The sequence below is a fragment of the Methanocaldococcus lauensis genome (assembly GCF_902827225.1).
Taxonomy (GTDB): domain Archaea; phylum AGJL01; class Methanococci; order Methanococcales; family Methanocaldococcaceae; genus Methanocaldococcus; species Methanocaldococcus lauensis.
In genome coordinates this window covers 1,436,697-1,494,367 of sequence record NZ_LR792632.1, presented here as the reverse complement: position 1 = coordinate 1,494,367, position 57,671 = coordinate 1,436,697, and the positions used below count along the sequence as shown (strand labels likewise).

General features: G+C 28.7%; 64 protein-coding genes (2 of these 64 cut by a window edge). 20 read left to right on the top strand and 44 right to left on the bottom strand.

Annotated features, from left to right (window positions below; all coding sequences use genetic code 11):
- Positions 1-631 carry the 3' portion of a WbqC family protein gene (locus KMP69_RS07810; RefSeq protein ID WP_214399900.1) on the top strand. The gene continues 83 nt to the left of window position 1, outside the view, so only the last 631 of its 714 coding nucleotides appear in the window; its start codon lies beyond the left edge, outside the window; its stop codon occupies positions 629-631.
- Positions 632-698: 67 nt separating this feature from the next.
- Positions 699-1,706: a UDP-N-acetylglucosamine 4,6-dehydratase family protein gene (locus KMP69_RS07805; protein ID WP_394357597.1), complete on the top strand. Its 1,008-nt coding sequence runs from the start codon at positions 699-701 to the stop codon at positions 1,704-1,706.
- Here KMP69_RS07805 and KMP69_RS07800 read toward each other — a convergent pair.
- The 14 genes from KMP69_RS07800 to KMP69_RS07735 form a co-directional block, all read right to left on the bottom strand.
- Entirely contained in the window at positions 1,697-3,316 is a 1,620-nt protein-coding gene (locus tag KMP69_RS07800) for a hypothetical protein (protein ID WP_214399898.1), read from the bottom strand. The two genes, KMP69_RS07805 and KMP69_RS07800, sit on opposite strands and share 10 nt — an antisense overlap.
- Positions 3,313-4,527, bottom strand: a complete 1,215-nt coding sequence (locus tag KMP69_RS07795; protein ID WP_214399897.1) for a glycosyltransferase — start codon at positions 4,525-4,527, stop codon at positions 3,313-3,315. Before KMP69_RS07795 ends, KMP69_RS07800 begins: the two co-directional genes overlap by 4 nt.
- Before the next feature lie 102 nt (positions 4,528-4,629).
- Complete coding sequence (locus tag KMP69_RS07790; protein WP_214399896.1) at positions 4,630-5,406, bottom strand: sulfite exporter TauE/SafE family protein; 777 nt, start codon at positions 5,404-5,406, stop codon at positions 4,630-4,632.
- Positions 5,407-5,410: 4 nt separating this feature from the next.
- A complete protein-coding gene (gene cysC, locus KMP69_RS07785; RefSeq protein WP_214399895.1) occupies positions 5,411-5,935 on the bottom strand; it encodes an adenylyl-sulfate kinase in 525 nt (174 codons plus the stop codon).
- Positions 5,936-5,950: 15 nt separating this feature from the next.
- The gene (locus KMP69_RS07780) at positions 5,951-6,892 is read right to left on the bottom strand and encodes a DHH family phosphoesterase (protein WP_214399894.1); all 942 of its coding nucleotides are present in this window, start codon (positions 6,890-6,892) and stop codon (positions 5,951-5,953) included.
- Positions 6,893-8,044, bottom strand: coding sequence for a sulfate adenylyltransferase (sat, locus tag KMP69_RS07775; RefSeq protein ID WP_214399893.1), 1,152 nt, complete (start codon positions 8,042-8,044; stop codon positions 6,893-6,895).
- 526 nt (positions 8,045-8,570) lie between these two features.
- Positions 8,571-9,230, bottom strand: coding sequence for an FkbM family methyltransferase (locus KMP69_RS07770; RefSeq protein ID WP_214399892.1), 660 nt, complete (start codon positions 9,228-9,230; stop codon positions 8,571-8,573).
- A 184-nt stretch (positions 9,231-9,414) separates the two neighbouring features.
- Positions 9,415-10,338, bottom strand: coding sequence for a sulfotransferase family protein (locus tag KMP69_RS07765; RefSeq protein ID WP_214399891.1), 924 nt, complete (start codon positions 10,336-10,338; stop codon positions 9,415-9,417).
- A gap of 5 nt (positions 10,339-10,343) precedes the next feature.
- A complete protein-coding gene (locus KMP69_RS07760) occupies positions 10,344-11,171 on the bottom strand; it encodes a glycosyltransferase (RefSeq protein WP_214399890.1) in 828 nt (275 codons plus the stop codon).
- A gap of 100 nt (positions 11,172-11,271) precedes the next feature.
- On the bottom strand, positions 11,272-12,213 hold the full coding sequence (locus KMP69_RS07755) for a methyltransferase domain-containing protein (protein ID WP_214399889.1): 942 nt from the start codon (positions 12,211-12,213) through the stop codon (positions 11,272-11,274).
- Between the two features lie 19 nt (positions 12,214-12,232).
- Complete coding sequence (gene asnB / locus KMP69_RS07750) at positions 12,233-14,140, bottom strand: asparagine synthase (glutamine-hydrolyzing) (RefSeq protein WP_214399888.1); 1,908 nt, start codon at positions 14,138-14,140, stop codon at positions 12,233-12,235.
- Positions 14,140-15,399 carry a nucleotide sugar dehydrogenase gene (locus KMP69_RS07745; RefSeq protein ID WP_214399887.1) on the bottom strand — a complete coding sequence of 420 codons (1,260 nt, stop codon included), beginning with the start codon at positions 15,397-15,399 and terminating at the stop codon, positions 14,140-14,142. Before KMP69_RS07745 ends, asnB begins: the two co-directional genes overlap by 1 nt.
- 10 nt (positions 15,400-15,409) lie before the next feature.
- On the bottom strand, positions 15,410-16,390 hold the full coding sequence (locus KMP69_RS07740; RefSeq protein ID WP_214399886.1) for an NAD-dependent epimerase/dehydratase family protein: 981 nt from the start codon (positions 16,388-16,390) through the stop codon (positions 15,410-15,412).
- Positions 16,387-17,727: a UDP-glucose dehydrogenase family protein gene (locus KMP69_RS07735; RefSeq protein ID WP_214399885.1), complete on the bottom strand. Its 1,341-nt coding sequence runs from the start codon at positions 17,725-17,727 to the stop codon at positions 16,387-16,389. The genes KMP69_RS07740 and KMP69_RS07735 overlap by 4 nt, the downstream gene beginning before the upstream one ends.
- 248 nt (positions 17,728-17,975) lie before the next feature.
- On the opposite strand from KMP69_RS07735, the gene galU reads away from it, so the two are divergent.
- Positions 17,976-18,827 (top strand): UTP--glucose-1-phosphate uridylyltransferase GalU, encoded by an 852-nt coding sequence (gene galU / locus KMP69_RS07730; protein ID WP_214399884.1) that lies wholly within the window; start codon positions 17,976-17,978, stop codon positions 18,825-18,827.
- Positions 18,828-18,856: 29 nt separating this feature from the next.
- On the top strand, positions 18,857-19,267 hold the full coding sequence (locus tag KMP69_RS07725) for an EamA family transporter (protein ID WP_214399883.1): 411 nt from the start codon (positions 18,857-18,859) through the stop codon (positions 19,265-19,267).
- A 17-nt stretch (positions 19,268-19,284) separates the two neighbouring features.
- Here the strand turns inward: KMP69_RS07725 and KMP69_RS07720 are convergent, their stop codons facing one another.
- Positions 19,285-19,536 (bottom strand): hypothetical protein, encoded by a 252-nt coding sequence (locus tag KMP69_RS07720; protein WP_214399882.1) that lies wholly within the window; start codon positions 19,534-19,536, stop codon positions 19,285-19,287.
- 108 nt (positions 19,537-19,644) lie between these two features.
- Between KMP69_RS07720 and KMP69_RS07715 the strand changes: the two genes are divergently transcribed.
- Positions 19,645-20,826, top strand: a complete 1,182-nt coding sequence (locus KMP69_RS07715) for a redox-regulated ATPase YchF (RefSeq protein ID WP_214399881.1) — start codon at positions 19,645-19,647, stop codon at positions 20,824-20,826.
- A 12-nt stretch (positions 20,827-20,838) separates the two neighbouring features.
- On the opposite strand, the gene cobZ is transcribed toward KMP69_RS07715, so the two are convergent.
- Positions 20,839-21,273, bottom strand: coding sequence for an alpha-ribazole phosphatase CobZ (gene cobZ, locus KMP69_RS07710; RefSeq protein ID WP_214399880.1), 435 nt, complete (start codon positions 21,271-21,273; stop codon positions 20,839-20,841).
- A gap of 210 nt (positions 21,274-21,483) precedes the next feature.
- On the opposite strand from cobZ, the gene KMP69_RS07705 reads away from it, so the two are divergent.
- From KMP69_RS07705 to KMP69_RS07695, 3 genes are all read left to right on the top strand, one after another.
- Positions 21,484-21,651, top strand: a complete 168-nt coding sequence (locus tag KMP69_RS07705) for a zinc ribbon-containing protein (RefSeq protein ID WP_214399879.1) — start codon at positions 21,484-21,486, stop codon at positions 21,649-21,651.
- Complete coding sequence (locus KMP69_RS07700; RefSeq protein ID WP_214399878.1) at positions 21,652-22,740, top strand: permease; 1,089 nt, start codon at positions 21,652-21,654, stop codon at positions 22,738-22,740.
- Positions 22,741-22,840: 100 nt separating this feature from the next.
- The gene (locus KMP69_RS07695; RefSeq protein WP_214399877.1) at positions 22,841-23,086 is read left to right on the top strand and encodes an MTH895/ArsE family thioredoxin-like protein; all 246 of its coding nucleotides are present in this window, start codon (positions 22,841-22,843) and stop codon (positions 23,084-23,086) included.
- Between the two features lie 5 nt (positions 23,087-23,091).
- On the opposite strand, the gene KMP69_RS07690 is transcribed toward KMP69_RS07695, so the two are convergent.
- The 6 genes from KMP69_RS07690 to aksF all read right to left on the bottom strand — a co-directional run bounded on the left by KMP69_RS07690 (position 23,092) and on the right by aksF (position 28,145).
- Entirely contained in the window at positions 23,092-23,952 is an 861-nt protein-coding gene (locus KMP69_RS07690; protein ID WP_214399876.1) for an energy-coupling factor ABC transporter ATP-binding protein, read from the bottom strand.
- On the bottom strand, positions 23,949-24,776 hold the full coding sequence (gene cbiQ / locus KMP69_RS07685; RefSeq protein WP_336244389.1) for a cobalt ECF transporter T component CbiQ: 828 nt from the start codon (positions 24,774-24,776) through the stop codon (positions 23,949-23,951). The genes KMP69_RS07690 and cbiQ overlap by 4 nt, the downstream gene beginning before the upstream one ends.
- A gap of 126 nt (positions 24,777-24,902) precedes the next feature.
- Positions 24,903-25,241, bottom strand: coding sequence for a PDGLE domain-containing protein (locus tag KMP69_RS07680; protein WP_214400804.1), 339 nt, complete (start codon positions 25,239-25,241; stop codon positions 24,903-24,905).
- 3 nt (positions 25,242-25,244) lie between these two features.
- Positions 25,245-25,907: a cobalt transporter CbiM gene (gene cbiM / locus KMP69_RS07675; protein WP_214399874.1), complete on the bottom strand. Its 663-nt coding sequence runs from the start codon at positions 25,905-25,907 to the stop codon at positions 25,245-25,247.
- A gap of 193 nt (positions 25,908-26,100) precedes the next feature.
- On the bottom strand, positions 26,101-27,096 hold the full coding sequence (locus tag KMP69_RS07670) for a UPF0104 family protein (protein WP_214399873.1): 996 nt from the start codon (positions 27,094-27,096) through the stop codon (positions 26,101-26,103).
- Positions 27,096-28,145 (bottom strand): homoisocitrate dehydrogenase, encoded by a 1,050-nt coding sequence (gene aksF, locus KMP69_RS07665; protein WP_214399872.1) that lies wholly within the window; start codon positions 28,143-28,145, stop codon positions 27,096-27,098. The genes KMP69_RS07670 and aksF overlap by 1 nt, the downstream gene beginning before the upstream one ends.
- A 123-nt stretch (positions 28,146-28,268) precedes the next feature.
- Here aksF and glyA point away from each other — a divergent pair, with 123 nt between their 5' ends.
- Positions 28,269-29,558 carry a bifunctional serine hydroxymethyltransferase/L-allo-threonine aldolase gene (glyA, locus tag KMP69_RS07660; RefSeq protein ID WP_214399871.1) on the top strand — a complete coding sequence of 430 codons (1,290 nt, stop codon included), beginning with the start codon at positions 28,269-28,271 and terminating at the stop codon, positions 29,556-29,558.
- Positions 29,559-29,576: 18 nt separating this feature from the next.
- On the opposite strand, the gene KMP69_RS07655 is transcribed toward glyA, so the two are convergent.
- From KMP69_RS07655 to KMP69_RS07635, 5 genes are all read right to left on the bottom strand, one after another.
- Positions 29,577-29,738 carry a preprotein translocase subunit Sec61beta gene (locus KMP69_RS07655; protein ID WP_214399870.1) on the bottom strand — a complete coding sequence of 54 codons (162 nt, stop codon included), beginning with the start codon at positions 29,736-29,738 and terminating at the stop codon, positions 29,577-29,579.
- Complete coding sequence (gene coaBC, locus KMP69_RS07650; protein WP_214399869.1) at positions 29,735-30,934, bottom strand: bifunctional phosphopantothenoylcysteine decarboxylase/phosphopantothenate--cysteine ligase CoaBC; 1,200 nt, start codon at positions 30,932-30,934, stop codon at positions 29,735-29,737. Before coaBC ends, KMP69_RS07655 begins: the two co-directional genes overlap by 4 nt.
- Positions 30,935-30,941: 7 nt before the next feature.
- Complete coding sequence (locus tag KMP69_RS07645) at positions 30,942-31,097, bottom strand: hypothetical protein (protein ID WP_214399868.1); 156 nt, start codon at positions 31,095-31,097, stop codon at positions 30,942-30,944.
- A gap of 17 nt (positions 31,098-31,114) precedes the next feature.
- Positions 31,115-31,918: an aspartate dehydrogenase gene (locus tag KMP69_RS07640; protein WP_214399867.1), complete on the bottom strand. Its 804-nt coding sequence runs from the start codon at positions 31,916-31,918 to the stop codon at positions 31,115-31,117.
- A gap of 123 nt (positions 31,919-32,041) precedes the next feature.
- On the bottom strand, positions 32,042-32,536 hold the full coding sequence (locus tag KMP69_RS07635) for a hypothetical protein (RefSeq protein WP_214399866.1): 495 nt from the start codon (positions 32,534-32,536) through the stop codon (positions 32,042-32,044).
- Between the two features lie 163 nt (positions 32,537-32,699).
- Between KMP69_RS07635 and serB the strand changes: the two genes are divergently transcribed.
- From serB to radB, 4 genes are read left to right on the top strand one after another with little or no spacing between them, the layout of a single operon-like run.
- A complete protein-coding gene (gene serB / locus KMP69_RS07630; RefSeq protein ID WP_214399865.1) occupies positions 32,700-33,335 on the top strand; it encodes a phosphoserine phosphatase SerB in 636 nt (211 codons plus the stop codon).
- Positions 33,336-33,362: 27 nt separating this feature from the next.
- The gene (gene pyrF / locus KMP69_RS07625; protein WP_214399864.1) at positions 33,363-34,016 is read left to right on the top strand and encodes an orotidine-5'-phosphate decarboxylase; all 654 of its coding nucleotides are present in this window, start codon (positions 33,363-33,365) and stop codon (positions 34,014-34,016) included.
- Positions 34,017-34,025: 9 nt separating this feature from the next.
- Entirely contained in the window at positions 34,026-34,505 is a 480-nt protein-coding gene (gene frhD, locus KMP69_RS07620; protein WP_214399863.1) for a coenzyme F420-reducing hydrogenase, FrhD protein, read from the top strand.
- Between the two features lie 12 nt (positions 34,506-34,517).
- Positions 34,518-35,162 carry a DNA repair and recombination protein RadB gene (gene radB, locus KMP69_RS07615; protein ID WP_214399862.1) on the top strand — a complete coding sequence of 215 codons (645 nt, stop codon included), beginning with the start codon at positions 34,518-34,520 and terminating at the stop codon, positions 35,160-35,162.
- Position 35,163: 1 nt separating this feature from the next.
- Here the strand turns inward: radB and comA are convergent, their stop codons facing one another.
- The gene (gene comA / locus KMP69_RS07610; protein ID WP_214399861.1) at positions 35,164-35,919 is read right to left on the bottom strand and encodes a phosphosulfolactate synthase; all 756 of its coding nucleotides are present in this window, start codon (positions 35,917-35,919) and stop codon (positions 35,164-35,166) included.
- A 170-nt stretch (positions 35,920-36,089) separates the two neighbouring features.
- Here comA and comD point away from each other — a divergent pair, with 170 nt between their 5' ends.
- From comD to KMP69_RS07585, 5 genes are all read left to right on the top strand, one after another.
- On the top strand, positions 36,090-36,596 hold the full coding sequence (gene comD / locus KMP69_RS07605; protein WP_214399860.1) for a sulfopyruvate decarboxylase subunit alpha: 507 nt from the start codon (positions 36,090-36,092) through the stop codon (positions 36,594-36,596).
- Positions 36,597-36,612: 16 nt separating this feature from the next.
- Complete coding sequence (gene comE / locus KMP69_RS07600; RefSeq protein WP_214399859.1) at positions 36,613-37,176, top strand: sulfopyruvate decarboxylase subunit beta; 564 nt, start codon at positions 36,613-36,615, stop codon at positions 37,174-37,176.
- 4 nt (positions 37,177-37,180) lie between these two features.
- Positions 37,181-38,122, top strand: a complete 942-nt coding sequence (gene twy1, locus KMP69_RS07595; protein WP_214399858.1) for a 4-demethylwyosine synthase TYW1 — start codon at positions 37,181-37,183, stop codon at positions 38,120-38,122.
- A gap of 116 nt (positions 38,123-38,238) precedes the next feature.
- Entirely contained in the window at positions 38,239-38,793 is a 555-nt protein-coding gene (locus KMP69_RS07590) for a S24/S26 family peptidase (protein ID WP_214400803.1), read from the top strand.
- Positions 38,793-39,401, top strand: coding sequence for a hypothetical protein (locus KMP69_RS07585; protein WP_214399857.1), 609 nt, complete (start codon positions 38,793-38,795; stop codon positions 39,399-39,401). Before KMP69_RS07590 ends, KMP69_RS07585 begins: the two co-directional genes overlap by 1 nt.
- On the opposite strand, the gene speB is transcribed toward KMP69_RS07585, so the two are convergent.
- The 6 genes from speB to fhcD all read right to left on the bottom strand — a co-directional run bounded on the left by speB (position 39,396) and on the right by fhcD (position 44,197).
- Positions 39,396-40,250, bottom strand: coding sequence for an agmatinase (gene speB / locus KMP69_RS07580; protein ID WP_214399856.1), 855 nt, complete (start codon positions 40,248-40,250; stop codon positions 39,396-39,398). The genes KMP69_RS07585 and speB overlap by 6 nt on opposite strands.
- Before the next feature lie 39 nt (positions 40,251-40,289).
- Complete coding sequence (gene speE / locus KMP69_RS07575) at positions 40,290-41,174, bottom strand: spermidine synthase (protein ID WP_214399855.1); 885 nt, start codon at positions 41,172-41,174, stop codon at positions 40,290-40,292.
- Positions 41,171-41,542 (bottom strand): adenosylmethionine decarboxylase, encoded by a 372-nt coding sequence (gene speD / locus KMP69_RS07570; RefSeq protein WP_214399854.1) that lies wholly within the window; start codon positions 41,540-41,542, stop codon positions 41,171-41,173. The genes speE and speD overlap by 4 nt, the downstream gene beginning before the upstream one ends.
- Positions 41,543-41,667: 125 nt before the next feature.
- The gene (locus KMP69_RS07565) at positions 41,668-42,165 is read right to left on the bottom strand and encodes a pyruvoyl-dependent arginine decarboxylase (protein WP_214399853.1); all 498 of its coding nucleotides are present in this window, start codon (positions 42,163-42,165) and stop codon (positions 41,668-41,670) included.
- A gap of 279 nt (positions 42,166-42,444) precedes the next feature.
- Complete coding sequence (locus tag KMP69_RS07560; RefSeq protein ID WP_214399852.1) at positions 42,445-43,119, bottom strand: hypothetical protein; 675 nt, start codon at positions 43,117-43,119, stop codon at positions 42,445-42,447.
- A gap of 172 nt (positions 43,120-43,291) precedes the next feature.
- Positions 43,292-44,197: a formylmethanofuran--tetrahydromethanopterin N-formyltransferase gene (gene fhcD, locus KMP69_RS07555; RefSeq protein WP_214399851.1), complete on the bottom strand. Its 906-nt coding sequence runs from the start codon at positions 44,195-44,197 to the stop codon at positions 43,292-43,294.
- A gap of 227 nt (positions 44,198-44,424) precedes the next feature.
- Here fhcD and KMP69_RS07550 point away from each other — a divergent pair, with 227 nt between their 5' ends.
- Both KMP69_RS07550 and engB read left to right on the top strand, forming a co-directional pair.
- Complete coding sequence (locus tag KMP69_RS07550) at positions 44,425-44,718, top strand: DUF211 domain-containing protein (protein WP_214399850.1); 294 nt, start codon at positions 44,425-44,427, stop codon at positions 44,716-44,718.
- Between the two features lie 74 nt (positions 44,719-44,792).
- Positions 44,793-45,437: a GTP-binding protein EngB gene (engB, locus tag KMP69_RS07545; RefSeq protein WP_214399849.1), complete on the top strand. Its 645-nt coding sequence runs from the start codon at positions 44,793-44,795 to the stop codon at positions 45,435-45,437.
- A 95-nt stretch (positions 45,438-45,532) separates the two neighbouring features.
- Here engB and rpsJ read toward each other — a convergent pair whose 3' ends face one another.
- From rpsJ to rpoB, 10 genes are all read right to left on the bottom strand, one after another.
- Positions 45,533-45,838, bottom strand: coding sequence for a 30S ribosomal protein S10 (gene rpsJ / locus KMP69_RS07540; RefSeq protein WP_214399848.1), 306 nt, complete (start codon positions 45,836-45,838; stop codon positions 45,533-45,535).
- Positions 45,839-45,918: 80 nt separating this feature from the next.
- Positions 45,919-47,205 carry a translation elongation factor EF-1 subunit alpha gene (gene tuf / locus KMP69_RS07535; RefSeq protein ID WP_214399847.1) on the bottom strand — a complete coding sequence of 429 codons (1,287 nt, stop codon included), beginning with the start codon at positions 47,203-47,205 and terminating at the stop codon, positions 45,919-45,921.
- Between the two features lie 216 nt (positions 47,206-47,421).
- Complete coding sequence (locus KMP69_RS07530) at positions 47,422-49,602, bottom strand: elongation factor EF-2 (protein ID WP_214399846.1); 2,181 nt, start codon at positions 49,600-49,602, stop codon at positions 47,422-47,424.
- A gap of 138 nt (positions 49,603-49,740) precedes the next feature.
- Positions 49,741-50,316 carry a 30S ribosomal protein S7 gene (gene rpsG / locus KMP69_RS07525; protein ID WP_214399845.1) on the bottom strand — a complete coding sequence of 192 codons (576 nt, stop codon included), beginning with the start codon at positions 50,314-50,316 and terminating at the stop codon, positions 49,741-49,743.
- A gap of 42 nt (positions 50,317-50,358) precedes the next feature.
- Positions 50,359-50,805: a 30S ribosomal protein S12 gene (locus KMP69_RS07520; protein ID WP_214399844.1), complete on the bottom strand. Its 447-nt coding sequence runs from the start codon at positions 50,803-50,805 to the stop codon at positions 50,359-50,361.
- Positions 50,806-50,894: 89 nt separating this feature from the next.
- Complete coding sequence (locus tag KMP69_RS07515) at positions 50,895-51,458, bottom strand: NusA-like transcription termination signal-binding factor (RefSeq protein WP_214399843.1); 564 nt, start codon at positions 51,456-51,458, stop codon at positions 50,895-50,897.
- Entirely contained in the window at positions 51,458-51,790 is a 333-nt protein-coding gene (locus KMP69_RS07510; protein ID WP_214399842.1) for a 50S ribosomal protein L30e, read from the bottom strand. The genes KMP69_RS07515 and KMP69_RS07510 overlap by 1 nt, the downstream gene beginning before the upstream one ends.
- A gap of 364 nt (positions 51,791-52,154) precedes the next feature.
- Complete coding sequence (locus tag KMP69_RS07505) at positions 52,155-54,659, bottom strand: DNA-directed RNA polymerase subunit A'' (RefSeq protein WP_214399841.1); 2,505 nt, start codon at positions 54,657-54,659, stop codon at positions 52,155-52,157.
- Between the two features lie 87 nt (positions 54,660-54,746).
- On the bottom strand, positions 54,747-57,416 hold the full coding sequence (locus KMP69_RS07500; RefSeq protein WP_214399840.1) for a DNA-directed RNA polymerase subunit A': 2,670 nt from the start codon (positions 57,414-57,416) through the stop codon (positions 54,747-54,749).
- A 126-nt stretch (positions 57,417-57,542) separates the two neighbouring features.
- Positions 57,543-57,671: the 3' end of a DNA-directed RNA polymerase subunit B gene (gene rpoB / locus KMP69_RS07495; protein ID WP_394357596.1), read on the bottom strand. It continues 1,776 nt past the right edge of the window; 129 of the gene's 1,905 nt are visible here — the last part of the coding sequence; the start codon falls outside the window, past its right edge; it ends in the stop codon at positions 57,543-57,545.

Here is a 57,671-nt window from a genome sequence, read left to right as displayed (position 1 = left end):
TTATGATGATGTGCAGTTTTCAAATCAATCATGGCAACAAAGAAATAGAGTCAAAACAGCTAATGGGATTGTATGGCTAACTGTTCCTGTAATTAAAAAATTTGGACAGAGAATAAATGAAGTTAGAATAAACAACTCTACAAATTGGAGAAAAAAGCATTGGAAAACAATAAAATATTCATATAGTAAAGCACCATATTTTAAGGATTATAAAGATATTTTTGAAGAAATATATGCCAGAGAATGGAACTATTTATATGAATTAAATATTTATATTATAAAAACAATTACAGAAATTTTAGGACTAAAAACCAAGTTTATTTTGTCTTCTGAACTTAATGTTGAAGGTAAAAAAACAGATAGATTAATTAGAATACTTAAAAAAATAAATGCAACTGAATATATATCAGGACCTTCTGCAAAGGCATACATTGAACCAGAAAAATTTAAAAGAGAGAATATAGGTTTATATTGGTTTGAATTTAATCATCCTAAATATCCACAGATTCATGGGGATTTCGTTCCGTATTTGTCTGTTATTGATTTGTTATTTAATGTTGGAGAAGTTGAAGCCGTTAAATATATTAAAGAAGGTCAAAAAAATGCAATTAAAAAAGATGAGAGAGTATAACATAAAAATTCTAAAAATTATATATCAAAGAAATTAAGATAAAAATAATCCCAAATAGGTGAGAAATTTGGAAATTAAAAATGAAATCATAAAATTTTATAAAAATAAAACAATTCTCGTTACCGGTGGAACTGGCTCGATTGGTAAAGAAATAGTAAAAACCCTATTAAATTTTAACCCAAAAGCAATTCGAGTTTTAGATATAAATGAAACTGCATTATTTGAGTTAGAAAATGAATTAAATTCAGATAAAATTAGATGTTTTATTGGGGATGTTAGAGATAAAGATAGATTAAAAAGAGCCATTGATGGTGTTGATATCGTTTTCCATGCCGCAGCGTTAAAACATGTCCCTTTATGTGAGTATAATCCTTTTGAGGCTGTTAAAACTAATGTAATAGGTACTCAAAATTTAATTGATGTAGCGATGGATGAAGAAGTTGAAAAATTTATAACAATAAGTACAGATAAAGCAGTAAATCCTGTAAATGTAATGGGGGCAACTAAGTTATTGGCAGAACGACTAACAATTTCAGCAAATTTATATAAAGGGAATAAAAGAACAGCTTTTTCAGTTGTAAGGTTTGGAAATGTTTTAAATTCACGAGGTTCTATTTTACCATTGTTAAAGGAACAGATAAAAAAGGGAGGTCCAGTCACTTTAACACACCCAGAAATGACACGATTTATAATGTCTATAAATGATGCTGTTAAATTAGTTTTAAAGGCATGTTATTTAGCAAAAGGTGGAGAAATATTCATTTTAAAAATGCCTTCAGTAAGGATTAAGGATTTAATTGAGGTCGTTATCGAAGAGTTATCTCCAAAATATGGTTATAAAGCGGAAGATATTAAGATAAAGATTATTGGTAGAAGACCTGGAGAGAAACTACATGAAGAGCTAATTGTGGATGAAGAGGGTGATAAATTAATAGAATTAGAGGATATGTTTGTAGTTTATCCATATATTGTCAATAATGTTTATAATAAAAAAAGTTCTTATACATCAAAAGAGGGTAAATTTTTAGACAAAGAAGAGATTAAAAAGATATTGAAAGAAATTAATTATTTATAATTCATTAAAATTTCATTTAATATTTCTTTGATGTTTTTCCTGAAGTATTTTTTAAATACGTCATTATCTATCATAAACATATCTTTTGCACATTCATCTAAAAAATAGGCATTGCTACCTGCATTTAAAAGTTCGTATATCATGGTAGAACTCATGCCTATTGTATATTCTGGTATAAAATCTAAATTATCAATTATTTTAATCTCTTTAATATTTTTTAGTTTATTTATATTTTTTATCGACCTCTTGGAGTTATATTCTCCTGGATGTGGCTTAAAATAAAAAGAATAACCATTTTTAATTAGTGTGTTTATTAACTTTTTGTCCATAAATGTACTAATGATATCTTCATAAAACTTGGGATATCCTTGGGACACAAATAATATTGTTTTTTCCTTTTTAGGAAATTCTTTCCAGTATAAAAATCTTGGATCTGGAAAAACCAATACTCTATTGTTTGGAAAGTTATATTTGTTAATTAAAAGTTTTTTTACATTATCATTCCAAACTAATTTATAATTAGGAATACAATTAAATTTTTTAGAAACTGGTATGAAAATATAGTTATGATTGATTATCTCATGACTAAAAGCTATAGTTTTTATATTCTTTGCCCATAACGCATAGATATTATATAGATAAAAAATAAAGTTTTTTTCAGAATCTCCGAAAATGTATTTGATATTATTTTTTAAAATATAATCTTTTATAGATAAGTAGAACCATAAAATAAAAGGAAGTTTATGTTTTAAGAAGATATTAAACATTTCATGGATAAACTTCTTATGTTCATCATTATTGTCATCATTTAATTTTACTTTTTTGTAAATTTTAGATGAATTTAATAATATTTTAAAACCTAATTCTAAATTTAAAATATCTTCAATAAATAGATAATTTGAAGGTTTTTTATGGTAGTCCTTAATATATTTCAGTAAATTTGTGTAGTTATACTTGGTAAATAAAATTGAATAATTTGTGAGATTCATATTAATGTTTAATTCTTCTAATAATTTCTTAAAATCTTCACTTTCAAATAAATGGTCTCCAAAAAATCTATTATTTCCATAGTATCTATCATAATCAGTTATAAATAATATATTAGATTTGTAATAGCTTTTTCTATTCATTATCATTTTCCTAATTAAAAAATATAACATAATTAAATTCCCTTGAAAGTTTTCCATAATATAGTCTGCAATTATATTTTTATTTTTTATTTTTATGTTATTAGTAAAATTCTCTAAATATCTTTTAAAATAATCCGTATTTATATATTTTTGATTTATAATGAAAGATACATCATTTTCTGAATTTAATATACTATCAATTATCTCTTTAAAATTATACCAATTACAAAATGGAATTTGGTTTGTATGATACAGGTTATCCCAATTAATTAGATAGTATAAAAAGATATTATATAGCAAATGTTCAAATTCATCCTTCTTAATGAATTTATTATCTTTGTATGATTTGGATACCAAATCCTTTATATAATCGAGATAATACTCCAATTTTTTTAATGGTTGGTATATATTATAAAATAATTTTATAATTTCTTTTTTATCAATTTTTATAAAATTAAGATTATCTATTTCTACGATCATAATATCTCCTTAAATAATTTTTCCCACTCATTAATAATATTATCAACATTAAAATCCAAAGCTCTTTCTAAGCCGTTAGAATATCTTTTTCTTAACTCTTCATTTTCAATTATATTAATCATCAAATCAGCCAACATATTTTCTTCATCGATTAAAGGTTTTTCATTTAAAGATTTAAAAATCATTTCTCTTGGAAATGGTTTAGTTAATATTCCATACTTACCATAATAAGGGTAGTTAATATCCTCATCTATATCTATTTCTGGACATAGGATTTCTCTCGGACCGGTTTTACAGTCAGTAGAGATTACTGGAATATTTAGAGATAGAGATTCCACTAATACATTAGGAAAACCTTCCCACAAAGAAGGAAAAACAAAGCAATGAGAATGTTTTAAGAATTTAAAAGGATTACTTTGTAATCCTAAGAGATAAACATTATTTTGTAAATTGAGTTTATTTATCAACTCTTCTAATTTGCCCCTTAATTCTCCTTCTCCTAAGATAATTAGTTTAGTATTTGGATAGTTATCAACGACTTTTTTAAATGCCCTTATCAAAAACCACTGCCCTTTTGCCTCAGTTAATCTTCCAATGTTTATAAATACAAATGAATCTTCAAATAATTCTTTATATACATCTTCAAATGGCTCTTTTGATAGTTTTAAATATAAATTAATATCGTGAGGATTATATATTGTTTTTATGTTTCCTTTTGGTATTTTATAACATTTTATTAAAATATTTTCTATCTCTTTTGATACTACTATAACCTTATCCGCTCTTGGATAGAGAAGTTTAATTAAAAGGTTATGATATTTTCCATATAATGTATTATTTGGATACATTAAAAGTGGATTGGTACGCACTGATATTATTGTTTTTGTTTTTACCAATTTTCCAGCCATTATATTTAAGAAATTAGATATTTCTAAAAAAGATATTAACAAATCAGGTTTATTTTTTAAAGTTTTAAATAAGTATATAAAAAATGATATAGTTATAGCTATAAAAAATAATATATTACCATTATTTTCAGATATTATGGTTAAACTTTCATATTTTATGTTTTTATTTAATTTATAATATTTATCTTTAAGGATAGTATAGAAATATATAGAATGTTCTTTTGATAAATTGTTAAATAAATTAACCGCCACTCTTTCTGCACCACCAGATGTTAGAGAGTTTATTAAGAATTGAATTTTCATAGTTTCACATTATTATTTAATTTTTATGTAATTAACTATTCTAATACTCTTTTCATGCATATATTTTTAAAATAATTATGAAAGACAATATATGTATATTTTTCATTGATAACCTAAACTAATACAAAATAGTGCTAACAAACATCTTATTAATAATATCATTCCCATAAACAAAATTACTATTGTCATCATTTTTCTTAAATTTTTTTGTTTTATTTTTGAGTTTAAAGACACCCCAACATAAACTCCCGGAATCGTTCCTATGGTTAAATATAGTGCTAAATTATAATTTACACTACCTAGTTCTGCATGCATTAAAGCACCAAGTAGGCAAATCAATAATCCATAAACCAAGCTTGTGCCAATAACTTCTCTTGGAGATAAAGATGTAAAATGCATTAACGCAAAGGTTGCCAGTACTCCACTACCTACTGACGTAAATTGAACAACAAGTCCAGTTAAAAATCCAAATAATATTAGTATATATGTTGACCTGCATTTCACATCTTTGAGAATATCTTTTTTTAAATTCATAAGTGAGGTAAATACAAGCACAACACCAAGGAACAATGTTAAATATTGGTTTATAATGTCCCTATTAAAAAATTTTAAGATAAAATATCCCAATATCATCGAAGGGATGCTCCCAAAAAATAGCATTAATGCAATTTTACTATTAACATTCCCCTTTTTATTATGAAAATAAGAACCTAAACTTTTTGTTATTGAGGCATAGATTAAGTCCGTCCCGATAGCTACAAGAGGTTCAACTCCGAGAAATATTAAAGATGGAGCCATTAATACGCCTCCACCAATGCCTGTTAGCCCAACAATGGCGCCAACAATAAAACCTAAAATAACAAAAATTAAGGGACCCAATGAATCACCCTAAATATCCAAGTTCTTCGGCTTTTTTTATTATTAGTTCAACTTCTTCATCTATACTCATTTTGGATGTGTCAATGATAACATCAGCATTATCTGGTTCCTCATAAACTCCATCATAACCAGTCAAGCCACTAATTTCTCCTTTTAGTGCCTTTGCATATAATCCCTTTGGGTCCCGTTTTATTCGAACATCAAGCGGAGCGTAAACATAAACTTCCATAAAGTTATTTATTTCTTTTCTTGCAAACTCTCTAATGGATTTATATGGAGAAATAAGAGATACTATTGCAATTATTCCATTTCTTGAAAGTAATTTGGCTAGATGAATAACTATTCTATTGTGCATTTCTCTTGCTTCTTTACTAAAACCTAAATTTGGATATAATGTATTTCTTATCTCATCCCCATCTAGAATTTCTACCTTATATCCTTTATTTTTAAGTTTTTCTTTTAAAGCCCTTGCAAGGGTTGTTTTTCCAGATCCACTAGGTCCAGTAAGCCAAATTGTAAACCCATCCATAATATCACTTTCAATTTAGAGATGATTCATTATTGTTCTAATAACTGTATCAATATTATCCTTTTCACAAATGCATCCGAGAACTTCTTTTTTTCCACCGATATTGAATTTTTTGTTTCTTAAATTTTCAATAATGTCTATTACTCTTATCTTATCGGTCATTTTTGAAGAGATTCTAAAATATACCTGAGCATTTCCGTGGAAATCTTTATTAACTACTATTACTCCATCATACTCCAAATCCCAGACAGTTTTTCTGGCAACTTTTGATATAATGTTAAATGGACTTTTAAATTCAATATATGCGATTTTAGCATTTTTGGTATTCATTACTTTAATATTGTCAATTGCTTTTTGTATTTCTTCGTTTATTAATTCTAAATTCTTATTCCACTCTTCATATTCCAATAATTCTTTTGGTTCCATTTCAATAACAATATTTACAGCTTTTTCAACGGCGTTTCTGTTCATTGTAATATAATTTGAATCAATTAAATTTACCAACTTCAATGCTTCTTTTTTATTTATATTTGCAATATCAAGAAGTTTTTTAACTTTTGAAATACTAAATGCCTTTTCTCCAATATCCCCTATAGCTCCAAGTGCAGATAAATAGTTCCAGAAGGAAAAATGGTCAGAAACTACAAAAGATGCTGAGGGATAATTCTTTCCATCTAAAACTGGATTTATCTGTTTAACATTTGGATTTTTAATCTTTTTTTGTATATGGTGATCGATGAATATTGTCTCTTTTTCTATATCTTCTACTTCTTGTGGTAGATTTAAATCTAAAACATAAATTTTTTCAGTTTTTTCAATATGCTCTTTAATTCTATCATCGAATCTAAATTCACCAATTGGAGGAGAGACATTCACAAAATTCTCTAAGTTTAATGCTTTAATAGTCAGAGCTGCTGAAGTTATTCCATCAGTGTCCCAATGGTGAATAATTAGCATTTATTCATCACCTACAAATGGGTTTTCAAAACTCATTATTGTCTCATAAACTTCTTTTCTCATGAAGTATTCTGGTGGTTCTTTTCCTTCAACAATCATATTTCTGATTTTTGTTCCACTGAAGTATTCCCTATCTTCCATTGGGTGAGGACATATTTTTTCATTTACTATACCTTTACATTTTTTGCAATAGAAGAATTCCTTAAAGAACATTGGTGTTATTCCTAAATCAGGGAAGTTTTTAAATATTTCTTGTGCTTCGTAAGGGCCGTAATAGTTTCCAACCCCTGCATGGTCTCTTCCAACAATAAAGTGCGTACATCCAAAATTCTTTCTCATTATTGCGTGATGGATAGCTTCTCTTGGCCCAGCATATCTCATCTCATATCTAACAGTTGCCAAAACTGCAGAATCCTTTGGATAATAATGCTTAAATAAAGTTTCATATGCTTTCAAAATAACCTCATCTTTATAATCGCCTTTCTTTTTCTTTCCTAAAACTGGATTTATAAATAATCCATCAACAAAAGTTAATGCGGATTTTTGTAAATATTCATGTCCTAAATGTGGAACATTTCTTGTTTGGAATGCAACTATAGTTTTCCAAGTATTTTTTTTAAATAATTTTCTTGTATCTTCAGGTCTTAAAGTATACTTACTAAATTTATTAGGTATCTCATTAATTAGTTTTATATCTCCACCAATTAAATAATCTCCCATTTTGTATGTGTTAGCAACTCCTGGGTGATTTATATCTGTTGTTTTAAAGACCTTTTGAGCATATTCTTTTTTATTATATTTATAAATATTATCTACATCCATTTTTGCTATAGGTAACTCATTATAGCATAATAATATTTCATCACCTTCAGTAAAATTAATATTTCCTTCGTTAACATCAAGAACTATGGGAATAGTCCATGCTAATCCGTCAGATAAATGCATATCATTTAAAACTGAAATTAAATCATCTTCCCTCAAAAATCCATCAAGAGGGGAATATATACCATAAGCAATATTCTCTAAATCTAATGCAGCTCTTTCAGATATACTTATTCTTATATATGAATTTTTTTCTTCTAAGGTTCTTTCTTTCGCTTTTTCTGACATTAATCTTTTCACTAGTTTTCCTCCGTGTGGTTTAGATACCATACCCTCACCTATATTTATTTTACTTATAATGTAAAGTTCCTGTATTTCAGATTTTGCCCGATATAAATAATCCCTCTCCAAGATTTTCCATCATTAAGTATTCTCTAAGTTTTTATAAGAATAATTTAAGCATGTTAACTCTTAATACTTTTAAAATAAACCTTACCAAAATGATGTATGTTCTGAAAGTCATTGTCAATGTATCTATTGTCTTCTATAATTTTACAATTTCTAAATTCTCGAATAAATATTGGGACAGTTTTCTTTTAAAATGTTTAAATCGTGCCGATTAACTAGGAGTTTATGTAAATAATCCGTAAGAAAGATCCATCAGAAATGAAGGTATCGTATGCTTTTTTATATTCCCTAAAAAATATCATCGTCAAAATCGAATCGAAGAGATTATATTATTATTAATCTTCTTATTAATCTTCTTAAGAATATTTTAAAGTACATAATAGCTAACTTTAATAGATAGTAAAATGAGATATTTAGTTTTATTTTTTGGAGAGTTTATTATCTCACCTTAAAGTTTTTCAAAATATAGTACAAATATTAACCACTTTTTATCACTTAAATTATTGTAAAGATGTAGTATATTTGATAAACTCATCTCTTTGTTATCTTTATATATTTTATATTTATATCCATTATTTTCTAAAAAATTGATAAATTTTCTAAATATCTTCATGTTATCCTCATTTTTCCCTTCAAAATGAATTTCAATATATCCCTTACAAAAATTGAATTTATTTTTATTTTCCATGAAATATTCAATAATTTCAAATTCACATCCTTCAATGTCCATTTTAATTCCATCAAAATTATATTTATCAATAATTTCGTCAATCCCAACACTTCTTATTTTTATTTTATGCTTTTTATCATACATACCGTATAGATTCCCTCCATAATCAAATTCATCAGATTTATAATAAAGTAGCTCACTAGAACCATGTTTTTTTCTATTTACAACAGCAAAATTATAATATTCTATATTATCAAATTGAGAAACATTTTTAATCAAATATTTAAAATTCTTAGGATCTGGTTCAAAAGTAACAACTCTTTTATTACCATTCATAGCTAAATATACTGCTGATTCACCTAAAAAACCTCCTAACTCCAATATACATTTTAAATTCTTCAAGTATTTATATACTTCATATATGAAGATCTCTTCCAAAACAATAAAAGGTATTATATCGTTCGGAATAACTAATTTATAATTTTTTATAGTTAAATTACAATCTATTCTTTTTCCTAATAGTTTTCTCAGAATTAAATAATAAACAAATTTATAAAAAAATAGATTGGGGCATTTAAGTAAAACAAATATATTATTTTTTAGGGAATTAATTAGCATAATATCACCTATCATATTTCCACAATTTAATTAAATCCATATCAATAATTTTATTTAATTCAAATATTTCATTATAAGTTATTTCTTTTATATAATTAACCAAATTGTTGTCAAATTGTTTCTGTTTTTTATGTGTTAAATTAATTTCCTTTAAGAAATTACCTAATTTCCTCCTAAATTTTAAAGGCAATACATATTTGAGATTGGAATGATAGCCTTTTATTAATAATTTATGAAATAATTTAGATTTTATATCTTTACCTACATTTTCTATTCTTATGTTAGGTTTATATGAACTATCAACGCCTAAAAAATCAAATATTCTTTTAAATAATTTTTTAGGGTCATTTTTTAATTCATCATAAGTTAATATAAGTATTTGATCATTGCCAAACATATCCAAATATTTTGAAATATGGTTATAATATTTTACTCTTTCTGTGTAGTACAATATTGAAGGATTTGGGACATATTTTGGTAGAAATTTCCATTTTTTTCGTAATGGTTCTATTTCAATAGCTTTTTTTAAGTCATCAATAGTTTCTTCTAAATTTCTATAATAATGTGAGTGTAAGGAGTATAAAAAATCAACAGGCTCTCTAATTATATATATAATTTTTGCTTCTGGATTAAATTTATATATTTCTTTTGCAGCTACTTTTGAATATGCATATAGCGTTGAAGATTCTCCTATGATTTTTTCATTTTTAGCATCTCTAAATAGCTCCAAATATTGATCTTCTTCTCTAATCGGATAATATAATTTTTTTCCATGATATCTGTCAGATTCTTCATGGAAATCTTTACAAAAATATGCAGGCTCTTTTACAGGACACATGAAAATATCTGGATGAGTATTTAAAGTATAATGTATCGTAGTAGTACCACATTTTGGCTCCCCGATTATAAAAAGATTAGGTATTTTCAAATTAATCACCTACCTTTTAATTTTATTAGTATAGTTAATATCTTTTTTGGCACAATTTTTATAGACAAAAATATAGAAAAATGCCATAAAAAATTATTCCAATAATAAATATTTTTCCAATAATATTTTTTATGTTTCCATAAAGCTTTTAAAGAATATTTTGAATACTCTATTTGTTTTTTTATTCTACTTCTGTAGTTTTCTTTTAGAACTCTATATTTTAATAAAAATTCCTCAATAATATCAAACTTATAACCTTTTGTTATTAATCTCATCCAAAGCTCAAAGTCCTGAGACCTTTTTTGATTTTCATCATATTTATTTTTCTTTAAAATTTCACTTTTTGCCATTAATGTTGGATGAACCAACAAATGTTCTTTAAAAAAATATTTACTTAAATTTTTAATTTTTTCTTTTGATGGTTTAAATTCTTTTAAAATATTTCCATTTTCATCGATAAAATAAACCCAACTAAATAACAAATCAATATTCTTATTATTTTCCATATATTTATATTGTTTTTCCAATCTTTCTGGTAATGCAATATCATCAGCATCCATTCTTGCGATATACTTACCTTTGGCAATATCCAAACCATTATTTAATGAACCTGCTAAACCTAAATTTTTTTCATTTTTTATGAAAACTATTCTTTTATCTTTTTTTTGATATTCTTTAATAATTCTCTCTGCTTTAACATTGTTTGGATTATCTAAAATAATAATAAACTCAAAATCTTTAAAAGTTTGATTTAGAATAGATTCTATGGATTCTCTTAAATATTTTTCTGGCTCATTATAAGCTGACATTATAATAGATATTTCTGGATACATTATTATCCCCATAACGGATAGGTATTAGTATACTCTAAAAATTACAAGTTTTTCCTTTCATATAGTGTTACTAATATATTATACGCATAAGTTTACATTATTATAATTTTTGACCTTTTACAGAAACAGGCACCTCATTTTTAACTATATTACCTAACTCACCTTCTTTAAACCACTCTATAATTTCATTATAAGTGTAATAGTGTTGATATGTAGGTGAAAGCCAGTCAAAAACTTCCAATGTGTTATATTCTACAGGTTTATTGGGGTCTATTGGTAAAAATCCAAGTGTTATTATACCAATAAATGGAATTTTCCTAATTTTAATTAAATATGGCATAGAATAATTAATTAGTCTCCATAGTTTAGGTTCAGGCAGTCTCTTTGTAAAGAATCTAACACACTCACTTATAGTGTTACCAACCTTTGCCTTTATACCTTCATTAGAATATACTCCAATACAAATATATCCATTTTTTTTCAAATATGGAATTAATGAAAGAAATGCGCTTTTTGGGTTAGGAGTATGATGTAATACCCCTACACTATAAATTATATCAAAAAATTCTTTATTAAACGGAAGGTTGAATAAATCTGCTTTAATAATATGAATATTTTCTCTATACCCAATGTTTTCATAGGCACTATATACTGAATCCGATACATCAATACCAAATACAATTCCACCATACTTATTGGCAATTTCCATGAATCTACCTACCCCACAACCAACATCTAAAATAAATTTATCCTTCAGTTCATCTTTTTTTAGACCAGTAGTTTTAAAAAATTTTATTTCATTTTCATCAGTATATATCATTTGTGTAGTTTTATGGACCTTCCATTCAAAAGAAAATGACTTAGCATATTTATCCTCATTTATAAAAATAGGAATATAATTTTTTATAGGATATAAATTACTACATTTTGGGCATTCAAGTAACCCTTCTTTTATTTCATCATTTTCAATTAATTCTTTTTTTACTCTCAATTTTGATTTACAATTTGGGCAAACAATATAGTTCAAAAGTTCAAATTTCATATAATCACCTATGTTACTATCATTTACTTAATTTTACCATATCTATCCATCTTTCCCACCATTTAATAAATAAAAACAATCTTATTAAATAATTCCTATACAAACTTTGCTCTTTATTTTTAAAAACTTTTTCTTTAAAGAATCTATATAACTCATAGTCAATCTCTTTTAGTATTTCAACTTTTTCAAAAATCTCATTTAAATATTTTTCCTTTAAAATCCAATCGGCTAATGGTGGAGTAAATCCCTGCTTTCCTCTATTAACTATTTCTTCTGGTAAAATATCTTTAATAATTTCTCTCATTAATTTTTTAGTTTTAAATAAATCTATTTTCCATTCAGTAGGGATTTTTTGGCTAAACTCTGCAAACCTATAATCTAAGAATGGGCTTCTAACTTCTAAGGCATTAGCCATAGATGATCTATCTACTTTAACTAAAAAATTATCTGGAAGTGTATTATATAACAAATCAAAGATTCTCATAGATTCCCCTAACTTATTATCTCCTTTTATTAAGCAATATTTCATTTTTTCCGTAGTCCATTTTTTATAAATTTCTGGCCTTATAGCTTCTTCTTTTATTGATTCGGCATAGAACTTTTCTGGATTTATTAGGGATAATCTAAATGCTTCTTTTAATAGATACAAATTAACAATACCATTTAAATTTTTCTTTACTGGTAACTTAGAACCTAAAATTCTCAAAATTTTTGGTAATTTTCTAATAAAATCCATACGATAGCCATTTACATGATTTAAATATCCACCAAAAATTTCATCTCCTCCATCACCACTTAAAACAACCGTAACAAATTGTTTTGCCATTTCAGAGACTTTATACGTTGGAAAACCAGAATAATCCCCAAACGGCTCATCATAAATCCAGCTGTATTTATCAATTAGTTTTTCAAAATCTTCTTCTTTAAAATAGTAATGGTGATGATTCGTCTTAAAATAATCGACAACTATCTTTATATAGGGTGTTTCATCATATTTTCCCTCAAAACCTATAGAAAAAGTATGTAATTTTTTCAAATCGGTAAATTCTCTCATAACTCCAACAACTGTGGAACTATCTAAGCCACCACTTAAAAATGCCCCAACAGGCACATCAGAACGCATTCTTATCTTAACTGCATCATATAACAGCTTTTTACCTTCTTCAATCAATTTCTCTTTATCATAAATTGGATTATATTTTGGTAGTTCCCAATAATAATACTTTTTAATTTCTTTTTTATTTAAATCAAAGATTAAATTTTGCCTAGCCTCTAATTTAAAGGTGTTTTTGTAGATACAGTATGGTGATGGAATAAAACCTAAAGCAAAGTACAACTCAACAGCCTCTTTATTTATATTTTCTTTTTTATTTATTTTTTTTACAGATAAGATTCCCTTTAATTCAGAAGAAAAAACAAATTCATTTTCATCCCAATAATAATAGAATGGCTTAACTCCTAATCTATCTCTTGAACAGAATAGTATATTCTTTCTTTTATCATAAATACAAAATGCCCACATCCCATTAAATTCTTTTACACAGTCATAGCCCAATTTATTGTAAAGTTTTAAAATAATCTCAGTATCTGTTCCAGTCTCTGTCTCTAAATTGTATCTTTCCTTTAATTCTAAGTAGTTATAAACCTCTCCATTATAGACAATAATAATATCCGCTTTATATAGTTCATCATCTCTATAAATTATTTTATCATTTTCAATATTATAACCCATTGGTTGATGTCCTTTTTCACTTAAATCCAATATTGCCAATCTAACATGACCTAAACCAATAGAATAATTTTCTGTATTAAATATGCAAACTCCTTCATCATCAGGTCCCCTATGCCTAATTGTATCATTCATCTTTTTAATTTCTTCTTCTAAAACATTTTCTGAAAATCTTACTATGCCATTAATTCCACACATTACAATCCCCAATAAATAAAACCTTTGTTTTCAATCTCTTCTTTATGGAATTTTCTTTTTATATCTATGAGTATTCCATCATTGTTTAGATGACTTAAAATATCTAAGTTTTCAAAATCTTTATGATTTACTGCATAGATAATTACATCGTATTTTCCTTTAAGTTCTTTTATATTATTTACACCAAATATTCTCTCTTGATTAATTAACGGCTCAACTACTACAATATTTTTAATCCCATAATCTTTCAATTCTTCAATTAAGTCCTTCACTTTACTACTTCTTAAATCTGGAACATTTTCTTTATATGTGGCTCCTAATATGCATATATTTGCATTTTTTATTGATTTATCATATTTTATTAATAATTTAACTATCTTACTTGCCACATACTTAGGGATTGTTTCATTCACTCTCCTTCCAGCAGTTATAAGTTCTGGAATATAATCAACCTCTAATGCCTTTGCCACTAAGTAATAGGGATCTACAGGAATACAATGTCCTCCAACAAATCCCGGGTAGAATCTAATAAAATTCCACTTTGTTGCGGCAGCGTCAAATACTTCTTTACTATCAATACCTAATTTATCAAATAACATTGCTAATTCATTGAATAGGGCGATATTTATATCCCTCTGAATATTTTCAATAACTTTAGCACTTTCAGCTACTTTTATTGAAGAGACAGGATATACTTTAGTAATTTTTCCATAGATTTTACATAAAATTTTAGTTACTTTTTCATTACATCCAGCAACAATTTTTGTTATTTGGTTAATAGTGTGATTTTTATCTCCAGGATTTATTCTTTCTGGGCTATATCCAATATAAAAATCCCCTAATTTCATCCCACTTTCTTTTTCTAAGATTGGTAAGCAGAACTCTTCAGTGCATCCTGGATAGGTTGTAGATTCATACACTACAATAGCACCTTTTTTTAAATTTCTCCCAACAATTTTTGATGCACTTTCCAAAAATCTTAGGTCAGGTTTTTTATCCTTTGTTATTGGTGTTGGCACTGTAACTATTACTATATCACATTCTTTAATTTTTTTCTCATCAGTAGTGAATTCAATATTGTTTTTTATTTTTTCAAAGTCATCTTTTGTAAATTCATAATTTCTATCAAAACCATTATTTAGTTCTTTAATTCTTTCTTCATTAATATCAAAACCAACTACTTTAAAGTGCTTAGCAAAATTCATGGCTAATGGTAAGCCAACATAACCTAAGCCAACAACACATATTTTATAATTCATACTTTCACCATTAAATATCTTTAACCCAGTCAAAGTTCTCTTTAAACCAATATACAAACCTTTTTAAACCATCTTCAATAGAAACTTTTGGGTTATAATCTAAAAGTTTTCTTGATTTTGTTAAATCTGCCCAAGTTTTTTCTACATCCCCTGGTTGCATTGGTAAATAATTTTTAATAGCCTTTTTTCCAGAGTATTTTTCAATTAAACTTATGGCATATTCCAACTTAACTGGATTATCATTTCCTAAATTAAATATTTCATATTCAAAGTCTTTTTTAATAGCACTCATAATACCATCCACAACATCGGAAATATATGTAAAATCCCTCATCATTTTTCCATAATTATAAACATCTATTGGTTTTCCCAACAGTATATTTTTTGTAAATTTCCAAAAAGCCATATCTGGTCTTCCATATTCCCCATAAACTGTAAAGAATCTTAATCCAATCATCTTAATACCGTATAAATGGTGATATGTATGAGCCATCAACTCATTTGCTCTTTTAGTTGCAGCGTATAGAGAAATCGGTTTATCAACTCTATCATCTTCACTAAAAGGTATCTTCTTATTTCCCCCATAGACAGATGATGATGAGGCATAAACAACCTTATTTATATCAAATCTTCTGGCAAATTCAAATATATTCAAAGTTCCTAAATCGTTTGATTTAACATAAACCCATGGATTCTTTAAAGAATATCTAACTCCTGCCTGAGCCCCTAAATGAACAATTAAATCAATTTCTTTATCTTTCAAACTCTCCAATAGTTCATCCCAATTAGAAAAATCTAACTTTATAAATTCATAATTGTTATAACTTTTTAATATTTCATTTCTTTTTTTCTTTAAAATTGGATTGTAATAATTATTGAGATTATCTACTCCAACAACTTTTATATCTTCAAAGTTCTCTAATAAATATTTACATAGATGGAATCCTATAAACCCTGCACTTCCTGTAACTAAAATATCACTGTATTTCATCTACCCACCCCAAAGTATGTGAAACCAAATTTTTTAATTTTTTCAGGAACTAAGATATTTCTACCATCAAAAATTACTTTTCTTTTAACTAAATTAGATATTTTTTCCCAATTTTCATTATTAAACTCATTATATTCAACAGTTACAATAATCCCATCGACATCTTTAACTGTTTCGTATAAGTCATCTAAGATATAGATATTATAGCCGTAAAATGCCATTGATTTATCGAATTTATATAAGTTCGTGGCATTTTTTCTTGCTTTTTTAACATAATCAAAGCCTTTAACGATGGCCCCATTTTCCAACAACATATCTATTAATTTTATAGCTCTACTTTCTCTTAAATCATCAGTATTTGGCTTAAAAGCTAATCCTAAGACAGCAAAGGTTTTTCCATTTAAATTTCCATAATAATTCTTTATTTTTTCAAAGAACCATTTTATCTGTTCTTCATTAACTATATCTGTAGCTTTAATTAATATTGGCTCGATATCATTGTTTTCAAACTGTTTTATTAATGCTTTAACGTCCTTCGGAAAACAGCTTCCACCATATCCGATTCCAGCATTTAAGAATTTATTTCCAATTCTTTTATCTAACCCCATAGCATAGCTTATAGTTTTTATATCTGCTTTAACTTTATCAGATAATTTGGCTAATTCATTTATAAATGATATTTTTGTTGCTAAGAATGCATTTGAAGCATATTTTGTTAACTCTGCTGTTTCCCAATTGGTTATTATAAATGGAATTCCTTTCTCATCAAAATATTTATAAACATGTTTCATAATCTCTATAGGTTTTTTATTATCTAAATTTTCAAAACCTAAAACAATTCTTTCTGGATTAAAGAAATCATATACAGCAATCCCTTCTCTTAAAAATTCTGGATTTGAAACAACATCAACATTATAATCCTTTAAAAGTTCTTTAACTTTCCTGTTAGTCCCTACAGGAACCGTTGATTTTATAACAATAACTTTATAATCATTTTTATCAATTGTTTCTTTTATTTTTTCTACAGCTGAGAATAAAAATCTTAAATCTGCATTTCCATCTTTATCTTGTGGCGTCCCAACACACAAAAATATAATTTCTGATTCTTTAATAGGTTCATAAGATGTTGTAAATACTAAATTTTTATTTACATGTTTTTTTAATAATTCTTCTAAACCTTCTTCATATAATGGACATTCCCCTTTATTCAAAGCTTTAACTTTTGTTTCATCTATATCTATTCCTACTACTTCAAAGCCCAACTCCGCTAATCCTACACCTTGAATCAATCCTACATATCCTGACCCAATAACTGAGATTTTTTTAATTTTATTCATATTTATCACGATTATATTTTATCTATTATCTAAATCTAACTTAAAAATGATCTAATTAACATTAATTTTATTTGAGTTATTTTTGCATATTCTTCAAACTACTTTCTAAGATAATATCATCACCACCAAATTTATTTATATTCTCAAAGTAAAATTAATAGTATGAAGTATAAATTTATAACTATGTTTCTATTTACATTTGTTTGTGATTTAAAACTTCAACTAACGATTTACTTAAGGGGGAAATAATGATAAAAAAAGCAGTAATACCAGTTGCAGGTTTTGGAACAAGACTGTTGCCAATAACCAAAGCACAGCCAAAAGAAATGCTCCCAGTAGTTAATAAGCCAATTGTTCAGTATGTCGTTGAAGATTTAGTTGAGGCAGGGATAAAAAATATTTTATTTGTTACAGGGAAAGGAAAACAGGCAATAGAGAATCATTTTGATATAAATTATGAGTTAGAGTGCAAATTAAAGGATTCCAATAAATATGATCTTTTAAAGGCCATTAAAGAAATTGACAATTTAGGGAACATATTTTATACAAGACAAAAAGAGCAAAAAGGTTTAGGAGATGCTATTTTGTATGGAGAAGAGTTTGTTGGAGATGAATACTTCATAGCAATGGTTGGAGATACAATTTATTCGGAAAATATTGTAAAGGATTTAATAACAGTTCATGAAAAATATGGATGCTCAGTTATCGCATTGGAGAGAGTACCTATGGAAGAAGTTTATAAGTATGGAGTAGTTGAAGGAGAAGAAATTGAGGAGGGGATTTACAAAATAAAAAATATGGTAGAAAAGCCAAAAGTGGAAGAAGCTCCTTCAAATTTAATTATAACTGGAGCATATTTACTATCACCAAAGATATTTGAAAAGATAAGACAAACTCCACCAGGAAGGGGAAGGGAGATACAAATTACTGACGCCCTAAATCTACTTTTAAAAGAGGAAGAAGTTTTAGGAGTAGAAATTAAGTGTAAAAGATATGATATTGGAGATGTGTTAGGTTGGTTAAAGGCAAATGTAGAGATTGGTGCTGAGAAACTTCCAGAATTTAGAGAATTTTTAAAAGAGTTTGTTAAGAATTTATAGTAATTTTAAATAAAATTTTTTGGGATAGTATGGATATAGCCGTAATTTTAGGACTTTTAGTAGCGATATTTTATGGTGTTGGAACATTTTTTGCAAAAATTGTCTGTGAAAAAAATCCTCTATTCCAGTGGATTGTGGTAAATATAGTAGGAATTATTTTGTCAATTTTTATAATAATTAAATACAAGGTTATAATAACAGATCAAAGAATTATTATGTATGCTATAATATCTGCAATTTTAGTAGTTGTTGGTTCTCTAATTTTATATTACGCCTTATACAAAGGAAAAGCGAGCATTGTTGTCCCTATATCTTCAATAGGTCCTGCTATCACTATAATTTTATCAATATTATTTTTAAAAGAGTCATTAACAACTACTCAAATGATTGGTGTTTTTCTTATATTAGCTGGAATAATATTACTAAGTATTTCAGAATAAAAATGTAGGATAAAAAATTATTCAGAAGAAGATAAAACATATTTTCTTGCTCCCTGTAATCCAAGTAATAATTTTATTGCTTTTATTAATTCATACACATCTTCAATTGACTCAGCATCGTATAAAGCCTCTTTAAGTTTTTCTCTTTTTGAAGGCTCAACTAAGTTTAATAAATATTCTACAGTAGCAACTAATTCAATATATTTTCGTTCTTTATTCATTAAACTATCTAACTCATTAAGTATCTCTTGAATCTTTTGAGAAGGCATAGTTTCACCAATTAAATATTATTAATAATTCTACTAATTTATAATGATGTCATATAAATATTTTGCATTATAAAAATTATTTTGATAATAATTATTGGTGGTGAGATTTTGGCAATAATAGGTTTAGTTGGAAAACCAAATGTAGGAAAATCAACAATGTTTAATGCATTAACAGAAAAACCTGCTGAAATTGGAAATTATCCATTTACAACAATACATCCAAATAAAGGAATCGGTTATGTAACATCTGAATGTCCTTGCAAAGAGTTGGGAGTAAAATGTAATCCAAGAAACTCAAAATGTATAGATGGAGTTAGATACATTCCTGTTGAAGTTATAGATGTTGCAGGTTTGGTTCCTGGGGCTCATGAAGGTAGAGGTATGGGTAATAAGTTTTTAGATGATTTGAGGCAGGCAGATACGTTTATTTTAGTAGTTGATGCCTCTGGAAAAACAGATGCAGAGGGAAATCCTACTGAAGATTATGATCCAGTTGAAGATGTGAAATTTTTAATAAATGAGATAGACATGTGGATTTATGGTATCTTAACTAAAAATTGGGATAAATTGGCAAGAAAGGCTCAGCAAGAGAAAAATATAGTTAAAGTTTTGAAAGAACAATTAAGTGGATTAAATATTAGTGAGGAAGATATAAAAATCGCTATAAGAGATATGGATGAAAGTCCAATTAAATGGAGCAAAGAGGATTTATTAAATTTGGCTAAAAAGTTGAGAAAAATATCTAAACCAATGATTATAGCCGCAAATAAAGCAGATCATCCAGATGCTGAGAAAAATATTGAAAGATTAAGAAAGGAATTTAAAGATTATATTGTTATCCCTACATCTGCGGAGATAGAGTTGGCTTTAAAAAGGGCTGAAAAATCTGGGATAATCAAAAGAAAAGGAAATGACTTTGAAATAGTTGATGAGAGTAAAGTAAATGAACAGATGAGAAAAGCATTTGATTATATAAAAGATTTCCTTAAAAAATATGGTAGTACTGGGGTTCAAGAGTGTATAAATAGAGCATACTTTGATTTACTAAATATGATAGTTGTGTATCCAGTAGAAGATGAAAATAAATTTACAGATAAAGAAGGGAATGTATTGCCAGACGCTTTTTTAGTTAAAAAAGGAACTACTGCAAAAGATTTGGCATATAAAATTCACACTGAATTAGGAGATAAATTTATATACGCAATAGACGCAAAGAGAAAAATAAGGATAGGGGCTGATTATGAATTAAAGCATAATGACATTATTAAAATTGTCTCTGCGGCAAAATAAAAATAAGATTATTTACTCAAAAACTTTACTCATACAGCCAGCCAACAATCCAGCAATTGCATCATCTAAAAACATATATCCTTTTTTATCCAATTCTCCAATAATTCCCGGTTTTTTAGCATCGTAAAATCTAAAGTTAAATATAGCCTTAGTTCCTGCAATTTCATTTGCAATCGCTAAGCCAAGAACTTCATCAACATACACATAGTTAGGATCTTCGCTATAATTAAATGGCAAATTATTATTTTTTCCCTCTTTATCTAACAATATAGCTGCAATTAACAGAGTGGAAACATTTGGATTATTTAATTCTTTTAATAAGATTATTTTAAGTTTTTCTTTAACCTTATCTATTTCCTTAGGGTCTCCAACATATAAAGAAATTCCAGCATCTATTAAATTTTCTATAGTAATTCCATAACTTTTTAAAAGCTCTATAATATCCATAAAAAAACCTCATCTAATAAGTTTTAATATTTCCCAATTATCAATTCTTTTATTTATTTTATTTTTATATTTTGTTTATTATGAAACTCAATAATATTTTAATATTTTCATATTTTTTAAATAAATTCCAATTTATTAATTAATCGAAAACTATAAATTTAGTGATTTATTATTCACATTAACAGTATAGAGTTAAAGGGGGTGAAACATATGATAATTTGGAACTTAATATGCCCAAAATGTGGGAAAAGGATGAGATATAAGGTTGATGTCTGCCCTTGTATGGCTTCTGAGGTTCCTTTACCAAATTGTCCAGATTGTGGTGAAAAGATGACATACGATATAAGTTCTTTAAAAGGTAGAAGAAAGGTGAGATAAATGGATATAACTGGAACAATAATTTATGCTTTGAATGTAATGTTAAAAACTATTGTAAATTATCTAAATATAAATAGAGTTATTGCTCTAACAATAGCATTTTTTATGGCTGGTGGCATAGCTTCAATGATAAATAAAAACTTTATTATAAAATATTTTGGTCCAGAAACTCCAAAGCATATATCTTATTTAGTAGCCTCTGTAAGTGGAAGCCTTCTTGCAGTATGTTCATGCACTATTCTTCCATTATTTGCTGGAATTTATAGGAGAGGTGCAGGAATAGGACCTGCTACCACATTTTTATTTTCTGGGCCTGCTATAAATGTGCTTGCTATATTTTACTCAGCGGCACTTCTTGGGTGGGATATAGGTTTTACAAGAGCATTTTTTGCTGTAATATTATCAATATTAATTGGTTTATCTATGGCATTTATATTTAAATCAGATGAAAAAAAGAGAAATTTTAGAGTTGGAAAGGCAGACAGTATTTCAATTAGACCTGCTTATCAGACTGCGATATTTTTCCTAATACAGTTGGGGATGTTGTTAGTAATAACTGCTTCACCAAAATTAATTCCTATACTGAGTATTCCAGTTTATGATGGAATTCTTGTTAAACATATATTAACAGCAATATTGTGTATTGTTCTTATAGTTGTTGTTAAAAAATGGTTTAAACTGGAAGAGATAAAAGCATGGCTTAGAGAGACATTTACACTTGGTAAAATGGTATTTCCACTATTGATACTTGGTGTAGCAATTGCTGGTTTAATAAATGCATTTATTCCTCCTGAGTATGTTAGTAAATATGTTGGTGGAAACTCTATAATTGCAAACTTTATAGCCTCATTTATTGGAGCACTTATGTATTTCGCAACACTTACAGAGGTCCCAATTATAAAGTCATTAATGGATTTGGGAATGGGTGTAGGCCCAGCAATGGCTTTGCTTCTTGCAGGTCCAAGTTTAAGTATTCCTACAGTTTTAACACTCTCCAAAATCCTTGGATACAAAAAAGCATTTACATATCTTGGGCTTGTAGTTATATACTCTACTATAGCAGGTTTTGTTACTGGAATGATATTATAAAATTTATATTTGAGTATTTCAATTAAAACCTATTAATAAATCTCATACAAATATTATAAATCATAAAATCAATAAAAAATCTTAGTAATGGGGTGATATAATGATAATTAGAGTTTTTGGAACTGGTTGTCCTAAATGTAACCAAACATACGAAAATGTAAAAAAGGCTGTTGAAGAGTTAGGCATAGATGCTGAGATTGTTAAAGTCACTGACATAAATGAAATATCTGAATGGATTTTTATTCCTCCAGGAGTTGCTTTTGATGATTTAGTAGTATTTGAAGGGAAAATTCCTACTGTTGAAGAGATTAAAAAAGAATTGGAAGATTATATAAAAAATAAATAACTAATCTAAGTTTTACTCTTTAATAAATCTTTTAATATGTTATAAGCCTCATCAACTGTTATTGGTAAGTTATCAATATTTATTTTACTTATTAAATCTTTATCATCTAACAGAAGTTTAAATAATTTAGTTATCTCAGGAACATCTAAATTATTTTCCTCTAAGATTTCTACATTACTAAATATTTCCTTTGGAGTTCCTTCAGCGATAATTTTTTTATTTAGAATATAACATCTATCAGCGAGCGTTATAAGATTTGGATCATGACTTACAAATACAATGGTTTTATTCTTACTTTTTAAATCTTTAATTAAGTTTATTATGTAATTTCTACTTTTTGGATCTAAGTATGATGTAGGTTCATCCATAAGTATAACATCTGGAGTTATTGATAAAACTGCTGCAATTGATGATTTCTTTTTTTCGCCACCACTGATATTGTAAGGATGCTTATCTTTTATATGGTTTAAATTCATTTCATTTATAACTTTTTCAGTAACTTTTATGGCTGTATCTTTATCATAAAGGTGTAGAGGAGCAAAAGCCACATCATCCCAAACTGTTGGACTGAACAGCATAGTATCTGGATCTTGGAATATAAATCCTACTTTTTTTCTAAAGTATTTCATAAACTCTATATCATTTAATAATCTTTCCTCTAATTTTTTTCCTTCAAAATATACCTCTCCTTTTTTTGGAAACTCTAAAGCATCTAATATTTTTAAAAGTGTTGTTTTTCCAGCTCCATTAGGGCCTATAATTGCTACTACCTCTCCTTCATAAATTTTCATATTTATATTGTCCAATGCAATAGTTCCATCTGGATATTGATAATATACATTCTTTAATTCATACAAAGGTTTCATAGTATCAACCTATCATAACCTAATGAAATAGATGATATTAATACTATAAAACATAAGAAGATTATGTCATAATATTTAACTTTAAAATTTGTAAAAATCCTTGGTTCGTTTAAGTAGCCTCTTGAAAGCATTGCATAATATATATCCTCTCCCATTCTCTGAGTTTTTATAAAGAGTGCTCCCATACTTTTACCAGCAATAATCCAACTTTCTTTTAGCTTTAAATTCCTACATAATCTTGATTTTTTTGAATACATCATCTCTAAGACATTGTTCAATAATAAAAATATATATCTATAAGCGAGTGTCATTATCGTTATTACAATATCTGGAACTCCTAAACTATTAAGTGCCTTCATTATCTCGTCCCATCTCGTAGTTAGAGTTATTAAGACAGTGTAAGATATTGCAGTTGCCACTCTAAGAGTAAATAATACAGCATATTTTATTCCTTCATAAGTAATAGCGATATAATAAGGTTTTTTTAGAATTACATAAATTGGATGCCCAGGAGTTAAGAATATTACAGGAAATATAATTATTCCTGTAAATAGAGGAATAAATAGCCAAACTCTTTTTATGTAATAAAGTAAAGGAATTCTTGACAAAATACAAAAAATTAGGGATAAAAGATATAAAAATATCAAAACTTCAATATGCTTAATTGAAACAGTTGTTATAACCAATATAATTAATCCAATTATCTTTATTCTTGGATCTAATTTTTGTAAAAAACCATCCTTATTCCTTGCAAATTTTTCTGAAAAAACTGCCTCACTAATATATTTTATTACATGCTCAACAGTTTTATTTATTAACTTCACAGAATTCACCATTATTTATTAAATTTAAAAAATAAAAAATTAATATTTAAGAACTTAAATATTCAACATAAAAATTAAAAGTAAAATTTAAAAATAATAAAATAAAGTTATATATTGTGTTATATATTAAGTACGATTTGAATATACAACCTTTGTTAGCCCATAAAACGCTCCTAAGCATAAAGCAACTCCAACAATTGCTGATATTATATAACCTATCGATGCTCTAACAGGATCGTCCCATCCAGGAATGTCATAATCTGGTAAGATTGCATAACTCCAGATTCCTGATAGTTTTTCCATCCCACTTATATCTGCATGAACTTTTTCTGCTACATCATTGACATCCCATTCTCCCCAAGCATCTCCATAGTTCCATACTAAGAGAATTCCAAGAGGACATAAAATAATTAATGCAATTATTACATACAAAAATTTTTTAACTAATGGATCTTTAAAGTCGATCAATTAACTCACCTCCATAGATTTCTTCGTTAATTCGAATAAATCTGGTCTTGCCTTTTTAACATACCATACCACTATTGCGGTTACAACAGCCGCTGCTGGACCTGCTGTTACTAAGTGTGCAAATGCCATTGCTGGAACTGATACGGTAAATGGATATGGACAATAACCTGGCTGGATAAATGGCTGTAGTCCAAATTCAAATCCTGCAACTATTGCCGCTGCTACAATTCCAATGTAAGCTCCAATACCACTTGCTACAACATCTCCAACTTTATCTCTTAAGAATTTGTAAGTGTAATAACCAACGAATGGTAGAACTACACCCATGTTAAAACAATTAGCCCCTAACGCTGTAATTCCTCCATCTCCAAAGAAAATTGCCTGGATAAACAATACAATGGATATTGCTATTGTTGCTACCCATGGATTATCCATTAATATGGCTATCAATGTACCTCCAACCATGTGGGCAGTAGTTCCATCAGGAACTGGAAGGTTGTACATCATTACTAAAAATGAAAATGCCGTTAATATCCCCAACAGTGGTATTTGCTTTGGATGTAACGTTTTCAATGCTTTTATCCCTCTATACCAGAAATATAGCATTATAAGATAAAAAAATGCACAGGTTATTGGTCCCAAATATCCATCTGGTATGTGCATATTACCACCTTTTTGTCTATCTTTATTTGTTATTACTAATATCCCTTAACATCATACATAATATATGTAATACTATTTAAAATTTTTTATTTAAAGTTTGTGAATATAAGGTTTAAAAAATTATTTTTATTTTTATTTATTGTAATGCTCAAAAAGATGGAAAATAAAAAGAAATCTAAAAATGATTTTATTTTTAAGATTTAATTTCTTTTTTTATAATCATTATGGCAATATAACCAAGAATCGTTGGAAATATGTATGATATTAATCTATCTAATATTGTAACTACAGCTGCTACTGAGGGAGGGATATTAAAAACTGTAAAGGAAACAATCATTACAGTATCTGCAGTTCCAAAACCGCTGGGAGTTATAGATAAAACTCCTGACAATAAAGTTAAAAGATATACAGCTGCCACACTTAAAATTGAAACCATATATGAAATTGACAAAAATAGAATCCATAATTTTACTATATCAACTAAATACCAAACAACTGATAGTATTATTATAGTATACGCGTCTTTACCCTTTATATTTCTTAAAAATTTTAAACTATTATAGAAATCATCAATTGATTTTAATATGATTTCTTTGTTATATGAATATGAGGTATATTTACAAATAAATTCTGCTATTCTTATAACTACTTTAATTAGTAGTTTTTTGTTTGTTATTAAATAAATAATCACAGATGTTAGTAAAAATAAAAAAGCCCACGATAATATTAAATATTCTGTATATTTGAACCCAATAATAATAAAGTATCCAATAACAAATAATGTAAAAAACAAAAATATTGCTGAATCTAAAACTCTCTCCACTACAACTGTTGAAAAAGCCAAACCTTTTGGAATATTTTCAAGTTTTGATAAGTAGTAGGCTCTAAATGCTTCTCCACCACTTTTCATTGATGGAGTAATATTGTTAATAAAAGTTCCCATAAGAACCAATAAAAAAATATTCTTTAATGAGGATCTATATCCTAAAATTTTTGTAATAAATCTCCATCTAACAGCAAGGATAAGTGTAACTATCAACTGCAAAATAAACGCAAATATTATGTATATTGGATTTGCATTTAGTAAGGTTTTAATAATTTTGTCTATTCCTATATAATAGAGAATTGCTAATATAAAAAGGATGCTAATAAAAAGGGCTATATGGGACTTTGTAATTTTTATTCTCATTAATATCCCCTAATTTTATTCCTAACATATTTTAAAATTTCGTCTCCTACATCTTTTGTTTTTAAACATCCACCCAAATCAGGGGTAACCCTTTTATTCATTAAACAATATTTTACTGCCTCTCTAATAATATCTCCTTTCTCTTTTTCACCAATGTAGTCAAAAAGCATTGCAACACTTAATATAGCGGCCATAGGATTTGCTATTCCTTTTCCAGATATGTCTGGAGCAGAACCATGAACTGGCTCAAATAAGGCTTTATTATCTCCAATGTTTGCTGATGGTGCTAATCCTAAACCTCCAATTAATGCTGAAGCCTCATCTGATAAAATATCTCCAAACATATTAGTTGTTACAATAACATCGAACATATTGGGATTCTTTATTAAATACATAGATGTTGCATCGACTAAATAATCATCTGCTTCTATTATATTCTCATAAGTCTTTTTTATAGTATTGAAAACTTCCAAAAATAAACCATCAGTAATTCTTAAAACATTTGCCTTATGTATACACGACACTTTTTTTCTATTATTTTTTACTGCATACTCAAATGCAAATTTTATTATTCTTTCACAGCCTTTTTTTGTTATAACTCTCTCAGCAATGGCTGTATCTTTATCCAATTTTTCTCTACCTACATATAAATCTTCTGTATTCTCTCTTATAATTACTATATCAATATTTTTAATATTTAAAAATTCATAATCTGCAATTTTTCCTATTATATGTCCTAATCCAAAGTTGTTTATTGGTCTAACATTTGCATATAAATTAAATAATTTCCTTAAAGTTATAATTGGACTTCTGTAATTTTTAACTGTTCCAGGTTTTGGAGATGTTATAGCACCAAATAAAATAACATCCGCTTCTTTAGCCTTTTCTATAGTATCTTCTGGCAATGCATTGTTATATTTCTTTAAACATTCTAATCCCGCCTCTCCTTTTATTATTTCAAAATCTCCAAGTTCTTTTAATATTTTTACAGCCTCTGGGATAACCTCTTTCCCTATTCCATCTCCTTCAATAACACACACTTTTATCATCTTTACACCAAAAATATTATTAATTATTTCACATTAACTTTTAATTAAATCCTAAGTTAAATATATAACTTGTTAGCTGTATTAACACAGACAACAAAATTACTATTTAAAAGAGGGATAATAATGAAACATTCAGATATTCCAAAATTAATTAGAGAAATTTCTATGAAACAGCACGAGTGGATGAGAGAGTGCATAAAGTTAATAGCCAGTGAAAATATAACAAGTTTAGCTGTTAGAGAAGCATGTGCTACTGATTTTATGCATAGATATGCTGAAGGATTGCCTGGTAAAAGATTATATCAAGGATGTAAATATATAGATGAAGTTGAAACAATCTGTATAGAATTGGCTAAGGAGTTATTTAAAGCAGAACACGCAAATGTTCAACCGACAAGTGGAGTTGTCGCTAATTTAGCAGTATTTTTTGCTGAAACAAAACCTGGGGATAAGTTAATGGCTTTAAATGTTCCAGATGGTGGACATATAAGTCATTGGAAAGTTAGTGCCGCAGGAATTAGAGGATTAAAAGTGGTTAATCATCCATTTGATCCTGAAGAGATGAATATTGATCCTGACGCAATGATTAGGAAAATATTGGAAGAAAAACCAAAACTTATTTTATTTGGTGGCTCTTTATTTTTGTTTCCGCATCCAGTAGCTGACGCTTATGAAGCTGCTCAAGAAGTAGGAGCTAAAATTGCCTATGATGGATCTCATGTTCTTGGTTTAATAGCTGGAAAACAATTCCAAGATCCATTAAGAGAAGGAGCGGATTATTTAATGGGAAGTACTCATAAAACATTTTTTGGCCCACAAGGAGGAATTATATTAACTAAAAAAGAAAATGCTGATAAAATAGATACTCATGTATTTCCAGGGGTCGTTAGTAACCACCACTTGCATCATAAAGCTGGTTTAGCCATTGCATTGGCAGAAATGTTGGAGTTTGGAGAAGATTATGCTAAACAAGTAATTAAGAATGCAAAAGCATTAGCTCAGGCATTGTATGAAAGAGGATTCGATGTTTTATGTGAAGATAAAGGATTTACAGAAAGTCATCAGGTAGTAATTGATATTGAAAGTTCTCCAGACATTAAATTTTCAGCAAGTGATTTAGCTAAAATGTATGAAGAGGCAAATATTATCTTAAATAAAAACTTATTGCCTTGGGATGATGTTAATAATTCTGATAATCCAAGCGGTATTAGATTAGGAACTCAAGAATGCACAAGATTAGGTATGAAAGAAAAAGATATGGAAATAATTGCTGAATTTATGAAAAGAATTGCAATTGATAAAGAAAAACCTGAAAAAGTAAGAGAAGATGTTATTGAATTTGCTAAAGAATTTAGTGAGATTCATTACTCTTTTGAAAGTGGAGATGGATTTAAATATTTGAAATTTTATTAAAATCTCCTATTAAATATTTTAGAGAAACATACCATAGTTTAAAAATATTTCAATTACTATAAAAGCAACTGTTAGTCCAATAACATACTCTGGTTTTATTTTAATTTTAGAGAAGGTTTCATCCATATATCTTATTAAACCAGCACTGGTTGCTAATCCAGTTTCTTCCCTCTTACTCATCTTTTCACCATATTTTTTACTTTTTCTACAATTTTTTCCGCAACTTCTTTCTTAGTTCCAGATAATTTTTCAATGTATGAGTTAGTTATTATATAAACTTCAATATTATCGTCACCAAAATAATATTTACTTAAATCATTGGCAATAATCATATTTAAATTATATTTATTTAATTTTTCCTTTGCCTTTTTTATAAGTGATTCCTCATCTAAGTTGTATTCAGCCTTAAATCCTATAATTATTTTATCTTTGTAGATTTTTCTCAACTCTTCTAAAACTTTTGGATTTCTTTTTAATCTTATAGTTAAATCTTTATCAGAACTTAACTTTCCATTATAACTTTCAACAGTAAAGTCAGATATTGCCGCTGAGGAAATAATTATATCAAAATCTTTACCTAACTCTATTGCCTTATTTAGCATCTCTTTTGCTGTTAAAACCTTATGAGTCTTTATATAATATGGTGGCTCTAAACCAATCCCAGATATAACCTCAACATAAAACCCTTCTCTACAAAATGCCTCAGCCAAAGAAACTCCCATTTTCCCAGAAGATAAATTAGAAATAACTCTAACTTTGTCTATAAACTCAACAGTTCCTCCATTTAATATTAAAACTCTGTTTCTTTCTTTTTTTAAATTGTTTCCAACTATTTTTATTGTATAATTAACAACATCCTCTATATTTGCCACTTTTGCCTTACCCTCTTCAAATTTTGGAGAAACTATATAAATATTTTTATTCATTTTAAGTTCATCTATATGTTTTTTAATGGCGTTATACATATTTTCGTGCATTGCTGGGACTATAATTATCGGCTTATTTCCTCCTTTAAACATTAAGGATGTTGTAGTTACTATGTTATCTCCTAATCCTAAATTTATCTTTGAAATAACATTGGCTGTTGCTGGATAGATTAAAAGGCAGTCACACTCATTGTATAATTTGATATGCTCTATATCTCCAGTTATTTCTTCATAAACCTCATTACCACACCCAAACTTTAAGGCATCTTTACCAATAATTTTTTTAGTCTCTTTGGTAATTATACAATAAACTTCTGCTCCATGCCTTATAAGCTCTCTCATTAATTTAGGGGTTTCAATCGCCGCAATTGATGAAGTAACAGCAACTAAGATTTTTTTATTTTCTAAGAGTTTTGACTTAGTTCCTTTTAAAAACTTTGTTGGATGCATAATTTCCCTATTTGTTTTTTATTTTTATAATGATTTTACAGTTTGGACAAATTACTCTTTTCCCAACACAGTTAAATGTGTAGTAACACTTAGGGCATTTTACTTTTTTTATAAAATCGTCTAATTTGTTTAAATCAATTATTATAAATTTTTCAATATCCATAATCTCACTTTAATATTCTAAGTCCCTATCTTTACAGATTCAGATAAATCTCTAATTAATCTAACTGCTGAATATGCCGCCAATGCAGAAGTTTTTGGATTTTCTTCAAAAGGAACATTTTCAACACAAACTTTTAATTTACCAATTGAACTCTCAACTAATATCTCGTGCCTATTTAACTTTGCATTAGGATCAGCGACAATGATAACCTTTGCTGGATACTCAGATACTATGGATAAAGTGACAGAAACATTTATATTCATAGGAAATTTCTTTATTGCCTCAAAAACATCTCCTTCAAAGACAACAATAGGATTTTTTATACTACTTATGTCATAGCCGAGATTTTTTAATGAATCTTCTAATGCTTTAATTGGCTTTACAGTTTTCAATACAACTTTATATATCTCTCCCAATCTTAAGGCTTTTATAGCATCTAAACCTCCAATAGCCCCAGAGGGAATATATATCTTTCTACTAACCTTTTTAGCCAATTTTTTAAGTTTTAAAAATAAATCTTTATCTACCAACGCTCCAACGCTCATTATTAAAACATCTTTATTATTTATTAATGATTTTGTAGCAACTTCTTCAACAGCCTTTACTGAGGCACATTCTACAACTAAATCTAAATTTTCTTTAACTAACTCGTCTATACTGTTGCAAATCTTAGCCCCAGTAAGTTCTGAAAGTTTTTTAGATTTCTCTAAATTTCTATCATACACAGCAATTATTTTAGCGTTTTTTATAGTTCCATCTACAACTTTCTTTGAAATAAAACTACCAATAACTCCACAGCCAACTATTCCTATTTTATACATAGTTGTATTCACCTCCATAGTTAATAGAGAAATAGAATCTATCAAATTAAAAGTTATCTAAATATTATTTATATATTTAAATTGATAGATGTAAAGATGTATTAAAAATAAAATTTTAAAGATTCATTTGAATTTTTTCAGTGATATTAGTGGAATTGCAATTAAAACCAATATCACTACTTCAAAAGGTATTGGTGCTTTTGTATTACCTCCAGTATTTGTAGTAGAGTTAGTTGTATTAGAACCTACATTAGACGAAGGATAATTAATAACCTGAAGAATTGTGTTATTAGTTACATCTATAAACTTTATAGTAACATTTACACCTTTTTTTGAACTAACATTCAGTATTATTGTATCATTATTTTTTTTCTTATATATATCAAAAGTATCATCACCCCAATCTAAGCCAAAATTTTTAGATGATCCATATTTTATTATACCATATGAACAACTGTTATATTCAGAATCATTTATATAAATTTCATAATTATGGTTTATATTTGGCATAACTAATGTATAGGTTTCTGGAGGATTCCAATCATCAGCATATATTTGAGAAATAAAAAGAAACAACATACTTATTAAGAAATAATAGAATACTTTTTTACACCCCATAATATCCCACCTAATTTAGTTATAACTATATTTTATTCAAAATTTCTATATATAAGTATTGGATATAATGGATATATATATATAAAAATTTGAATTAAAAGTATAAAAATTTTTATTTACTATATCGAAAAATAGCACAAAATCTTAAAATTTAGGTGGTCAAATGGAGAAAAGGAAAAAACTTATTTTATTTGACTTTGACAGCACATTAGTTAATAATGAGACGATTGATGAGATTGCAAAAGAGGCTGGAGTTGAAGAAGAAGTTAAAAAAATTACAAAAGAGGCAATGGAAGGAAAATTAAATTTTGAACAATCTTTAAGAAAAAGAGTTAGTTTATTAAAAGATTTACCAATAGAAAAAGTTGAGAAGGCTATTGAAAGGATAACTCTAACAGAAGGGGCTGAAGAAACTATTAAGGAATTAAAGAAAAGAGGTTATATAATTGGAGTTGTTAGTGGTGGCTTTGACATAGCAGTTAATAAAATTAAAGAAAAATTGGGGTTGGATTATGCTTTTGCCAATAGATTAATAGTAAAAGATGGAAAATTAACTGGAGAAGTGGAAGGAGATGTGTTAAAAGAAAATTCCAAAGGAGAAATTTTAGAGAAAATAGCAAAAATTGAAGGCATTAAATTAGAAGATACCGTTGTAGTAGGAGATGGAGCAAATGATATTAGTATGTTTAAAAAAGCTGGTTTAAAAATAGCCTTTTGTGCTAAACCTATTTTAAAGGAAAAGGCAGATATATGCATCGAAAAGAGAGATTTAAGAGAAATTTTAAAGCATGTTAAATAATTAAAAATAAAAAATAAGAGTGATAGTATGCCAAAGTTAATGATAGCCTTAGATGTTTTAAATAGAGAGGAGGCATTAAAAATTGTGAATGAAGTTAAGGATTATATTGACGCTGTAAAAGTTGGATATCCGTTAGTTTTATCTTCTGGATTGGAAATTGTTGAAGAAATAAAAAAAATATGTAATAGAGAGGTTATATGTGATTTTAAAGTTGCGGATATTCCTGAAACTAACAGAAAAATAGCAGAAATTGCCTTAAAATATGCTGATGGAATAATAGTCCATGGCTTCGTTGGAGAAGACTCTGTTAAAGCAGTCCAAGAAGTTGCTAAAAAATTTAATAAAAAGGTAATAATGGTTACAGAAATGAGTCATCCAGGGGCTATTCAATATATGCAACCAATTGCCAATAAATTAGCAAAAATGGCTAAAAAACTTAAAGTTGATGCTATTGTTGCTCCCTCTACAAGACCAGAGAGACTCAAAGAAATTAAGGATATCGCAAAACTTCCAGTAATGACACCAGGAGTTGGTTATCAAGGGGGAAAAATTGAAGAAATTATTAACATTTTAGATGAAAATGACTATGTAATTGTTGGAAGAAGTATATATCAATCAGAAAATCCAAAAGATGTGGCAAAAAAATTCAAAGAAAAACTAAATAAAAATAAAACTAAATAGGATGAGAAGATGAAAAAAAAGAAAGATATATTAGTAGTTGGCTGTGGAAATTTGTTGTTTGGAGATGATGGATTTGGTTGTGAGGTTGTGAAAAAATTAGAAAATATTGTTCCTGAGAATGTCGAAGTTATCGATGCTGGAGCGAGTGGGGCATACTACTTAATGACTTTGATAGATGAAGACATTAAAAAAATAATTGTAGTTGATGCTATTGATTTTGGTCTAAAACCAGGAACATTGAAAAAGATAGATGTTGATGAACTACCAAACCTTAGAAAATACTCTTTTGATGCTCACAATGTTCCATTGGCTCCTTTTCTTAAAGAGTTACATAATAAAGGAGTAGAAGTTGTAGTTATAGGTTGTCAAGGAAAAGAATTTACAATGCCTTACATAAAGCCAGGATTGTCTAAAGAGGTTTCTGAAGCCGTAGATAAGGCGGTAGAGATGGTATTAGAGGAAATTAAAAATTTTCAAAGTAAAAGGTAAAGGGAGATTATAATGCTAAAAGAGATATTGTTGGGAAATGCTGAAAAACAAACGATAACTCAAATTTATGGCCCTCCAGGAGTGGGTAAAACAAATATTTGCATTATAAATTCAATAAATGCCAGTAAATTTGGGAAAGTTATATATATAGACACTGAAGGTGGCTTGTCAATAGAAAGAATAAAGCAAATATCTCCAAATGATTACCAAAAAGTTTTAGAGAATATGATAATATATGATGTCTTTGATTTTTATGAGCAAGATAAAATTATACAGAAGGAAGTTCCTCTAATAGCTAAAAATGCAAGTTTAATTGTAGTTGATAACATAACTTCTTTGTATAGGTTGGAGTTAGGTAATGAGGCTAACAAAAATATTATGCTCAATAAAATGCTTGGTAATCAAGTAAAAACTTTATTAAAAATAGCTAAAACCTACAACTTAGCAGTTTTAATAACAAATCAAGTTAGAGAGACAGTCAATGGCTTTGAAGCTTCTGGAGGTTCTTTATTGGAATATTGGAGTAAATGCATAGTTAGATTAGAGAAAATTAATAGCGAAGAAAGATTGGCAATATTAGAAAAACATAGACATGCTGGAGAGGAAAAGGTTAAATTTAGAATTGTTGAAAAAGGAATAGAAATTATAGAGCAATAAATTACATTATTCCAAAAGTATCTCCTCTAAGTCCTCTTCTTAATGTTTCTAAACTTATTACCTCATCAAATGGAATATTTGCCAAATTTACAGAACTACCTAATTTTAATATAAAGCCTACCTGTTGATTTTTATTTGGAGCCTCAAATATAACTTTATTTACATCCACATTTTTTATTAATTTATTTAATTCCTCTTCCTTTATTTTTCCCTCTCTATCAAATAATCCTATGCCCTTACCGCTTTCTCTACCTTCAATAATAACATAATCTGCTCCACTATCTAAATCATAATTTATTAATTTAATTCTATCCTCTATTGTTAATTTTTTATCTTTTTCAGGTAATTTTTTTCCTACTTCAGTTAATACTATAAATCCATAGTCTTTAGCTTTTTCTATAGCAAATTTTCTTTCTTCTAAACTAATGTCTAAGGAACCGTCAGATATTTCCACAGCGTTAAAGCCCAAATTGTTACATTCATTCAAAAATTCATCAAATTTATTTTTAAAATATGCATACTCAAATAATGTGCCTCCCGGATAAACTTTAATGTCCCAATCATTGTAATATTTAATTTTTTCAATAATTACATCTCTATCAATAACTGCAGAGGTTCCCCATCCAAACTTTACAAAGTCTATATAATCACCACAAACTTTTAAGTAATCTTCAACATATTTTGGGGGTAATCCTTTATCTAAAACTACAGTTAAACCTCCATCATATTCATTATTTAAAAATTCAAATGCTTTCAAATTTTTCACCTCATAATGTTTAATCTTATCTTTTAAGAAAATTTTTATAAATAATTTTTCTTATAATACAAATTTATTGTAAAATCATAAAAAGTTTTACTGATGATTAACTATATATCTTTTGTGATTGAATAGATAGAACAAACCTCTATAGTAGAGAGGAGATTATTATGAGAAGTAGTTTAGCAATATACAAAGCATTAAAAGAGTCAAATATTGACTTTATTTGCTCTGTTCCATGTGCTAACTTAAAAAATCTAATAAAATTAGTTGAGGAAGATGAAAATATAAGATATATCCCAACTACGAGAGAGGAAGAGGCTTTTGGAATATGTGCTGGGGCATACTTAGCAGGAAAGAAAACAGCAATATTAATGCAAAATTCTGGAATTGGAAATTCAATAAATGCAATTGCTTCATTATATAAAACTTTTCAAATACCTACTTTATTGATAATAAGCCATAGAGGAGATTTAAAAGAACAAATCCCCGCTCAAATACCTATGGGGAGATGGATCACAAAATTATTGGATGTTTGTGAAATTCCTACATATAAACCAAAGACTCCAGAAGAAGCATATAAACTAATAAAATATGCCTCATCATATATGTTTAAAATCTCTTATCCTGTGGCTTTACTATTTGACGCTCTATATTGGGAGTATGACTTAGAATAATTTAAATGTGATAAATATGCTTCCAAGAAGGATAGACATAATTAAAAAAATTGTTGAAAATGTTGGAGATAAAGAAATAATAGTTAGCAATATAGGAATTCCTTCTAAGGAGTTGTATTATGTGAAAGATAGAGAAAGAAACTTTTATATGCTTGGTTCAATGGGATTAGCCTCATCTATTGGTTTAGGGTTGGCTTTAAATTGCAAAGATAAGGTTATAGTTATAGATGGTGATGGCTCAATATTGATGAATCTTGGCTCTCTATCTACAATAGGATATACTAATCCAAAAAATTATATATTGGTTATAGTTGATAATTCATCTTATGGCTCTACTGGTAATCAAAAAACTCAAACAAGTAAAAATACTAACTTAGAGATTGTAGCAAAAGGTTGTGGTTTAGAAGCAGTAACAACATACACCTTAGAAGAGTTTGAAAAAGAATTTAAAAAATCTTTAAAAGAAAATAAATGTAGAGTGATTATTGCTAAGGCAATTCCATACAATGAAAAATGTCCTAACATAGAGATTCCACCAGTAGTTTTAAAATATAGATTTATGGAGGCATTAAAAAAGTGAGAACATGATTCCTGAAGAAATCTACAAAATTTTAAGAAAACAGAGATATCAGATATACAACCATATTGGAGTTAAACTATGTGGCTGGGTTAGAAAAAAAATGTTAGAAGATAAAAACTGTTATAAATCACAATTTTATGGGATAGAGACGCATAGATGTATCCAATGCACTCCCTCTGTTATTTGGTGTCAGCAAAATTGTATATTCTGCTGGAGAGTTTTACCAACAGATATAAATATTGACATAAACAAAATTAAAGAGCCAAAATGGGAAGAGCCAGAGGTAGTTTATGAGAAAATCTTAGAGTTGCATAGAAGAATAATTATGGGTTATGGAGGAGTTATTGATAGAGTTGGAGAAAAGAAATTTAAAGAGGCATTAGAGCCAAAGCATGTGGCAATATCTTTATCTGGGGAGCCAACTCTCTACCCATACTTAGACGAGTTAATAAAAATATTCCACAAAAAAGGATTTACAACATTTGTAGTTTCAAATGGAATATTAACTGAAGTTATTGAAAAAATAGAACCTACTCAATTATACATTTCATTAGATGCCTATGATTTGGAGAGTTATAAAAGAATATGTAGAGGAAAAGAAGAGTATTGGGAGAGTATTTTAAATACCTTAGACATTTTAAAAGAGAAAAAAAGAACATGTATTAGAACTACATTGGTTAGAGGTTATAACGATGACATTTTAAAATTTGTTGATCTCTATGAGAGGGCAAATGTCCATTTTATTGAATTAAAGTCATATATGCACGTTGGTTATTCTCAAAAGAGATTAAGTAAGGAGAATATGCTCCAACACGATGAAATTTTGAAATTAGCAAAGATTTTAGAGGAGAATAGTTCATATAAATTAATTGATGACAATGAAGATAGTAGAGTTGCCCTTTTACAAAATGAAAATAGAAAGATTAATCCAAAAATTTTTGAATAAAGAGGGGTGGAATTATTAACTTAAAATTTAATAAGAAGGATGCTGTTGAGTGGATAATATTTTTAATTGTATTGTTCTTAATATGGAGCCACGTAAATGTTGTAGTTTCTAACAGTATGTATCCTATTATGAAAAGAGGTGACTTGGTAGTTGTAGAAAATGCAGGTTTTGAATTTAATCCAAAAGATGTTAAGGTTGGGGATATTGTAGTATATAAAGCTCATTGGCCCTACTATCAATCTTTATTGTATAGCTTAGATTATAAATTAGGATTAAATCCTATAAAAACCTTACAAATATTCAATGAGACAACGAATAATAAAATAACAGTAAAATACTTAGGTAAATTAAAAACTAATAATGGCTATTATGATATAGTTGAGTTAGACATTCCAAAAAGCCCAACCAAGCCAGTTATTCATAGAGTAATTGAGAAAGTAAATTTTGATAATAAAACTTACTTTATAATAAAGGGGGATAATAATCCAATAAATGACCCTGAACTTGTTAATGTTAATCAAATAAGGCAGAGAGTTGTTGTTATAGATGGCCATCCATTAGTAATTCCTTATATTGGCTATCTATCAATATGGCTTAAAGAATATTGGTATATAGTAGTTTTATTTATAGTTCTATATTATTTGTATTCATATCTTAGAGGAGGGAGATAATGAAAAAATTCCTGTTAATACTTAGTTCAATTATATTAATAACTTCAATGTCCATGTGTATTAATATGAATGATTATAAAAACTATATCTACATTAACGCCTCTGTTAATGGAAATACGTCAACAATCATAAAAGTTCCTTTAAGAGCTACAATTGGAGAAGCAAAGGATGTAAAATTAATAAATACTACAGATAAAGAAATTTATAACTACTACCATACTAGAAAACTAATATATATCTGCGGAAACATGAGTTTAAAGATGGACGAGGGTGGAGTAACAATAGTAGATTTAATAACAAAATTAGAGTGGTTTAATCAATTCTATCCCCACAACATTGCAATTGAGTTAAATAGAACTAACTCTACAGTAACTGTAAAGGCAATATTTGTCAATGGTAAGGAATCAATTGATAAATTAAAAATAAATGAAAGTGAATATTTAATGAAAAACAATAAGACAATGGTTATAAAACTCTTAAAGACACAAAATAAAGCGACTATAATGAAAGTAAATAATACTTTTATAATTGAAGGCAACAGTTTAAAAGAATTGGATAAGGCAGAGACAAGATTTATAATTGCCATGCTTAAAGGAAAAGTGTCATAAAATCATCAACATCAATTCCCTAACTATTTTTGCGGCAGTTATTGCTGTAATGTTTGCTGGATCGTAGATAGGAGAAACTTCAACTATATCAAATCCAACAATTTTATCTTTAACCTTTTTTAATAGATATAAAGAGTTTAAAAGTTCTTTAGTTGAAAATCCACATGGCTCAGGAGTTCCCGTTCCCGGAGCATAGGCAGGGTCTAAAACATCAATGTCAATGGTTAAATATATTGGTTTATCCAATTCAATTATATATTTTAAGTCATCTTTATTCATTAAATCCATTTTTAAGTAAATGTTATTTTTCTTAGCAAATTTCCATTCTTCTCTATCTCCACTTCTAATTCCAAATTGGAAGATATGTTTAGTTAATTCATAAATTCTTCTCATAACACACGCGTGAGATAGTTTATTTCCTAAATACTCATCTCTTAAATCACAATGGGCATCGAATTGAATAACAATAATATCTTTATAAACATCTTTAACTGCCTTAACTATTGGATAGGTTATAGAATGCTCTCCACCAAAGACAATTATTTTTTTACCTTCCTTTAATATTTCTTTTGATACAGAATAAACTGTATTAAATATCTCTTCCTGATTTCCATACAAATCCAAATCTTTTAAATCGCAGTATTTTAATTCAGATAAATCTCTGTCTAAAATAGGGCTGTAAGTTTCTAATCCCCATGAAGATATTCTTATAGCATTTCCTCCTTCTCTTGTTCCCGGCTTAAATGATGTTGTCCCATCATATGGAACTGAAAATATAACTCCATCAGATTCTTCAAATGAACTATTTGCCATCATAAATTTAGATAAATCAATAAAATACTCTTTCATTAAACCACCCCTAAAGATTTTAAAATATAAAAATAAAAATTATTCAAGAACTTTTTTAATTGCATCTTTTAAAAACTTAGGTGTGGCTAAAAAAATACCTTTATGAACTTCTTCATCATAATATTTTGTCTCCATATCTTTTAAAGCTTCTTTTATTTTTTTCTCATCTACATCTAATGGATTGTATTTTTTAGATGCCAATGTAAAGCTCCAAAATCCACTTGGATATGTAGGCATTGGATATGTGTAGGGCATAATTATCTTGAATCCAGCATCCTTTAAATATCTACATATGTTTTGTATTAAATCTAAGTTATACAATGGGCTTTCAGATTGTTGAACCATAATTCCTTCATCATTTAAACATTTAAATACATTTTTATAAAACTCTTTTTCAAATAAACCCTTGGCAGGACCTACAGGATCTGGACAATCTACAATAATAACATCATATTTTTTGTCTGTTTCAGCAACATATTTAATTCCGTCAGTTATAATAACATTAACCTTTTCGTTGTCCATTTCACAACTTAGTTTAGGCATATATTTCTTACAAGCTTCAATAACCTTTCTATCCAACTCTACAAAATCAACTGATTTCACTGATTTATGCTTAACAACTTCCCTAACTGTTCCACCATCTCCTCCTCCAATAACTAAGACATTTTTAGGATTAGGATGAGTAAAAAGAGGGATATGGGAAATTAATTCGTGATATATAAATTCATCTCTCTCAGTTGTTTGGAATGTGTTATCCAAGATTAATACTTTTCCAAAATCATAGGTATCAATTATTTCGATTTCTTGAAACTCGGATTTATCCATATATAAAATGTCTTTTACTCTAACAGAGAGGGCTACATTGTTGTTGTGATACTCCGTAAACCATATATGACATTTAAAATTGTTGTTATGGTTATTCACTTTAAATCACCTTCATTTAGTCTTATGCCTCTCTTTAAGTCTAAGATTTCAATATGCTTTGGTTTTAAGAATTCTTTAATTATTGGTATAGCCTTTGCTGGCTCTACGTGCTCTCCACATGTAAAAATATCCATAGCTGCATATCCTAATTCTGGCCATGTGTGTATTGATATGTGACTTTCAGCTAAAACTGCTACACCAGTAGCTCCTTGAGGGGAAAATTTGTGTGTTTTTACGCATATTAATGTAGCTCCACAAGCCTCTACGCTATCAACTAACATCTTTTCTATTCCTTCAATGTCATCTAAAGCCTCTGGATTGCAACCCCACAATTCTAATATTAAATGCTTTCCTAAGAACTTTAACATTGTTTTCACCTCCTATAATACTTGGATCATAATGATTCTTTAAATTATCTTTTTTAATAAATTTAATAATTAATTATTAATTTTAGTAAATTTCTTTAAATTTAAAGGACAATTTTAAATTTTAATTATTTATACCATAATGCTGCTGCTGCAAAAGCACATCCTAATTTTTCAACTGTGTGTTCAACTGCAATAGATTCAATTCTCTCTAATTCCCAGTTTCTCATTTCGAAACCTATTTTTGCCATTTCTTTAACAGTTTTTTCTGCCTCTTTTTTTGAACATTTCCCTTCGAATTCCATTATTAGGCCACATAGGTTTTTATCTTTTGGAATAGCAACACTAACAGCCGCTGAAATAGTCTCTCCTGGGACGTCACTAATAATATAACCATAGGCTGTAGGAACTAAGGCTCCCATTGGTAGTTTAGGTAAAGGAACTATTTCAGCATTTGGAGGCATTATACTGCTTATTCTAATTAAATTCACATTCCCAATTCCAGCATTTAATAAAGCTCCGTCAAAAGCATTTAATGGTGTTTCACCCTCGCTACTACCTGCAACCAAAGAAACTGTATTTGGAAGTTTAAAATATGCATTTAAAGGATTTATCTCGCCAACCATTCGATGCACCTCCAAGAATAAAAATTTTTCTCAATTTATAAACGATTATATATAATTGACATAAGATTTTTTAGTGTAAATAAGGATTACTCATATATAAACTCTTCGGTGTAAAAATAAACTGAAAATTTTTAATATTTTGTGTAAAAAAATCGTAAATTATGCCTTATTTTTAATTAAATTTAAAAAATTTGTAAAAAAAAATAATTTTAAGGTTATATTTTAAAGTTACATTAAGTGTATATATATCAATGTTCAATTACTAAAATATATTTAAATTTAAACTAAAAACTCTTTTTCCCTTAATATATTTTCTACTGTCTTTCCTAAATAATCGTCCTTAGAAACTACTCCATAAGGATAAACATAAACTTTATCTTCAATGTTTATTCTTGGATACTCTGGCTCAATAGTTACTTCCTCTAATAGGCATCTTTTTAAATAGTTTGCTGTTTTTGTAAGATTCATTAACTTTGGAGGTTTGTATGGAGGATTATTTTTTAAAAAAGTCCATTTAGTTCCATAATAAACAATGTAATCTGGGTTAAATAATAAAACTACATCTCCATGTATCTCTAAAACTAAAGTCCATGAAAAAACTCCTCTTGTAAATCCTAATAATCTTCCTAAATAAGATGTTTTTGGAGATTCATAATAAACTTTTACAGTTCTACCAACAATTCTTGATAATGCTTCCTTAATATGTACATTTTTTGGATTTGTAGGGAGGGAGGTTTTAGGAATAACATTTATTGGAACACAGTTTAATGGCCTTACCATATGCAAAGCTAAAAGAGGATAAAAATAGATATGATCTTTTTTATTTTTCATTACAATTCCTTCTAATGGCCCACTAAAATCAGCCTTTAAAACCTTCCCTCTATATGTATTAAAAGATTTATTTAATGTAAATTCACCAATCATTTCTTTTCTTAATGTATATTTTGGTCTCAAACCAAAAACCTCCTATGGTTTTATTTATTTTTATATATTTTATGGTTATTTTTTATAAATTTAATTATTATTTAATTTTTTCATTTAAATTAATATCTCATATAATATTTTTAAATTTTTGTTATTTATAAAATATTTATGTCAAAAAAGATATTAAAAAAGAAAAATATAATTACTCAAATAATTCATGTAATTTTATTTGGTATTTTCCTAATTTACCTCCATAATTCCCAGCAGTAATTTTTTTAACTCCTGGAACTCTTGTAGCTGCTAATATACCTTGTTTCATAGCCTCTTTTACTGATTCTTCATCAATACCATCAATAACTATTTCATAAACACCATTTACATCTTCAGGAATCTCTGAATCTTCTACAACATTTTTTAATGTTGGACACATTTTGTGGTTTGTTGTAGCTACCATAAATTTATACTTTGGATTACTTGCACCCACCTTACTTCCTGAAGCTACAACTCCTCCAGGGAATGGAGTTATAACTCCCTCAACTGATGAAATAGCATTTACTGCGGCTTCAGCTGCTATTAATGCAGTAGCGTTAGTGTCAGCCATTATAAAGAAGTTCCCTCCAGCCACTCCTTTTTTAATACCAAATTTAGCTTCTGTTATAAATTCTCCTCCCATAATTGGTATTCTATATACTTTTCTACCATACAACTCATCCTTCTTCTCATAACCATCTCCGAAAAACTTTAACTTAAATCCTACTTTTAACTGTTCTTCAGCCATGTCACCCATAGCGTCAAAAATAGCTGTTGTTGGGCATGTTAAAACACACTGTCCTAATCTTTCTAACATTTGGTGTTCTAATTCTGATTTTTTAGGATGGCAGATTTGTATTATAAATCCAGGTCTTCCATCTGGAGTTTTTGATGGAGGAACATATTTTTCAATTCCAGCTTCTGCTGGACACATAATAACTGAACAACCAAAACCAGTAGCCTCTGTAGCGGCAATTTTTGCCCACTTTTTAGTAGATGCTGTTATTAAAACTCTTGATACCCATATTGGAAAAGCTTCTGCAAATGTATCTTCAATATATACTCCATTTATTTCCATGCTATCCCTCCAACATATATATGTTATATGTGAAATGTTAATCTATTTTTTATTAATAACAATAAGTAATTTAACTTAGGGATTATTAATACCTTATCATTTATTTTTTAATAATTTATGTATTAAAAAATATGAACATATTGACAATTTATCAATAATTTTAAATAACCTAATTGTAACTATAGTTAATTTAGAAAAATTAAAAATAATATTTTAGAGGGATAGATTTGAACGGAATTAGGAGAATAGTATTAGATATACTAAAGCCACACGAACCAAAAATAACAGAGATGGCTTTACAATTAACATCTCTCCCTAATATAGATGGGGTAAATATTACAGTTTATGAAATAGACAAAGAAACTGAAAATGTTAAAGTAACAATTGAAGGAAATAATTTAGATTTTGATGAAATTCAGGAAATTATTGAAAGATTAGGAGGAACAATACATAGTATAGATGAAGTTGTTGCTGGTAAAAAAATTATTGAAGAAGTTAAAACTCCTCAAGATAGATATTAATATTTTTTATTTTTGCTCTCTTTTTGTTTGATATACTTATTTTAAAAATATTATAATTTATGAAAGGGATATCTATGAATGACTTTTTTGAAAAATACAAAAATTTAAAAGAAAAATATGAAAAAAAGAAAAAACCAAAGGTTATAGTTGTGGGTAGAAGTAATGTAGGAAAATCGACTTTTGTTCGATTAATTACTGGTAGAAAAGATGTTAAAGTAGGAAAAAAGCCAGGAGTAACATTAAAAATTAATGAGTATGATATGGGAGATTATATATTGGTTGATATGCCTGGATTTGGGTATATGGCAGGAGTTCCAAAAAAAGTTCAAGAAGCTATTAAAGATAAGATAGTTCATTACATAGAAAATCATGCTGATGAAATAGCTGCAGCAGTTCAAATAATAGATACAAAACCATTCATTGAAATAGTGGAAAGATGGAATAAAAAAGGGGAGATTCCAATTGATTTAGAGATGTTTGATTTTATAACCGACTTAAAAATAAGTCCTATTCTTGTAGCTAATAAAATGGATAAAATAAAAAAAGATAAGTGGGATGAAGTTTTAGATAATATTTGTGAGTATTTAAAATGCCAGCCTCCATGGCATCAGTGGAAATTTATAGTCCCAGCAATATTAAAAAAAGGAATAGGTATTGAGGAGATAAAAAAGAAAATTAATGAAAGAGTAAGATTGTATAAAAGACTTCATGGAAAATAAAAAAATAGAAAAGTCGTTGCAATCCTCACTTTTCAGATTGCAACGCAAAATAACTTATGAAGATTTTACAATTTAAAAAAACAGCATCTCAATATTTATCTAAATTGTATCTCTATTTGAACATTATCTGGAATTTTTATTTTCATAATATGTCTTAAGGCTCTTTCATCTGCATCAATGTCAATCAATCTCTTATGAATTTTCATTGTCCATCTGTCAAATGTTGATGAACCTTCTCCATCTGGACTCTTTCTTGTAACAACTTTTAATACCTTTGTAGGTAATGGAATTGGTCCTGAAATATCTACTCCAGTCTTTTCAGCAATTTCTTTTATTTGTCTACAAATTTCATCTAAAATTACATGATCTGTACTTGATAACTTAATTCTTGCTCTTTGCATACTCCTCCCTCTCAACCTTTTTAAAAATATAAAAAAATATAGAAATGGATTTAAAAAATTAATTAAAAATTAAAGAAGATTTATTTGTTTTTAGCTTTGACATCAATTGCCATACCTGCAGCGATTGTCATACCCATATCTCTAATAGCGAATCTACCTAACTGTGGAATTTCTCTGACATTTTCAATAACCATTGGTTTTGTTGGTTTAATTCTAACAACTGCTGCATCACCTGTCTTTAAGAACTGTGGATTTTCTTCAATAACTTGTCCAGTTCTTGGATCTAATTTCTTCAATAACTCAACGAATGTACATGCAACTTGTGCTGTGTGTGCGTGGAAGACAGGTGTGTAACCAACAGTAATTGCAGTTGGGTGCTGTAAGACAACGATTTGAGCTGTGAATTCTTCAGCAACTGTTGGTGGATTGTCTGGGTGTCCACAAACGTCTCCTCTCTTAATATCTTTCTTACTAACTCCTCTAACGTTAAATCCAATGTTGTCTCCAGGTTCTGCTTGTGGAATTTGCTCGTGGTGCATTTCAATTGACTTAACTTCTCCCTGAACACCAGCTGGTTCGAATACAACTTTATCTCCTGGTCTTAAGATACCAGTTTCTACTCTTCCAACTGGAACAGTTCCTACTCCAGTAATTGAATAGACATCTTGAATTGGAATTCTTAATGGCAAGTTGACTGGTTTTTCTGGTGGTTGGAACTTGTCTAATGCTTCAACTAATGTTGGACCTTTATACCATGGCATGTTTTCTGATCTTTTAACAACGTTGTCTCCTTTCAATGAAGCTGTTGGAATAAAGTCAATTTGGTCTGGGTTGTAACCTAAGACTTTTAATAATTGCTCTGATAACATTTTTTTCATTTTTTCGTATTCTTCTTGACTGTAATTAACAGTATCCATTTTGTTAATTGCCACTGCAATTTGTTTTATACCTAATGTTCTTGCTAAGAACATGTGTTCTCTTGTTTGTGGTTGAATTCCAGTCTTAGCATCGTTAACATCAACGACTAAAACTGCTGCATCAGCTTGTGAAGCTCCTGTAATCATATTTTTAATGAAGTCTCTGTGACCTGGACAATCGACGATTGTAATTTCATATTTTTTAGTTTCGAATTTTTTGTGAGCTACATCAATTGTAACTCCTCTTTCTCTTTCTTCTTTTAAGTTGTCCATAACATAAGCAAACTCGAATCCTGCCTTACCTCTCTCCTGAGCTTCTCTTTTCAATTTTTCTAATAACTGAGGGTCAATTGCACCACTGTCGTATAATAATCTTCCAACAGTTGTTGACTTACCTGCATCAACGTGTCCAATAAATGCTACGTTTAGTACTGGTTTTTGCTTTGCCATATTACATCACCAATTTTTACTTTTATTTTTTATTATATTGCCAAAATGGTGTTAAGTTTAACTTAACAAAGTTGGAATAAGAATACACAATTTGTGTGGTTTGTGGTGATATAAATATTAGTTAAGGGGTATATATATCTTTTGGTTACTATGATAAAATTTTAAAAATAATAGGGAATGTTAAAATTGAGAAATATTTAAGAAAACACGTAAGAATTACTCCATTTTAAGCCCTTTTCTTTCTCTAATCTGTCTAATTAATTGTTCTTGCATTTCTCTTGGGACTCTCTCATATCCAGCAAACTCTATACTCCAAAGACATCTTCCTTGAGTAGCTCCTCTAATAGCCCCTGCAAATCCAAACATCTCTGCAACTGGACACTTAGCTTTAATTATTGTCATATCTCCTTCCTGCTCCATATCTAATATCTGTCCTCTTCTATTGCTAATTTCTCTCATTGCAGCTCCCATATAGTCCTGTGGAGTGTTAATATATACATATTGCATTGGCTCTAACAATACTGGATTTGCTTGCATCATTGCATCTCTAATACCAAATCTTGCCGCTGGAATCATTTGTGCTGGACCTCTGTGGATTGCATCCTCGTGTAATACTGCATCTATTAACTTAACTTTGACTCCTTGACATTTCTCAGCAGCTAATGGTCCATTTCTCATAGCCTCTTTGAATCCTTGAATAATTAATTCTTTAACTTCATCTAAATGAACAATACCTCTTGTCATATTTACTAAGACATTACCTTCGTAGATGCACATTACTCTCTTAGCCTCTTCTGGATCCATTCCAGCCTTGATTAACTCTTGGACAATTTTATCATCTAACTTTCTCTTGGTATCTACATCTGGTATTTTACCTTCTTTATATGCTTGTAATACACCCTCCTCTAATGGCTCAACTACGAAGTATAGTTTGTTATGCTTGTTTGGAGATTTACTCTCAACTATTGGTGATTTTCCTGTTACTGTTTCTCTATAAACAACTATTGGTTGTCCAACTTCAACTGGAATTCCTGCATCTCTTTCAATTTTAAGCTTTGTTATAATTTCAATGTGTAACTCTCCCATTCCACTTAATAAGTGTTCTCCAGTTTCTTCATTAATCTCTACTCTGACAGTTGGGTCTTCTCTTGCTACCTGTCTTAAAACTTCAATTAATTTTGGCAAATCTTTTGTGTTCTTTGCTTCAATTGCTACTGTAATAACTGGCTCACTTATGTGAGTTATTGCTTCGAATGGCTCTATAATTTTATCTGGAGAACAGATTGTTTCTCCTGCTGATGCCTCCTTTAAACCAACTAATGCACAGATGTTTCCTGCTGATATACTTTCAACTGGAATTCTCTCTGGACCCATAAAGACAGAAACTTGCTGAATCTTTGCCTTCTGCTGGCTATTTACCATATATACTTCGTCTCCCTGTCTGACTCTACCACTGAATAATCTACAAACAGAAACTGCCCCTGCGTGTTTATCTACGATAATTTTGGTAATTACCCCTGCTAATGGACCATTTGGATCACAGTTAAGCATTGCCTTACCAACATCTGAATTTAAGTCTCCTTTCCATAGGTGTGGAATTCTATACTTCTGAGCCTCTGGTGGGCTTGGTAAGTGTTTAATAACCATATCTAAAACAACTTCGTGTAATGGAGCTTTTTCAGCCAATTCTTCTTGTTTGTCTTCTTCACAATATTTAATTATGTCTTTAAAGGTTATTCCACTCTTTTTCATAAATGGTACTGAAATTGCCCAGTTATTGTAAGCTGAACCAAATGCAACACTACCGTCTTCAACTCTTACTAACCACTTATCCTTGAATTCCTCAGGAGCCATCTTCTTAATTAGGTTGTTAATGTCATTGATAATCTTAATAAATCTATTTTGTAATTCTTCAGGAGTTAATTTTAATTCGTTAATCAATCTATCTACTTTGTTGATAAAGAGGACTGGCTTAACTCTCTCTCTTAATGCCTGTCTTAATACTGTCTCTGTTTGAGGCATTACTCCTTCAACTGCACAAACTACGACAATAGCTCCGTCAATAGCTCTCATAGCTCTTGTAACATCTCCACCAAAATCAACGTGTCCTGGAGTATCAATTAAGTTAATTAAATACTCTTTTCCTTCGTAAGTATGGACCATTGAAACGTTTGCCGCGAATATTGTAATTCCTCTTTGAGCCTCTTCTTCATCAAAGTCTAATGCCAACTGTTCCCCCGCCAATTCTTTTGAAATCATCCCTGCTCCAGCCAATAAGTTATCTGACAATGTAGTTTTACCATGGTCAATGTGAGCACAGATTCCAATGTTTCTAATTCTATCATACTTTTCCATCAATTCCTTAATTTTAGCAATCATTTTTGCTCTTTTTCCCATAATCCTTCACCTTATTAGTTGTTTTATTATTTTTGGCATTATCTGTCGGATTTAAATATTTTTTTAATAATATTATCTAAAAATAGTATAAAAAGGTTATTAGTGACAAAGACGTTGTGAATAAATTTATTAAAGGATTTATCTTGCAGATTGAGCAACTCTCTCTGTTTCTTCTTTCTTTCTAACTGCATAACTTTTCTGAATATCTCCTCTTGCCGCTGCAATAATTTCTTCAGCTAAAGCTTCTTCAATAGGTTTTTTACTTTTATGAGCAGCCATATAAGCCCCTAATGCAATGTTTCTTAAAGCAACATCAATTCTTCTCAATGAGGAACAATCAACTGACTGTAAATATACAATACCTCCATAGGAAATTCTTGTAGTATCTTCTCTTGGACCAGCGTTTTCTATAGCATCTACTAAAACTTGAATTGGATTTTGCTTAGTTCTTTTTTCAATAATTTCAAATGCTTCTTCAACAATTTTTAAAGCTTTTAATTTTTTACCAGTGTTTTCTTCTCTTCTCATAACTTTATTTACCAATCTTTCAACAATGTTCATTTTTGCTTTTTCAAACTGTCTTTTTGTGTATCTTCCAGCAGTATGTGGAACATAGATTGGTGTTAAATTTATATAGTTTCTTAAACCAGGGTCTCTAACTACTACATCCTTAGTGCTCCACTTTCCAAATATCTTAATTTCATCGAGTTCCAAGTTATCACCTCATTTAAAATAAAGTTTTTGATTTTATGGAATTTATCTTTTAATTTTCTCCTGTCTTCCTCTAACTAATTCCCTCAATGAGTTTCTACCAACCATTATAACTTTATACTTAACTCCTGGAATGTCCCCCTTAGCTCTTGGTCCTTTAGGACCACCAATACCTTCAATAATAACCTCATCGTGCTCATCAATGAAGTTTATTGCATGATTTCCTGGACAGAATGCAGTAACTACTCTTCCATTTTTAATTAATTGAACTCTAACACATTTTCTAATACCAGAGTTTGGCTGTTTTGCTTCTAAACCTACTTTTTCAATAACGATTCCTTTTGCCATTGGTGCTCCTTCTAATGGGTCATATTTTTCTTTTAACCTTAAAACTCTTCTAACATAGTTGTAATCGTGCCATCTACACCATTTTCTTTTTAACCTCAACTTTCTTCCAGCAAATTCTCCTCTTGGTGATTTACTTCCACTCATAATCTTCACCTTCTATATTCTTGATTATTATTGATTATATTGCATTAATTGCCATAATAATTTCAAACAGCATATACATATAAATATTTTTACTCATTAGTGGTTTCTTTTACATCCTGTTGAGCTTCAGCTTCTTGAGCAACCTTTGATTCTTTTTCAGCTTGTTCTTGCTGCTGCTCTTTAGTTACTGGTTTTCTTACTCCTTTTCTTTTAAATTTTTGATTTTCTACAATAACTTTTATTTTTGTAATTTTTGTGTGTCTTTTTAAAATCTTTAAAGCTCTTTCTAAGTTTTTACCTTTTTCTCCAAAAACCGCTCTTCTGACTTTTGGATTTATTTTGATAAAAGCAACAACATCCTTTCCAACTCTCTTAACCCATACATCCTCTAACTGTATTGGTGCAAATATATTTCTTATAAACTTTCTCCAATCGTTTGAGTATTCAATAATATCAACTTTCTTTCCAAATTTCTCTTCTGCTGTTTTAACATTCTCTCCTCCTTTCCCAATTGCCGCTCCAATATCACCCTCCTTTACAATAAAAGCAACTCTTTCATCATTTAATACACAGTCGATTATGGGAACATTAGCAATTTTTTCAAAAAATCCAATTTTCATAATTTCTTCTGTTGTTAATCTTACCTTAGCCATTATTCACCACCTTCCTTCTTCTCTACAAGCTCCATAATGTTTGAGAGCCCTTCATCTAAAACCAAAAGAGCAGCAACTGGGAAAGGTTTCCCACAAACTGCTCCCAGTTCCAATGATGTAATTTTGTGTTGGTAAACTGGGATGTTTGATAATTTAGCGTAGTACTTAACATCTTCTTCTAAATCCTTTGGAATGTTTCCTGCTATTACTACCAACTTACCTTCTCCGTGTTTAATGAATTTTATTGTTCTTTTTGAACCTAAAATTACTTTACCTGTATCTACTGCAGTTCTAATTGCTTTATTCACATCCATACTTTCCCTCCTTCTCATTTTTTTACTCCGGAGGGATTTCTTAGGACTTTCGCAAATTAAAATAGACATTGTATGCGAAAGTCCTAACCCCTACCGGTTATAACTAATAGAATTAATTTTTTAAAATATATCACTGTATGTTTTATAATGTTAGTTTTCGAATAATAGTTCCTCTATATTTATATACTTTTTGGAATAACAAATAATAGCAAATTGAAGAGTTAAACTATATAAAAGGTCAGAGAAGGGCGTGCTCATCATTTATTCAGCACATCGATGTCTCATCATCCCCAAATTTTATTTAAAAATTTAAAATAAAATAGTTTTAAAATAAGATTGATTTTGGGCTTATGAATAAAAATATATTTTTAGTATATATATTTTACTCTTCATTACTTTCATTATTTTTATACTTACCCTCTTCATAATCTCTATCAATCTCTAATTCTACACATCCAGTTCCAATATATATTGGTTTTCCTACAATAACATTTTCAATAACTCCCTTTAACTTATCAATTTCTCCCTTCTCTGCGGCAGAATATAGATGTTTGACTGTCTCCTCAAATGCCGCCCTTGCGAGGACAGAACCTTTTTCTCCAGCAACTCCGTGCCTACCTATTGGTTTAACAACACCATCAGCAGTCATAATGTCAGCCACTATCATTAAATGTCTTATATCTACTTCTAACCCTTGCTGTTCTAAGGTCTTTTTCATTTCGTTAATTATCGCATTTCTTGCTGCTTCAATACCTAAAACTTCTTGGATTTCGATTATATTGTTAGTTATGGTTCTACTCGTATCTACTCCTTCGATTTTAAAGACTTCTCTTAAATTTGAACCCTGAGTATATAAAACATATTCATCCCCTTCTTTTTTAACTAAAACTCTTTCAATTCCTGGGATTCCTTTTAATTGAATATTTTTAACTTTTGGTAACCTCTTTCTAAGTGCTTTTATTGAAGGAGTCTTTACCTTTAGATATAGTGTAGTTCCTTCAACATCAATCTTTACTTTTAATTTTTTCCTAATTGCCTCAATAACATCATCCAATGTTAGATTTCTCTCTGCTAATTTATTTTCGTCTAATTCAACTTTTATAGATTGAGTCCATAGATCAATACTTATACTATCGGCAATTCCTTCTAAGGTTATACTTTCAATATCTTTTGCAATCTCTTCCGCTTTTTCTCTATTATTCTTATACTCCTCTTTTAGATAGATTGTCATTATTGGAGTTGATGGCTCTTTCCTTGCATCGACAATTTCAATCATTCTTGGCAAACCTAATGTAACGTTAAGTTCTGCAACCCCTGCGTAGTGGAATGTTCTCATAGTGTTGTGAGTTATTATACAATCAAATGTCGTAAATGTTTCTAATCCCTCAACGCTTATGTCATAAACATACTCTTTATCATAATTTACTTCTTCAATTTTAACTATCTCATCCCAAATTACATCACTATCAACAGATTTTTTCAATAACCAATACTCCTTTAAAGTTGAAATATCCAATCCATTCTTTAATCCTAATTCCTTCATTCTATTTAAGTATCTTTGTAATGTATTTCTTTCAATTTCTTGCCTCTTTTCATATCTTTTTAATATTATTTTTGGAAATTCAACTTTTTCTCCTAATTTACTTAAAGCATTTCCGAATGATGGAATAATGTCTATTGATTTGTATTTCTTAGTTTTAGTTATTATATCTTTTAATTTTGCACTTTTTTGATTAATTGTTCCTATCTTATCAACAAATATTTTTAAATATTCACATGGAACTGTTAATGCATAATTTTCTTTTATTCTATTTTTTATTGTAAATACTCCAAATCTTGATAACAATATTGCCAATCCATCAATAAGTTCTTTTGAATTTGAGAATATCTTTAATTCCTTATTATCGATGATACTATTTACATCAAAGTATCCTCTAAGTAATCCTTTAACAAAATCTTTATTTGCTCCAAATACAAAGTCAGGGATTTTTTTGTAGTTATATCCAAAGTTTAATAATAATAACTTTATTAATGCTTGTGAATATATTTTAATATCTTTATTGTTTATTTCATACTTTAAATCAACATTATCTAAGAATAGTTTTATATTTTTTAAAATTTCCTCGTTAATGAAAGATATTTTAATAAATTCATCATATACTGAACCTTTTGCTAAATAAGTTCCTATAAAGTATCCAAAGTCGTAAGTTAATGATAATTCATTTGGAATGTCTAAACTATTATTATTTAAAATGTATTCAGAAACACATATTGTTTCAATACAGTTAGCGGGGATATATTTAACTACTGGAATTCTATCTCCAATCTTTAAGTCAGATCCTTTAATTGGGACTATTTTATTATCTCTTCTTACTACAAATGAATGGTAAGGAGTTGCTGTAATCTCTCTTCCAGATCTTGTTTTTATTTTAATTAATTTTCCATTATTTTTATGTCTAATACAGCTTATAATTCTCTTCCAATGCACTTTTTCATCTTGATCTAAACTTAAAGCATAAATCTCAATTGGTAAATCGCAAACCTCACTATTTCCAACTTTCTCAAATCCAAATTTTTCAATCATTTTATCCACTAATTTACCAATTTCAACAGCTTTTATAAATTCTCCATCTTTTATTATAATCTTCTCCTCATATGGCAAAGACATCTGAGTACCTGGCTCACCAATAGATTGAGCGGCAACAATTCCAACAGCTTCATAAGGTTCTATCAAAGCCTTTTTATATGCCTTAACAACTTCCTCAATGATTTCATCTATAATTTGATCGTCTAAATCTTCCTTAGATAACTTTTCAAATAACTCATCTTTTACTGACTTTGGTAAGTCTAAATTTTCAATTTTTTGTTTTAAAACTTCCATGTCCATTTGTATCACCTAATCAAAGTAAAATTAATTATAATGATTGATTAATTAAATTGTTGAAAATGTTAGAGAAACATAGCAAGGAAATAATTATTTATTGTATCTCATTTTAATTTTGTCTATAATTCTATCAATATTTACAGCTTTACCTCTATCAGCGAGCATTGGATCCACTCCATCCTCTCCATACTTAAATTGAATTATTATTCCTCTTGAATCTCTAACGACACCATCAAATTCAGTTTTTAAATCTTGTAAAGCATTAATTAATCTTCTCTGCATATAACCAGATTGAGCAGTTCTAACTGCCTGATCGACTAAACCTTCTCTACCTCCCATAGCGTGGAAGAAGAATTCTGTTGGACTTAAACCTTTTTTATAACTACTTCTAACGAATCCGTGAGATCTTGCATCTAAACTACCTTTTTCAAAGTGAGGCAGAACTCTTCCCCTATATCCTCTAAATATTCTTCTTCCTCTAACAGACTGCTGTCCTAAACAAGCCGCCATCTGTGTTATGTTTAATATATTACCTCTTGCTCCTGTAACAGCCATAATAACTGCGTGATTGTCCATCCCTAAATATCTCTCAGCTATTTGACCAGCTTTATCTCTTGCCTCTCTCAATACATTGTTTATATATGCCTCTCTTGATTCTTCCAAGTCTAATCCTGGCAATAGATCAAGTTCTCCTCTTTCATATTTTTCAATAATTTCTTTAACTTTTTTCTCTGCTTCATCTAATACTTTTTCAATTTCTTTTAAGGCATCTTCTGGTAGATCTTCATCATTAATACCTGTTGAAAATCCTCTTAACATTATTGCTCTTATAGCCATCTTTGTTGTAGAGTCAAGGAACTTTCTTCCAGCCTCTGGGCCAAATTCTTTAACTATTGTATGCAATATCAACCCAGCCTCTGCTCCGTAACCGTTTTTGTCGATAACTCCTTTAACTAACTCACCATCTTTTATAACAACATATGCATCATATTCACAGTTTTCTTTTTTACAGACATCACATTTTCTACATATTTTTGCTTTGTATCTTAAATTCAAACCCTTTGGTAGTGCTTTACTGAATATCTTTTTACCGGAGTATAGTGGAACTCCATTTTCTATTTTATCTGGCTCCCACAACTCCTCCTTTATTCCCCCACTTCTTAGTATTAAAGTAGCCTCATCTTTCGTAAAGTAATTTGAAGTTAAAATATAAGCTCCTGAGATAAAATCATGTATTGCTCCAATTATTGGCCCTCCAAATCTTGGAGAAAGTATATGTTTTTCTACAAGCATTAAACTCTCTGCTTCAGCTCTACTTTCCTCAGACTGAGGAACATGTAGGTTCATTTCATCTCCATCAAAGTCAGCGTTATATGGAGGACAGACACATAAATTATGTCTAAATGTTCTATATGGAAGGACTCTAACTTTATGCCCCATTATAGACATTCTGTGTAATGATGGCTGTCTGTTGTATAATACAATATCTCCATCCATTAAGTGTCTTTCAACTATATCTCCTTCTCGTATATTTTCTATCCAGAAATCTTTATTACTCTCAGTTATTTTAACTTTAAATTCATGCTCTTTTCCATCCTTACCAATCATTTTCCTAATTACATAATTAACTCCTGGATGCTTATTAGGTCCATTTTTCAACAACTTTTTAATTTTTTCAATATTAAACTTAGTAACTTTCTCTGGAACAGTTAATTCCTTAGCAATAACCTCTGGAACACCAACTTCGTTGATACTTAAACATGGATCTGGAGAAATTACAGTTCTCGCTGAGAAATTAACTCTCTTACCTGCTAAATTATATCTAAATCTTCCTTCTTTACCTTTTAATCTCTGAGCTAAAGTTTTCAAAGGTCTTCCACTTCTATGCTTAGCAGGAGGAATTCCTGGGGCTTCATTATCGAAGTATGTATTAATATGATACTGTAAGAGATTCCATAAATCTTCAATAATTAAATTAGGGGCCCCTCCTTCGATATTTTCTTCTAATCTGTTGTTAATTCTAATGATATCAACTAATTTATGCGTTAAGTCATCCTCACTTCTTTCTCCAGTTTCTAAGGTTATTGATGGTCTAACAGTTACAGGTGGAACTGGAAGGACAGTTAAAACCATCCATTCAGGCCTTGTAGTTTCTGGATTTAATCCTAACAATATACAATCTTCATCTGGGATTTTTTCTAAGATTTCTCTAACATCTGATGGAGTTAAAACTTTTTCTTCTTTATCCTCAATCCTATAGTAAGTAGTAGGTTTTTCATATTTTATCTCATATTTAACTTCTCCACAGTATGGACAAATTGTAACCTTTGAAGCCTCCTTATAAACTTCATCACAAACTTCCCACTTATTTCCACCATCTCTCTCCAATTTTTCCATTTTTTCTAAGAATTCTCTTCTTTTATTTTCTGGAATTGCTACTCTACCACAGTGAGGACATACAGCCTTTAATATATTATATATGGTTTTAGCAAATCCTATGTGAATTACTGGCTTAGCCAACTCTATATGTCCAAAATGTCCAGGACATTCTCCAATTCTTCCTCCACAAGTTTTACAAACTAAACCGGGATCGATAACTCCTAATCTTGGATCCATTAATCCCCCTTCAATTGGATAACCATCTTCATCGTATGTATCTGGGGTTATTATTTTAGCAACTGACATTTGCCTTATGTAATCTGGAGACAATAATCCAAACATTATTTCTCCGAGTTCCTTTGGAATTTCATATTTTTCCATGACAATCACCGAGATAAATGTGATTTTATTTTTAGATTAATTTAAACTAATTTTTAAATTATTTTAAATTTTTTATGATTAAAAAGATTAATAAAATGTGTAAATTAGTTAAAAAATCCATATCTTTTACTCTTTTTGGTTTTCTTTTTCTATTCTTTCAATAAATTCTTTAAAATCCTCTAATTCAACTTTATCTTTAATTCTTAACTTTGGAAGGACACACATACTCTTTAATTCATCTAACAATAACTTGAA

Coding starts and splice junctions, on each gene's coding strand:
- KMP69_RS07800 (WP_214399898.1), bottom strand. CDS start 3,316: ATGATCGTAGAAATAGATAATCTTAATTTTATAAAAATTGATAAAAAA.
- KMP69_RS07795 (WP_214399897.1), bottom strand. CDS start 4,527: ATGAAAATTCAATTCTTAATAAACTCTCTAACATCTGGTGGTGCAGAA.
- cysC (WP_214399895.1), bottom strand. CDS start 5,935: ATGGATGGGTTTACAATTTGGCTTACTGGACCTAGTGGATCTGGAAAA.
- KMP69_RS07780 (WP_214399894.1), bottom strand. CDS start 6,892: ATGCTAATTATTCACCATTGGGACACTGATGGAATAACTTCAGCAGCT.
- sat (WP_214399893.1), bottom strand. CDS start 8,044: ATGGTATCTAAACCACACGGAGGAAAACTAGTGAAAAGATTAATGTCA.
- KMP69_RS07760 (WP_214399890.1), bottom strand. CDS start 11,171: ATGTATCCAGAAATATCTATTATAATGTCAGCTTATAATGAGCCAGAA.
- KMP69_RS07755 (WP_214399889.1), bottom strand. CDS start 12,213: ATGAAATTTGAACTTTTGAACTATATTGTTTGCCCAAATTGTAAATCA.
- asnB (WP_214399888.1), bottom strand. CDS start 14,140: ATGTGTGGAATTAATGGCATAGTAAGATTTTCAGAAAATGTTTTAGAA.
- KMP69_RS07745 (WP_214399887.1), bottom strand. CDS start 15,399: ATGAATTATAAAATATGTGTTGTTGGCTTAGGTTATGTTGGCTTACCA.
- KMP69_RS07740 (WP_214399886.1), bottom strand. CDS start 16,390: ATGAAATACAGTGATATTTTAGTTACAGGAAGTGCAGGGTTTATAGGA.
- KMP69_RS07735 (WP_214399885.1), bottom strand. CDS start 17,727: ATGAATAAAATTAAAAAAATCTCAGTTATTGGGTCAGGATATGTAGGA.
- galU (WP_214399884.1), top strand. CDS start 17,976: ATGATAAAAAAAGCAGTAATACCAGTTGCAGGTTTTGGAACAAGACTG.
- KMP69_RS07725 (WP_214399883.1), top strand. CDS start 18,857: ATGGATATAGCCGTAATTTTAGGACTTTTAGTAGCGATATTTTATGGT.
- KMP69_RS07720 (WP_214399882.1), bottom strand. CDS start 19,536: ATGCCTTCTCAAAAGATTCAAGAGATACTTAATGAGTTAGATAGTTTA.
- cobZ (WP_214399880.1), bottom strand. CDS start 21,273: ATGGATATTATAGAGCTTTTAAAAAGTTATGGAATTACTATAGAAAAT.
- KMP69_RS07705 (WP_214399879.1), top strand. CDS start 21,484: ATGATAATTTGGAACTTAATATGCCCAAAATGTGGGAAAAGGATGAGA.
- KMP69_RS07700 (WP_214399878.1), top strand. CDS start 21,652: ATGGATATAACTGGAACAATAATTTATGCTTTGAATGTAATGTTAAAA.
- KMP69_RS07695 (WP_214399877.1), top strand. CDS start 22,841: ATGATAATTAGAGTTTTTGGAACTGGTTGTCCTAAATGTAACCAAACA.
- KMP69_RS07690 (WP_214399876.1), bottom strand. CDS start 23,952: ATGAAACCTTTGTATGAATTAAAGAATGTATATTATCAATATCCAGAT.
- cbiM (WP_214399874.1), bottom strand. CDS start 25,907: ATGCACATACCAGATGGATATTTGGGACCAATAACCTGTGCATTTTTT.
- KMP69_RS07670 (WP_214399873.1), bottom strand. CDS start 27,096: ATGAGAATAAAAATTACAAAGTCCCATATAGCCCTTTTTATTAGCATC.
- aksF (WP_214399872.1), bottom strand. CDS start 28,145: ATGATAAAAGTGTGTGTTATTGAAGGAGATGGAATAGGGAAAGAGGTT.
- glyA (WP_214399871.1), top strand. CDS start 28,269: ATGAAACATTCAGATATTCCAAAATTAATTAGAGAAATTTCTATGAAA.
- KMP69_RS07655 (WP_214399870.1), bottom strand. CDS start 29,738: ATGAGTAAGAGGGAAGAAACTGGATTAGCAACCAGTGCTGGTTTAATA.
- coaBC (WP_214399869.1), bottom strand. CDS start 30,934: ATGCATCCAACAAAGTTTTTAAAAGGAACTAAGTCAAAACTCTTAGAA.
- KMP69_RS07645 (WP_214399868.1), bottom strand. CDS start 31,097: ATGGATATTGAAAAATTTATAATAATTGATTTAAACAAATTAGACGAT.
- KMP69_RS07640 (WP_214399867.1), bottom strand. CDS start 31,918: ATGTATAAAATAGGAATAGTTGGCTGTGGAGTTATTGGTAGTTTTATT.
- KMP69_RS07635 (WP_214399866.1), bottom strand. CDS start 32,536: ATGGGGTGTAAAAAAGTATTCTATTATTTCTTAATAAGTATGTTGTTT.
- serB (WP_214399865.1), top strand. CDS start 32,700: ATGGAGAAAAGGAAAAAACTTATTTTATTTGACTTTGACAGCACATTA.
- pyrF (WP_214399864.1), top strand. CDS start 33,363: ATGCCAAAGTTAATGATAGCCTTAGATGTTTTAAATAGAGAGGAGGCA.
- frhD (WP_214399863.1), top strand. CDS start 34,026: ATGAAAAAAAAGAAAGATATATTAGTAGTTGGCTGTGGAAATTTGTTG.
- radB (WP_214399862.1), top strand. CDS start 34,518: ATGCTAAAAGAGATATTGTTGGGAAATGCTGAAAAACAAACGATAACT.
- comD (WP_214399860.1), top strand. CDS start 36,090: ATGAGAAGTAGTTTAGCAATATACAAAGCATTAAAAGAGTCAAATATT.
- comE (WP_214399859.1), top strand. CDS start 36,613: ATGCTTCCAAGAAGGATAGACATAATTAAAAAAATTGTTGAAAATGTT.
- twy1 (WP_214399858.1), top strand. CDS start 37,181: ATGATTCCTGAAGAAATCTACAAAATTTTAAGAAAACAGAGATATCAG.
- KMP69_RS07590 (WP_214400803.1), top strand. CDS start 38,239: ATGTATCCTATTATGAAAAGAGGTGACTTGGTAGTTGTAGAAAATGCA.
- KMP69_RS07585 (WP_214399857.1), top strand. CDS start 38,793: ATGAAAAAATTCCTGTTAATACTTAGTTCAATTATATTAATAACTTCA.
- speB (WP_214399856.1), bottom strand. CDS start 40,250: ATGAAAGAGTATTTTATTGATTTATCTAAATTTATGATGGCAAATAGT.
- speD (WP_214399854.1), bottom strand. CDS start 41,542: ATGTTAAAGTTCTTAGGAAAGCATTTAATATTAGAATTGTGGGGTTGC.
- KMP69_RS07565 (WP_214399853.1), bottom strand. CDS start 42,165: ATGGTTGGCGAGATAAATCCTTTAAATGCATATTTTAAACTTCCAAAT.
- fhcD (WP_214399851.1), bottom strand. CDS start 44,197: ATGGAAATAAATGGAGTATATATTGAAGATACATTTGCAGAAGCTTTT.
- engB (WP_214399849.1), top strand. CDS start 44,793: ATGAATGACTTTTTTGAAAAATACAAAAATTTAAAAGAAAAATATGAA.
- rpsJ (WP_214399848.1), bottom strand. CDS start 45,838: ATGCAAAGAGCAAGAATTAAGTTATCAAGTACAGATCATGTAATTTTA.
- tuf (WP_214399847.1), bottom strand. CDS start 47,205: ATGGCAAAGCAAAAACCAGTACTAAACGTAGCATTTATTGGACACGTT.
- KMP69_RS07530 (WP_214399846.1), bottom strand. CDS start 49,602: ATGGGAAAAAGAGCAAAAATGATTGCTAAAATTAAGGAATTGATGGAA.
- KMP69_RS07520 (WP_214399844.1), bottom strand. CDS start 50,805: ATGAGTGGAAGTAAATCACCAAGAGGAGAATTTGCTGGAAGAAAGTTG.
- KMP69_RS07515 (WP_214399843.1), bottom strand. CDS start 51,458: ATGGCTAAGGTAAGATTAACAACAGAAGAAATTATGAAAATTGGATTT.
- KMP69_RS07510 (WP_214399842.1), bottom strand. CDS start 51,790: ATGAGAAGGAGGGAAAGTATGGATGTGAATAAAGCAATTAGAACTGCA.
- KMP69_RS07505 (WP_214399841.1), bottom strand. CDS start 54,659: ATGGACATGGAAGTTTTAAAACAAAAAATTGAAAATTTAGACTTACCA.
- KMP69_RS07500 (WP_214399840.1), bottom strand. CDS start 57,416: ATGGAAAAATATGAAATTCCAAAGGAACTCGGAGAAATAATGTTTGGA.